Here is a 57671-nt window from a genome sequence, read left to right as displayed (position 1 = left end):
CTTGCGAACGATGTCGAGCTTTTTCATCGCGCTCGCCCGTGTGACCTTTACGTTCTGTTTGATCTTTTCATCCAGTCTGCAGATGACATATTTAAAAATATCTTTTTGGGTAAACTTGAAATAGATCTGCAGTATTCCTGCCATGGCGATATAGCCGCAGAAGAATCCCGCAATGTTCCAAAGCAGCTGACCTCCGGTGGTGTATTCATTGTTCACCTGGAAGCGGATCATCTGATATAGGTAGGTGATCAGAAAAGTAACGGGAAGAATACTGTTGTTAAGACTGAATTTATTGAATGGATTGGATAGAGCAGCGATAAATGAAAACCTGTGTCCGTCGGCGATGTAGCAGGTGATGTTATAGGCAGCGGTAAAACCGGATACCAGTACGCCGATGATAAAGAAGCTTGTAAAATTTACCTTGTTGAGATATTCCGGGTCAAGAAATAAGTACGGGATACCGAGATATTTTCCAAAGTTGCCGGTGATCATGGCAAAGAGAATGATCCAGCAAAGCAACAGCACCTGGTTGCGTTTGAAATTGTTCAACAGTAATTGAACGGGGAAAGAATAGAAGAAAGCGTCCGCAAATTTTGCAAGCCGGGCCATAGACACAGAATTATTTCAAGATAGGGAATTGCCTTGACAAATTACGAAGTAAGAATGCCTTCCGGGGCGTGTTTTTTGATGATGTAATTCGTAAATCGGGCTTGTATAATTCGTGAAGACCTTTAAGCTATATCGTTCCTCAGCAGGTTCGGGAAAGACCCGAACGCTGGCCAAAGAATTCATTACGCTGGCCCTAAGCGGTAAGCCTGATCACTATCGCTATATCCTTGCGGTTACGTTCGCCAACAAGGCAACGCTTGAAATGAAGGCGCGGATCATGCGATACCTCAATGATTTCGCCAATGGAAAATCCAATGATCTTGCCAGCGAAATCATGGAAATGCTAAAGATCAGCGAGCAAGAGCTGAAGCAGAAAAGTCAGGATATCCAGTCTGAAATACTTCATCATTACTCGCAGTTTGCGATCAGCACCATCGATTCATTCTTTCAAAAGGTAATACGGTCATTCACAAGAGAAGCCGGGTTGCTTGGAAATTTCAGGCTCGAAGTGGATAACGATCTGGTATTGAGTGAGGTGATTTCTGAACTGATGGATGAGCTGGGAAAAAACACGCAGCTTACGGAATGGGTGGTAGAGTTTTCAAAAGAGAGTCTCGACGAAGGCAGAACATGGAATGTCACCAGAGAGCTCGAGACCTTTGCAAAGGAAATATTCAGAGAAGACTTCAGAGTAATAGAAGAAGAAATTCTCAAATCAGGAGAAGCCGACAGTAAATATTACAGCGAGGCCATTGCGTTGCTGAAAGCGGAGATTCCTCCTTATATGAAATTCATGACAGCCCGTGCAAAAGCTGCCTTGGCAATCATCAATCTCAATTCCATGACCACCCTTGATTTTAGCAATGGTAATAGTGGAACTGCCTTGAGTTATTTTGAGTCCTATGCGCGGGGCGAGTATAAGGAAGCTAAGACCAGAATTTTAGACAGTGCTCAGGATTATAAAATCTGGCTTAAAAAGGATAGGGTAAATTATAAATTATTTCTGCCGATCGTAGAGAGAGAGCTATTCCCGATCCTTCGTGAAATGATAACCTATGATCAGGAAAATTTCCCTAAATACAATTCTGCCAAAAGTGTACTGAAGAACTTTTACTCCTTTGGATTACTGACTGACATTACCCGCAAGCTGGGACAATACAAAGAGGAGAACAACGTGATGCTTCTGTCGGATGCTCCCAAGTTTCTGAATGGGGTTATCAACAACAGCGACACTCCCTTTATTTATGAAAAGATAGGATCATTCTTCAGGAATTATCTCATTGATGAATTTCAGGACACCTCCGGTTATCAGTGGAAAAATCTGTTCCCTCTTTTAAAAGATTCTATTGATCAGGGGCATTCCAACCTTGTAGTGGGAGATGTGAAGCAATCCGTTTACCGGTGGAGGGGAAGCGATCTTCAATTGCTTCAAAGCGGAGTGGAAAGAGAGATCGGCAAGGAGCAGGTAATGGTCGTCCCTCTGAACAGAAATTTCAGAAGCGCAGAAAATATTGTCACGTTTAATAATAATGTCTTTGAGCAGGCAGCAGCGAAGTTATCAGCTGTGCTGGAGGAGCCATTGCCTGCAGAAGTATTTTCAGATGTGTCACAGCAACCAGTAAAGTTTGCAGGCAATGGATATGTACGCATGAGTTTCCTTGAAAAGGAAGAGGAAAAGACATGGGAAGAAATAGCAAAGGAGCGTCTGCCTTCCATACTCGAAGAACTTCAGAGCAAGGAAATTGCGTTGAAAGATATCGCCATCATCGTCCGGACCAACAAGGAAGGTGCTGACATCGCATCTTACCTTCTGCAATACAAAACTTCTCCCCAGGCGAAAAAAGATTTTAAGTACGATGTGGTGTCCAGCGAATCCCTCCGACTTTATACTGCTTCCTGTGTCAACCTTCTTTTAAGCGCTCTTCGATACATTAATAATCCTAAGGATGCGGTGGTTCGGGGGGAGCTTGTGTTTGAAGCAATGAAAGGAAGAGAACTTGAATCAATTTTCTATGCGGCCGGCAGGAATAATCTGGAAGCCTTTCTTCCGGAAGAATTCCTGAGATCTCATGACTGGCTCAACAAGCTTTCAATTTTTGAATTGACCGAAGAGTTGGTCCGCATTTTTAAATTAGGAGAGGATACCGATGAGCTTGCTTATCTGCAGGCATTTCAGGACCTCATTCTTGAATTTGCCAGTCAGGAGAAGAATGATGTTGCATCTTTTCTTGAATGGTGGGAGAACAACAGAGACAACCCTAAGAAGTCTATTCAGGTTCCTGATTCTGTCGATGCCGTTAACATTCTGACGATTCATAAATCAAAGGGATTGCAGTTTAAATATGTGATCATTCCTTTCTGTAGTTGGAAAATGGATCATGATCCCATGAAATCACCTCTGTTGTGGACGACTTCAGAAGAGAAACCTTTTGATAAATTGGGTCATCTGGCCGTTAAGTATAGCAGCAGTCTTGAAAGATCGTTGTTTGAAGAGAATTACAATTCCGAACGTATTAAAGCCCATCTGGATAATATTAATCTTCTTTACGTTGCTTTCACGCGCGCAGAAGAAGGCCTGATCGTTTCCGCAAAGAAGCCCAGTGACAAAGGAAGGCAGGATCGGGAAAAGGAGAAAACACTTGGAACCGCCGGCGACATGTTATATGACATTGTCACAGGTCCCTCATTTCAGAATGAATACAATCCACAAACTCTCCAATTTGAACGAGGCCGGCTCCGTCGGTTGAGTGAGGCACGAAAGGAAGATGAGTTTGAGATGACGGAGCTTAAGAAATATGCATCGTATGACTGGCGTCAAAAACTTGTGATCAAAAAACAGGGAGCAGAATTTTTTGAAGAGGAGATATCCAACAAGCGTGCCCGCATCAATTACGGTATCGTGCTCCACAGCAAGCTATCGAAGATCCGGTACGCTTCTGAGGTTGAAGATGTTCTCGCGGAACTGCATATTAAAAACGAACTTACGCTGGATGAACTGGGAGTTTTAAGAACAGCGCTGGAAAAGATGATGAAGCATCCCGTGATCGGGAAGTGGTACAGCAAAGAATGGGACGTAAAAAATGAAGCGGGAATATTATTACCCGGTGGAAGGCAAAGTCGCATCGACAGAATATTGATCCATCCGAAAAGAACAATCATCATTGATTATAAAACGGGAGCAAAGAAAGGGCAGGATCGCAAGCAGGTGGAGGAGTATGCGCAAGTGCTCACTCAAATGGGCTATGCCAATGTAGAAGCATACCTTCTCTACCTGGATAACATGGAGGTTGTTGAAGTAATGAGTAAGTCAAATCTGAGTCTCGGCCTTAATTAAATGAAACCTTTTCTTAAAGAATTAGCGGAGAAGATCATCGCACAGCATAAAAAGCTGGAGGATGTTACAGTGATTTTCCCAAATCGCCGCGCGGCTTTGTTCTTTAGAAAATATCTCGCAGACAGCATCGTAAAGCCAGCATGGTCGCCGAAACTATTAAGCATCGAAGAATTCTTTTCTGGCCTTTCTGAATTGAGAGAGCCCGACAGACTTTCATTGATCTTCAGGCTGTATAAGATCTATGGAACGGTGATGAAAAGGGAAGAACCTTTTGACAGATTTTATTTCTGGGGAGAAATGCTGCTGAGAGATTTTGATGAGGTAGATAAGTATCTGATCGATGCGCCCCTGCTTTTCAAGGACCTCAGTCAGCTGAAAGAGCTGGATGAATCTTTTGATTACCTGACAGACGAACAAAAGGAGTTCCTTAGAAAATTCTGGATAGGCTTTGATGAAAGACCATCAGTAAACAAAGAGGAGTTTCTGAAAGTCTGGAAGAAGCTTCCTGATGTCTATTCAAAATATACCAAGGCGTTGAGGAAGGAAGGACTTGGATATGAGGGCATGATCCACCGAGATGTTATTGACCGCATAGAAAAGATAAATGCCAAACAGGATAAGAATGGTCAGTTAATATTTGCGGGCTTCAATGCATTGACAAAGGCTGAAGAAATGATGATCAGTCATTTTGTTGAAGCCGGTGCTCAGGTTGAATGGGATCTGGATGATTACTATCTGAACGATCGTCAGCAGGAAGCGGGTCAGTTTATGAGACAATACCAGAAGCATCCTGTTCTCGGAAAAACATTTGAAGGCAAAGCTTCTTCATTTCTGAAGTCGGAAAAGAATATTAACCTCACAGGTGTGCCGCAGCGCATCGGGCAATCAAAACTCGTGGGGCAGGTGCTGGATGAACGCCTCCTGAAAGGACTTGATCCTGAAAAGACTGTGATCGTTCTGCCGGATGAATCCATGCTGCTTCCTGTTCTTCATTCTCTTCCACCGTCACTCGATAATATCAATGTGACGATGGGTTATCCTTTACGGAATACTCCATTGTATAATTTGCTGGACCTTATCATAGAGCTGCAGCTTCAGAGAAGGGGAGATGATTTCAGTCACCGACAGGTTACCGCGATTTTGAGACATACTTATATGGTTGCGATGGATGAAAAAAATTCTGTCCGTCTCCGAAACGATATTCTTGACAAGAACAGGGTGTACATCCCGGTCAGCGAACTTCAGGCAGAAGGTATACTGGCAGATATCTTTAAGGTAGTAGAGTCAAAGGATGCATCTGCTTATCTATTATATGCGGTAGAACGTTTTGGATCAGCCTTTACCGACCAGCAAAGCTTTGATCGCGAGTATGCTTTTCACTTTCATCGTCACCTGGCACGTCTTCAGGAGGTATTGAATGATTCTACCAATCATCCCGACTGGCGAGGTTATCAGAAGTTGTTCCGGCAAGTAGTGCTCTCCCAGAAGATCCCATTTACAGGCGAGCCATTAAAAGGAATTCAGGTAATGGGTGTGCTGGAAACCCGTAACCTTGACTTTGAAAATGTTTTTGTGCTTTCGCTGAATGAAGGAATGCTGCCGGCTTCTGCCAAGCAAGGATCTTATATCCCTCATAGCATCCGACGTGCGTACAGCTTGCCAACCTATGAACATCAGGATGCTATCTATGCATACCTGTTTTACCGGTTGCTGCAACGCGCGGACAACATCGATCTTTATTATAATACGGAGCCTGACATTCTCGGTGATGGAGAGATGAGCCGCTATGTGCAGCAGCTTATTTATGAATCCGGAATTCCGATGAAGCAGTTCATTCTTCATAATTCGATTCAGGTAAGCACGCCAAAACCAGTAACGGTTCACAAGACGCCTGAGGTAATGGCTCTATTGGATGTCTATCGCTCTGATAGCGAAAAGCCGAAGCCATTGTCTCCCTCTGCGCTCAATGATTATGTGGATTGTCGTTTGAAATTTTATCTGAAGCACCTCGCTCATTTGAAGGAAGCGGATGAGGTAGAAGAAGATCTGGATGCAAGAGTTTTTGGAAATCTGCTTCATAAAATAATCTTCTGGTTCTATGAGGATCTGAATGAGCGCAAGAACGGTAGAATTGAGAAAGCAGATCTTTCAAATGTTACTTCCAGAATTGATGCATTGACGGATCGAGCTTTTATTGAGCATTATCATTTGGATCCGACAAAGCCTGTTGTTTATGAAGGTCAAAGGGTAGTAGTCCAGCAGATCGTGCGGGAATTCGTGAGTAAGATCCTATCGTTTGATGAGATCTATGCTCCCTTTGCCATCGACCTGCTTGAGAAGCCGGTAGGAACCACCTACACTGTAAATAGTAACGTAACGATTAAAATAGGCGGTACCATTGACCGCGTGGATTCGAAGGAAGGAAATGTCCGGGTGATCGATTATAAAACAGGGGGTGACAAACCTGACTTCGATAGCATTGAAAGTTTATTTGACAGCAGTAAAGGGCGAAGGAATAAAGCCGCCTTTCAAACGATATTGTATAGCTGGCTTTACGAAAGAGAAAAGGTATCAGCCAGTGGGAAGCTTATTCCAGGGTTAATGAATCGGGCAAGTCTTTTTACAAAGGATTTTGTTTTCGGTCACATGGTTGGTAAAAGATGGATACCGGATATCAAAACCCATTTTAATCTGTTTGAGCCTCTGCTCAATCAGAAACTGGCAGAGCTTTATGATCCTGAACAACCTTTTGATCAGACACAAAATATTACAACCTGTGAATATTGTCCTTATAAAAATATCTGTTACAGGAATTAAATTTGATCTATGAAAATCTTCGCCGGCATCTTTGGAATGTCTTTAGTGATCTTGTTTCTATGGCTTGTTTTCAGGTTGATGTTTCCTTCCGATAAGAAGGACGACTCAGGTTCAGGCAAAGCTTCCTGATTTCTTTACCTGGATTATCCATTTATTTTCTCACTTTCCAGGCAGTCCTTTTCGTCGTGTAAAAAACTCCACAATTCCATGTATATGATATCGTGAGAGGTCATTTACCGGCAAAAACTGATACTTCGTCGCCGTCTTTTTCATTCTGATTTCTGGCATAATTTTTCACTCCTTACTGTGACCGCCAAAAGTGGATCACATGAAAACTATAACCAATAGTATTATCGCAATCTTAATCCTGGTCATTCTGGGTGCTTGCTCACCAAGCTCCAAGATCACGGGTTCGTGGAAAGCACCAAGTGTTACAAAGTCTTACAATAAGATTATGGTAGCCGGTCTGACACAGAGCATTGATGCGAAAAGGACTATTGAAAATTCGATGAGTACCGCTCTGTCTTCCAAGGGCGTTGCCGCAACAAAAAGTATTGAAGTGTTTCCTCCAAACTTTGGAAAGGACATCACAAAAGAGGATATGCTCAACAGCATCCGAAAGAAAGGTGCAGATGCAATTCTCACTGTTTCATTGGTAGACAAACAAACTGAATCAAGGTATGTTCCGGGAACGTACGGTTATACACCCATTCCTATGTACAACAGGTTCTGGGGTTATTATAACTACATGTATCCTACCATGTATAGCCCAAACTACTATACAGAAGAAAAGATCTATTACATGGAAACGAACCTGTATGATGCAGACACTGAAGAACTCGTATGGTCTGCTGAATCAGAAACGTATAACCCTGATAATCTCAGTGGGTTTTCTCAAACATTAGCCAATATTATTGCCAACAAGCTTGAGAATGATGGCCTTATTGGCAAGCAAATTGTAAAGCCAGGTAATAAGACGGTATCAAAGGTTAATAATAAGTAATACAACAACTAAACGTATACACTATGAAAACGGAAAATGTTTTATATACCGATGGTCATGACGTAACTGTCACCAGCTCCATGCTTCAGGTAAAAAAGAAATGGTATGCGTTGAGCGGAATAACGAAACATAACTTTTCTATTTTACCTCCTGACAGAGTAGTGTGCTACTCTCTGATCGTGCTGGGTGTACTCTTTGAAATTGCAGGAGCTGCAAGATTGATCCAATCCGATATGGTTTCGAACATGTATATCATGGATCGTTGGGTAACAGCAAATCAGGTAGCAGTGGGCATTGGTATATTCCTACTTCTGATAGGGGCTGTATGGCTCATGTTAACCAAAGAGAGATATGCTGTCAGCATTACTACCGCCGAAGGTGAAAAAAATGTGATCGTCAGCGAACGAAAGGAATACATTACACAAATTGTACATGCTTTGAATGAAGCCTTCTTTGCAAGGTTAGATAATTCAGGGAGTACAACAATGAAGACAAGAAAAAGGGATTTTATAGTATCGGGCAGATAACCTTAGAACTCTTTTCAAAAAAGGCCGGACTTAATCGTCCGGCTTTTTTATTTTCTACCTTTGCGGAATGGACATGAATCGGTTCCCTGAACTTTCCCGGAAGAAATTCTCTGAGAACAAGAAGTTCCTGCTGAACCTTAAAAAAAAGGATCCACGCAAAGTGGACGACGCTTTCCATCAGCAGCATGAGGAGGTATTTGAAGAAATGGATTGCCTCACCTGTGCTAATTGCTGCAAGACTACAAGCCCTATCTTCTATCAGACAGATATTGAGCGCCTGGCAAAGGGGTTGAGAATGAAGCCCGGTGACTTTGTGGAAAAATATCTTAAGATTGATCAGGATAAGGATTACGTATTGATCTCATCTCCCTGCCCATTTCTGGGATCAGATAATTATTGTTCGGTTTATGAAGATCGCCCCAAAGCCTGCCGCGAGTATCCGCATACAGATCGCAAGAAGGTGGTGCAGATCATGGAGCTCACCAGTAAAAACACAATGGTATGTCCTGCTGTGTTTGAGATGGTAGAGCGAATGAAAAAGATTGAACTGTAATCAGCTTAATAAAAAAAGCCTTCCTGATGTGAATCGGGAAGGCTTTAATTTATATAAAGAGTCCTTAGACCTGAGCTGCAATCTTTGATGCTAATACTGACTTAGGCACAGCGCCAACTTGTTTATCAACGATCTGACCGTTTTTGAAAACGAGCAACGTTGGGATGGAACGAACACCAAAGCGTGCCGTGACTTCCGGATTTTCATCAACATTGAGCTTTCCGATAATAGCCTTGCCTTCATAATCACCTGCAAGTTCTTCTACCGCAGGTCCGATCATTTTACAAGGTCCACACCATTCTGCCCAGAAATCGACTAATACAGGTTTGTCTCCCTTGATTGCCTCATCAAATGTGGCATCCGTTAATACAAGTGCTTTTCCCATTTTATTTATGTTTTTTGACGTTTTATTTGCTTCTGGATATTTAACACGAAGATAAACACCTAAGTTCAGGGTGCAAGACAATTATTAATCGCTTTTGGATCCAGAGTTTATTGTGTCGGGTTTTGTCGTACAGCTTACTTTTCAATGGTCAGTTTCAAATCAATAGACCACCTCTACCTCAACCTCGGGAATTTTCTTCATCTTCTTCACCATGTCATTCACCGCCCGTACTCTGAACTTCCTGGATAAAAGCTCCAGACTGATGTTCTCTTTTTCATCCCTCAGCTTGAGATAAAATGGTGTGTTTCCATTATACTCCTGGCAGACTGTTTCGATCTGCTTTACCAGTTCAGGATTTAATGCGCTGGTGCTGATCTTCAGTTGAAGTCCTTTCGCACGCTTTACTCCAATCTCATTCAGCAATTCAATATTCCTTATTTTGAATTCAAGATTTTGCTCGCCCCAGCTTTTTCTCAACACATTACCCTCAACAAAAAGGAACAGTCCTGGCATCAGGAATGATTTGAATTTAAGATAGTCATCGCTCCAGAGCACGAATTCATATTTACCGGAATAGTCTTCCATCGCAAGCTTCCCGAAAGGCCTGCCTGTCTTTGTCATCTTGTGCTCTACCGTTGACACAATACCACCAAGCTTAAATTCTTTTCCTTCCGAACCTTCAATGTTGTTGAGCATCGTGACCTGTGCTGAACAGAACGTATCCATTTCAAACTTGAAATTATCAAGCGGGTGTCCTGAGATATAAACCCCTACGACTTCCTTTTCAAAGTGAAGTTTTTCAATTTCACTGAATGGCTCTACAGCATCTACTTTAGGTCTTGGAACTTCCGTGCCGGAAGAACCACCGAACATGCTCACCTGCGAGCTCATTGTTTCCTGTTGAAGCTTCGCTGAATAACGGGTAGCTTTTTCAGTAAGATTGATATCGCCATCCTTTGCAAAAACATACTGGCGTCGATGATGCTCCGGGAAGCAATCAAACGCACCCGACAAGGCCAGGCTTTCAAAAGTCTTTTTGTTAACAGATCGCTGACTCAACCGTTTCGCAAAATCAAAAATGTCTTTATAGGTGCCCTGAGCATCGCGCTCTGTAATGATCGATTCTACTGCCGCATCACCCGCACCTTTGATCGCCCCCAATCCAAAACGGATTGCTCCCTGCTTGTTCACCTCAAAGAATACTCCTGATTCGTTTACATGTGGTCCCAGCACTTCTATTCCCATCTTGCGGCACTCTTCAATAAAGAATGTGACATTCTCAAGATTGCTTTGTGAATGTGTTAATACCGCCGCCATGTACTCGGCAGGATAGTTTGCTTTCAGGTAAGCTGTATGATACGCCACCAGTGAATAGCATGTTGAGTGAGATTTGTTAAAGGCATATTGCGCGAACGCTTCCCAGTCTTTCCAGATCTTATCGGCAATGCGTTCATCGTGATTGTTCTTTTTACAACCTTCGATGAACTTGTCCTTCATTTTATCCAGCACGTCCTTCTGCTTCTTTCCCATCGCCTTACGCAAAACGTCTGCGTCGCCTTTTGAGAAATTGGCAAGCTTTTGTGACAGCAACATCACCTGCTCCTGGTAGACGGTAATTCCGTATGTGTCCTTAAGATACTCCTCCATCTCAGGCAAGTCATAGCGGATCGCTTCACGGCCATGCTTACGCGCAATGAAGTTGGGAATGTATTCCATCGGACCCGGGCGGTACAATGCATTCATGGCAATGAGATCCTCAAACTTATCTGGCTTCAGCGCGCGCAGATAATTGAGCATTCCTTCGCTTTCAAACTGGAAGGTTCCGATCGTTTCACCACGCTGATATAACTGATAGGTCTTGAGATCTGTCAAAGGAACATTCTCAAGGTCAACATCAATGTTTCTTTTCTTCTTGATGTTCTTGATCGCCGTCTTGATAATGGTCAGCGTTGTGAGACCCAGAAAGTCCATCTTCAGCATCCCTGCATTCTCTACCACGCTGTTGTCGAATTGGGTGACCAGCATGGAAGAATCTTTCGCTGTCGAAACAGGGATCAGCTTCGTCATGTCATCCGGCGTAATGATCACCCCGCAGGCATGTGTTCCGGTATTGCGTAGAGAACCTTCAATAATGATCGCCTGCTTTAATACCTCTGCACGCTTGTCACTTCCCTTGCGGAGCGCTTCCAGCTCATGAACTTCCTCAAAAGCTTTTGAAAGTGTGGTGCCTGGACGTTCAGGAATCAGCTTTGCCATGTTATTGGCGTCTGCTAAAGGAAGCTCCATCACGCGGGCAGCATCACGGATGGATGACTTTGCTGCCATCGTACCATATGTAATGATCTGCGCAACCTGACGATGTCCGTACTTTTCGATCACATAATTCAATACGCGATCGCGTCCTTCGTCATCAAAGTCAATATCAATATCGGGAAGTGATACACGATCCGGATTCAGGAAACGTTCAAACAGAAGATCGTATGCAATTGGATCAACGTTGGTGATTCCGGTACAGAACGCAACTACTGACCCGGCTGCCGATCCACGGCCCGGTCCGACAGAGACACCCATCTCTCTCGCCTTTGAAGTGAAATCCTGAACGATAAGAAAGTATCCGGGATAACCAGTCTTCTTGATTGTCTCAAGTTCAAATTCGATTCGCTCCTTTGTCTCGTCTGTTAATGTTGGATATCTTTTTTTCGCACCTTCATAGGTAAGGTGCTTTAAGTAATCATCTTCCGTTTTAAATCCTTTCGGTATATCAAATTTTGGAAGAGCCACCTTACGCTCCAGCTTATAGCTTTCAATCTTGTCAGCAATTTCACTAAGCACATCAATGGCTTCAGGCATATCGCTGAAAAGCTTCTTCATCTCCTCCTGGGACTTGAAGTAATACTCATTGTTGGGGAGTCCGTAACGCTTACCGCGTCCTTCACCAATTGGAGTTGATTGAAATTCTCCTTCCTTAATACAGAGAAGAACATCGTGCGCATTCGCCTCTTCTTTCTCCATGTAAAAGACTTCGTTGGCTGCGAAATATTTTACTTTATACTTTTTGCAAAAGCGGAGCAGTGTTTGGTTTACGTGATCTTCCTCCGGGATACCATGACGGTTCAGCTCTACGTAGAAATCTTCTCCAAAGGTTTTGTGCCACCAGGCAAATGCTTCTTCAGCCTGTCTTTCTCCGACATGAAGAATTAAATGCGACACTTCGCTTGTGAGGCCTCCGGTAGTGGCAATCAGTCCCATTTTATATTCTTCCACCAGCGCCTTGTCAATACGTGGATGAATTCCATAAAGGCCTTCCATGAAACCCAATGAACTGAGTTTTGAAAGGTTATGATAACCGTCCTTATTTTTTGCGATCAGCACCTGACTGTAGCGCTTGTCAGGATTATCTTTTGTGAATTTCGTTTTCTTCCGCTCGTCTGCAAGAAACAGTTCACACCCTACAATAGGTTTGATGTTATTGCTCAGAGCTTCGTGCACAAACTTAAATGCGCCAAACAGATTACCAATATCCGTCATTGCTATGGCGGACATGCCTTGCTCTTTCGCTTTCGCGATAATGTCTTTTACATTGGCCGTAGCCTGAAGAACAGAATATTGTGAGTGTAAATGAAGATGGAAAAATGGCTTGTCGGTAAGTTTTGCGCCTTTTCCCTCATCACCATAGTCAGTCTTCTTCTTTTTAATTCGCTTGCTGTTGTTGCCGGCCTCCAGATTTGGCTCTTCATATTCTATCTCATCAACAGGAGTGGAGTCGAAGGGCTTAACAACCTTTTGTTTGATCAGTCCGAAAAAGGATCTCGCTGTAGCGGCCACATCATACGACGCATCGTGAGCATCGCCAAAATCTTTACCGAAAAGCTTAATGTGCAATTCGGTAAGGCGAGGCATCTTCATTCTGCCACCCGGACCGCCCGTCAGCTGGCAAAACTCAATGGAAACAATTCCAGTATCAATTTTGGTGGCCTCCAGTAATTTATCTGTAGATAGTTTTTGACGGATCAGCTCAGCGCCAAGGATATTGATATCAAACTCAATATTATGACCTACCAGTACGGAGGCTTTCGCCATGTCTTCTGTAAACAAAGCGAGGATGCCATCAAGATTGTGTCCTTCTTCCATCGCCCGCTTGGTGGAGATGCCGTGGATCTGCTCTGCCTTATAAGGAATGTCGAATCCTACAGGCTTGATTATATAATTATGCTGAGAAAGAAGTCCGCCTTTATTGTCGTGCAACTCCCAGGCAATCTGCACAACGCGCGGCCAATTGTCGAGATCAGTGAGAGGCGCGGTCTTATTGTGCGGAACACCGGTAGTTTCCGTATCAAAGATTAAATACATGAAAAGAAAAGTAGTGGTTAACGGTAAAAATAGCGCAGTTGAAGTCAGGTCACAAACACGAAATCCAGATTGCTTTCAGGCTTATTTGGACAGCGTATAATTAAAGATCTTCAATTGTTTGGTAAACCTTCCGGAAGTAATTTTGGTTCGTTTGTAAAAACCCTAACCTCATTATGAAGTGGTTTCTTGCCCTGTTCTCCAGCACGCTGGGGAGAAAAGTTGTGATGGCTCTCACTGGCCTTTTTCTAATTTCTTTTTTAGTGGTTCACCTTATCGGAAACCTTCAGCTTTTGAAAGACGATGGCGGTCACGCTTTTAATGTGTACGCAGATTTTATGGGTCACAACCCAATCATTCAGACCATCGCAAAGGGTAATTTTGCCTTCATCCTCATTCACATTTTCTGGTCTCTGATGCTGACCATCAAAAACCGCAAGGCCCGTGGCAAGGGATATGATGTGCCGGGAAAATCTTCCGCGTGGTCTTCAAGAAATATGGGAATCCTCGGAACCATTATCCTTGTTTTCCTGGTGATTCACCTTCAGCACTTCTGGGCGCAGATGCACTTTGGCCAGATGCCTGTAGTCAACTATGACGGAAAAGAAGTTAAAGACATTTATACCCTTGTGAACCACTGGTTTCATGTTCCATGGTATGTAACGGTGTATGTATTCTCTATGGCTGCCGTAGCGTTTCACCTGGTTCATGGTTTTCAGAGCGCATTTCAGACGCTGGGCCTGAATCATTTAAAATACAATCCGATTATAAAATTCGTAGGATACGCTTATGCGTTGATTGTTCCTGCGCTGTTCGCATTGATTCCTGTTTATATGTTCTTTAACTAAGATTTTGTATGAAGTTAGAATCAAAAATTCCTGCCGGACCCTTAGCCGAAAAATGGTCCAAGCATAAATTCAGTAACAAACTTGTCAACCCTGCCAATAAGCGCAAGTATGATATCATAGTAGTGGGTACAGGCTTGGCGGGTGCGTCAGCTGCCGCCTCTCTTGGAGAACTTGGATACAACGTTCAGGCATTTTGCTTTCAGGATAGCCCCCGCAGAGCTCACTCCATTGCTGCTCAGGGTGGTATCAATGCCGCAAAAAATTATCAGAATGACGGCGACAGTGTCTATCGTTTGTTTTATGATACTATAAAGGGTGGTGACTATCGTGCACGCGAAGGCAATGTTCATCGTCTCGCCGAAGTCAGTGTAAATATTATTGATCAGTGTGTTGCCCAAGGTGTTCCCTTTGCCCGTGAATACGGTGGTACGCTTGCTAACCGTTCCTTCGGTGGATCCCAGGTATCCCGTACATTCTATGCACGCGGTCAGACCGGACAACAATTATTATTAGGAGCTTACTCTGCCCTGAATCGTCAGATTGCGAATGGCAAAGTAAAGATGCACACTCGTTCTGAAATGCTTGACCTTGTCATGGTCGACGGAAAAGCACGTGGAATTATCACACGCGATCTTATTACCGGAAAAGTAGAATCTCATGCAGCACATGCTGTTATCCTTGCCACCGGCGGATATGGAAACGTATTTTATCTCTCTACAAATGCAAAGGGTTCAAATGTAACCGCTGCATGGAGAGCTCACAAGAAGGGTGCTTTGTTCGGCAATCCTTGCTTTACACAAATTCACCCAACGTGTATTCCTGTATCAGGTGATCATCAGTCCAAACTGACATTGATGTCTGAATCATTGAGAAATGACGGACGCGTGTGGGCACCAAAAGTTGCAATCAAAGGACTGAAGGCGAAGGATGCTGCCAAGATTGCTGAAGGCGATCGTGATTATTTTCTTGAAAGACGCTATCCTTCCTTTGGTAATCTTGTTCCACGCGATGTTGCTTCCCGCAACGCCAAGATGGTATGTGATGAAGGTCGTGGAGTAGGGCCAACAGGTCTCGCCGTATTCCTTGACTTCGCCGATGCTATCAAGCGTGATGGAAGAAAAGTGATCGAAGCAAAGTATGGTAATCTTTTTGACATGTATCAGCAGATCACCGGAGATAATCCTTATGAAATGCCGATGATGATCTTCCCTGCTGTTCACTATACGATGGGTGGACTTTGGGTAGACTATAATCTCATGACTACTGTTCCAGGACTATATGCGATGGGAGAGGCTAATTTTTCTGATCACGGTGCCAATCGCCTGGGTGCAAGTGCCTTGATGCAGGGATTAGCAGACGGATATTTTGTAATCCCTTACACGATTGGTGATTATCTCGCCGGCATGACCTGGGATAAAATCGGAACAGATCGTCCGGAGTTCAAACAGGCGATAGACGCTGTGAACGAGCGCGTCAACAAGTTGCTTTCCATAAAAGGAAAGAAGACTGTCGATGAGTTTCACCGTGAGCTTGGCCACATCATGTGGGAGTATTGCGGAATGTCGCGCAATGAAGCAGGATTGAAGATCGCGAAAGGAAAGATCCAGGAACTTAAAAAAGAATTCTGGTCGAATGTGAATGTACTTGGCTCTGCTGGAGAATTAAATCAGGAGCTTGAGAAGGCAGGTCGTGTGGCAGACTTTATTGAATTGGGTGAACTGATGGTAGACGACGCTCAAAGCCGTTCAGAATCATGCGGCGGTCACTTCCGTGAAGAATCCTCTACTCCTGATGGAGAGGCTATGCGTAAAGACGATCAGTTTGCATACGTAGCGGCATGGGAGTATAAAGGCGAGAATGTACAGGAAGAACTTCACAAGGAGGAATTGATTTTTGAGAATGTGAAGTTGACACAACGTTCATATAAATAGAGTACACTCGTTCATGTCCGCATAAGCGAATGAAAGTATAGTTTAATCTTTTAGCATTATGAAAATTTCTCTCAAAGTCTGGCGTCAAAAAGGTCAAAACACCAAAGGTGAATTCAAGACTTACAAACTGGATCACGTATCACCTGATATGTCTTTCCTGGAAATGTTTGACATCCTGAATACAGACCTGATCAAGAAGAATGAAGAGCCTGTAGCATTTGATCATGATTGCCGTGAAGGCATTTGTGGAATGTGCAGCATGTATATCAATGGACATCCTCATGGTCCGCAGCAAACAACAACATGCCAGTTGCACATGCGTACTTTCAAAGATGGTGATACCATTACAGTAGAGCCATGGAGAGCGCAGGCCTTTCCGGTGATAAAAGATCTGGTGGTAGACCGCACTTCTTTTGACAGGATACAACAGGCCGGTGGATACGTGTCTGTAAATACCGGTGGAGTTCCGGATGGCAATGTGATTCCGATCCCTAAAAAAATCGCTGACGAAGCAATGGATGCGGCAACATGTATTGGTTGTGGTGCATGTGTAGCGGCTTGCAAGAATGCTTCTGCTATGTTGTTTGTCAGTGCCAAGATCTCTCAATTCGCATTGTTACCTCAGGGCCAGCCTGAACGTAAGGAGCGCGCTGAGAAGATGGTAGCGCAGATGGATGCAGAAGGATTTGGATCTTGTACCAATACCTATGCATGTGAAGCTGAATGTCCAAAAGGTATTAAGGTGACGAACATCGCAAGAATGAACAGAGAATTCCTTGTGGCGTCCCTGACTTCGTATGAGATAGAGAATAGTGGAGGAGGAGATTAAGGAAGATCGAAGAACAGAAAATCAGAAGCCCCGGTTGGGGCTTTTTTATGATCGATAAATCGGGCATAAAAAAAGCCCGTTGAGGGCTTTCAATATTTATGAAGCATTCAGCATCACTCGCTTTTGCAAACTGCAATTCCTACTCGTCCTCCCGGGGTTGAAACTGAAACGGAGGAACCAATATTACCTGCTGCCAGTACGACATCGCGATCAGCACCTGTATCTCCCAAATGGATCTTAACACAAGCCTCCAGATTGATCAAACGCTTGTAATCGATCGCCGACTCATCTGCCAGCTGATTAAAATTTGTTTCACTCTTACCAGTGATTCCATCTACAGGATTTAAAAGCAGGGCAACATCAGCTCCGGTGGTGCCGATATTTCCAAGGTGAAGGTGGACTGGCAATTTTAAATCTTCATGAAGACCCTCCAGCTTAATAACTGCATTGATCTTTCCATCTTTTCTTTCATTGAAAACTACCGTTCCGCTTACAGAGTATTGTGAGCTCTGCTGTAATGCATACGTAGTTTGATTGCCGGTAAGTTCGGACGTCACAATCTCATTCTTTTGGCAACTGATCGCCAGCCCCGCCAAAATCAGAAAACCCATCAACTGTTTCATACCCATCAAATTTTAATTAAAACTAGAAAAAATACTGCATTGAATTTTCATGTTCCTGACGTGATTTTGCGAATGTTTGACAAATACCCCGGATTCTGGCATGAATGTGGTTTATTTATAATTCGAATAGCTGCTGATAAAACGAATTTCGCCCTTTTTAAGTGTATAAAACCGGTAGTAAGTATTACTCGTAAAAGCATAAAAATTGGACGTTTTTTTAGTTTTGCAGTACGAACCCATCCCTAATCGTAATTTTTGATCCCTTGAAAAAACTAATTGTTATCGCTCTTATTGTTGCGAGTTGCGGACCTGCAGCTACCCAGAACAAATCAAAAAAGAAGGGCAAGCAGGAGAACCCTAAGCCAGCATGGCTGAATGCAAAGCCTATGACCGACCAGTATTATGTCGGAATCGGGCATGGCACAAAGGATGGAACCAGCAACTACGTTCAGGAAGCAAAGAAGAGTGCACTGGAAGATCTTGTTTCAGAGATAAAAGTTAATATTTCCTCTACCTCAGTGCTTACCTCGATCGATCAGAATAAAGAGTTCCGGGATAAGTATGAGCAGATGATCCAGACTACTGCCGCAGATGAGATTGAAGAATTTGAATCCGTTGATTCCTGGGAAGACCCGGTTAACTATTGGGTATACTATCGCCTGTCAAAGCAGCGCTATCATGAGATCAAGGAGCAGCAGAAGAGAGATGCGGTGACCCTTGCTCTTGATTTTTTTACAAAAGCAAAAGAATCAGAGCGTGGAGGTAATTCCATTCAGGCATTGGGTTTTTACTATCAGGGTTTCCGTTCTGTAGAGAAATATCTTGCAGAACCTATCACGCTGACGTTTGAAGGCAAGAGCATCATCCTTACCAATGAGATCTATGCAAGCATGCAGGGTCTGTTGGATAATTACCAGGTAACGACTACACCTTCACAGCTTTCACTGAATCGCAGAGTTGCACAAAGCAATATTTCAGTGATGGCGAAAGCTATTGACAGGAAGACAAAATTGCCGCTGGGAGATCTTCCTCTGAAAGCCGCTTTTGATAAAGGATCCGGTGATGTATTCCCAACCTATAAGACAGATGCTTCGGGCCAGGCAAAAATATTATTGACGAAGATCGGATCGCGTGATCTGGAACAGACAGTTGGAGTGAGTGTTGATCTGCTTGCTTTTGCAGGTGAAAATCCATCACCCATCTTCGCATTGATCTCATCTAAGATGACGGTGCCGAAGGCAAGCGTTCTGTTGTCAGTACAGAGACCATTGGTTTATATTTCATCCGTTGAAAAGAATTTTGGTGTAACAAAATCCAATCAGCAGGTAACAAACAAGATCAAGAATTTCCTTACCAGTCAGGGATTTGAATTAACCGATGAAAAGAAGAAGGCTGAGTTGCTGGTAGACATTTCAACGGATTCTGAAAAGGGAGCGGTGTCCGGCAGCATCTATATTACTTATGTGACGAGTGTGATTCGTGTCAGCACTGGTAAGGAGAATAAAGAAATTTATGCTACCACGCTGGAGCGGATAAAAGGATATAGCCTGGATTATGACAGGGCAAGTCAGGAGGCTTATAATAAGTCGCTGGACACGCTGGATAAGGAAAAGCTCCCTGAACTTTTAAACGCAATTTTGCAGTAAAAAATGGCAATTATGATGGTTTTTGATGAAAAATCATTTCGAAAAGACTCTGGCCTTTAAATTGCATTGGTTAACTTGCATGACTAATTTTTGAACTAAAATAAAAAATGGCCTATCAAAAGCGTTCGGTGAACGGTGTTGTGCGAGGCTGATAATTGGACCCCTTAAAATCAAATTACAAACAAATGAAAAATCTAATCCGTCTCTCGTATGTAGTAGTGATCGTAGCTGCGGTAGTAGCTGCCGGTTGTAAGTCAAAGCAGTCAATGCCTACAGGTGAAACAGAAGTATCTGTTCCTTGCTCAGGTCCTGATTACTTTACTAACAGCAAAGTGTTCAGAGCTAACTCTATCGGAGAAAGCATGGATCAGGTGACTTCAAAGAAGAAGGCATTGACCAACGCACGTAACGAGCTTGCACAATCTATTCAGACAACGGTGAAGACTGTTACTGATAACTACACTAACTCACGTTCAATGGATAAGAAAGAAGCATTGGAGCAACGCTTCGAGCAGTTGAATCGCGAAGTTGTAGAACAGACACTTCAGGGTGTTCGTACTATCTGCGAAAAGCTGGTTCAGACTAAAGAAGGAAACTACAAGACTTACGTAGCTATCGAGCTTTCTGCTGATGAACTTGTAAAGCAATACAATGAGCGTCTTTCAAAGGACGATCAATTGAAGATCGATTACGATTACGAAAAATTCAAGGATACCTTCAACGCCGAAATGGATAAGAAGAGACAGGGAAACTAATCAGTTTCGCCTTTAGGAAAAAACGCTCCAATTTATCTGGGGCGTTTTTTTTGTTTTAATAGTAATAAAGTTTCAACACGATAGAACATGGCAGGCTACTCAAACACACCTCTCGTTCAAAAGCTTGGAATAAAACCACAACACCTTATCATGGTGCTTGCCGAACCTTCAACGTACTGGGATGAGGTCAGTCCTTTGCCTGAAGATGTTGTGGTGAAAAAGAAACCAGGAAAAGACCCGATTGATTTTATCCATCTATTTGTCAGGGAGAAAAAGGTTTTTGAAAAGGAACTGTTGAAGAATAAAAAGTTCCTCTCTCAGAATGGAATGATCTGGGTTTCGTGGCCTAAGAAATCTTCCAAGGTAGAAACGGATATAACGGAGGATGTGATACGGAATTTCGCATTGAAGAATGGATTAGTGGATATCAAGGTCTGTGCGGTGAATGATGTCTGGTCGGGTTTGAAGCTTGTGATACCGGTTAAGGAGCGAAAGTGAAGGGGATAAATGCCGGAATACAGGAACGCTGATGTAGCAAGCTGCACATAACCAATAGCGTTTGATATAGAAAGAAATGCGGATCACGGACACACACAGATAAAATCGATGGCTCTGAACTTAAGGCCCAACGGGTCGAGATTTATTAGCCCTGGCTGAAGGCCAGGGTTACGATGTAAACGTGCACTTAAGCCCTGAAGGGGCGCAATTGTTAGTTGCGTATTACCAATTGGAATCGACGCTTATGATGATGAGTGTTTCATGGTGAATTATCAAACCATAATCTCGCCCCTTACGCTGAAGCTTCAGCGGTCTCAATTCAGTGTCTATTAGGTTCCTGACCAGTCTCTGTTCAGTCTCCATCCCAATCCCTGCCTCTTGATAGCTAGTGTATTCCCAGCGACTGCTGTATCCCTTCAAGCGACTGTCCCTTTGTTTCAGGTAATACTTTCCAGGCAAAGAATAAATGAAGGAACATCATCACACTGAAGAATGTAAAAGCATATGCTCCGCCAAGAGGTGATGACTCTGCAAAGATCGGGAAGGTCCAGGAGATCGCAGCTGCCATGATCCAATGTGTAAAGCTTCCAAGGGTCTGGCCTTGTGACCTTACTTTATTCGGGAAGATCTCAGAAATGAAAACCCAGATGACGGCTCCCTGAGAGAAAGCAAAGAAGGCAATGAATCCTACGAGATAGATCATCACAAGATATCCGCCGAAGTCTCCTGTAAAGAATGCGTATGCCACCATTCCTAAAAAGAATACCATTCCAAATGACCCAACAATAAGGAGTGTCTTCCTTCCAAATTTATCAATGAGAGAAACGCCTAATAATGTAAAGACCAGATTCGTAACTCCAATAGAGATTGCCTGCAGCAGTGCAGTGTCTTTTGCAAGTCCTGTCATTTCGAAAATGCGGGGTGCATAATACATGATCGCATTGATGCCGGAAAACTGATTAAATGTGGCAAGGACCATTGCGTAGAAGATGGGCTTGTTATAATTGCCGGAGAATAATTTCTCCTTCTCTTTTCCTTTTTCATGATGCAATGATTCGCGGATCTGGTTCATCGCCAGCGTCGTGTCTTTCTCTCCGATTTCTTCCAAAACTATTTTTGCTTCCGCCTCACGTTGATGATTCATCAGCCAACGTGGGCTTTCAGGAATAACGAAAACCAGTATGAAGAATATAAGAGAAGGAACTGCCTGAACACCCAACATCCATCGCCATGATTCCTCACTGATGCCGTTGAGTAAATAATTAGAAACAAATGCTATAAGAATACCCAACACTACATTGAATTGAAACATTCCAACCAGTCGGCCGCGTGAATGCGCAGGAGAAATTTCAGAGATGTACATAGGTCCTACCACCGATGAAGCTCCTACACCAATCCCTCCCAGGAATCTGAATAGAACAAACGGTTCCCATGATGGAGTAAAAGCTGTAACCAACGAGGTGACAACATACAGCAAGCCAATAGCCTGAAGGACTTTCTTTCTTCCAAAGCGTTCTGCAGGGGCGCCTGCTATCAAAGATCCGATGACTGTACCAATGAGGGCAGAGGCCACTGTGAATCCATGTGCAAAGTCACTCAGTGACCAGAGCTGCTGAATTGATTTTTCCACTCCGGAAATAACAGCGGTATCAAAGCCAAAGAGAAAACCTCCAAGAGCAGCGACTATGGAATTCCGGAATGCATTAGAAGAACGTTGCATGAAGATTTCTTTATAATAGATGAGTTAAATTAAGAATATTCGAATGGATTCATGCTTTGCGTTCGGAAATCCACAGAAATCAGCCATTTTAAGTGAAAATGACTTTTAATTCCTTTTTGTATTTTTGGTTGTTATATAAACGAAAGAGCATTGAAACACCCTTTACTTGCCTCTTTTCTTCTGATTGTCATTGCAATATCTCCCTCTTTCGCTCAGGGGCCAGGGGGAGTGTCTGCTAACCTCAAAGCCTGGTACAAAGGCAATGTAGGCACCAGTGGTACTGCGCCGGTAGTTCTCTGGAACAATCAGAGTCCAACGATAGGCATTGATGCCCTTGCTGTAAACGGTCCTACTCTTTTATATAAAAGCATAAATTATAACAGTGCCCTGTCATTTGACGGAAACAATGATATCATGCGTGTTCCAACCGGACTGTTGGGAACATCAACCGTTGATGATGTTTTTGTTTATATCGTCAGCAATGCCCAGGTATCCACTGCCGGAAGAACAATCTTTGGAGAGAATGTAAGCGGAGAAAGATTTCAAGCGCATATTCCCTGGGCAGATGAAGTTTATTGGGATTTTGGTGCATGTTGTGGAACAGGTCGTGTAAATACTTTAACAGGATGGGGAGCGACATCCAACAAATATTATTCATGGGCGTTGGGATCTTCCACAGGAACAGCAACACCTTCTGGCTTAAGAAAATCTATTTATCGTGATGGACTGCTCATCGCCTCAAGCAACAGTCAGGATGGAGTGGTGGGAAACAATAATCCATTCGACATCGGTGGTAATAACGGAGGCGAATTCTATTTTGGATCTATAGCAGAGCTTATTGTTTACACAGGAGTGCCTTCCAATACTGAATTCCAGAAGATACAATCGTATCTCGCTATTAAGTATGGTCTGATGATGGACCAAACGGTTCCTACCGATTATATCTCCTCTTCCAACGCAACAATTTATGATGCGGATGGATCTTCTTCTGTCGCTGGATATAATAATGACATCGCCGGCATCGGTCGTGATGATGCATCTCAGCTGGATCAACGCAGGTCCATGAGCTCTACCGGTAATGATGCGTTGATCATGAGCAACGGAATTCCTTTCGGAAGCAGCTTTGCCAACAATAACAGTTTTGTGGTTTGGGGAAATGATGGAAATACCCTTAGTTCAACTTCAGTGAATCTGCCTCCCGGTTATTTAAGCCGCTCTGCCCGCATCTGGAAAACAGACGCTTTGGGAACATTAGGATCCATATCGGTACGATTTCTTTTGAATGGAGGTATCATCAACTCAGGTGATCCAACCAACTATGCTTTGGCAGTTGACAACGATTCTAATTTTGGAACAGGGGCGACTCTATATACCACGGCAACACTTAGCGGAGATACCCTTACGTTTAGCGGAGTTACGTTTCCGGTAGGGTCAAGCTTTCTAACACTTGCAGCTAACATTGCGCCGAGACCATACCCGGGCGGTGTTGCTGGTAATTATCTTATCTGGTTCCGTTCAGATCGTGAAGTCACTGGTGTGTCGCCTGTAACGGGTTGGGGAGATCAAAGTATCCGCAATCGTGATGCGGTGGCTTCCAATGGACCGACCTTCGTTGATCCAAGAATTAACTTTAATCCATCACTTCAGTTTAACGGAACAAGCAACTTTGTGGAAGTTACTTCCGGATTGTTTGGTGCATCCACTTATAACAGTGCGTTCACCTATGCGGTAGCCAGCACCAACACTATTGCAGACAGAAATTTCTTTTACGAGCAGCTTGCAGGAAGTGCCAACGATCGGTTCAGTGCTCATCTTCCGTGGAGTGACAGTAATGTATACTATGATTTTGGAACCTGCTGTATAGAAGGACGGGTCAATGGAAACTGGGGTGCAACAGTAAATGAATTTAATTACTGGACCATGGGATCCAGCACATCCACTGCAACTCCATCAGGTACCAGAAGATTTATCTATAGAAATAATACGCTGACGGCAGCGAACAACAACATTGACACGGGAACAGGAGCTAATTCACCCTTTACCCTTGGCTCTGCTGGTTTTGCAAATTATTATATCGGTGAAGTATCAGAGTTCTTTGTTTCAACCAATATTCCTTCTTTAACGGAGCTTGCGCAAATTCATTCTTATCTGAGCATTAAGTATGGGATGCATAAACCAGGAAATTATCTGGCTTCGGATGGATCTGTCATCTGGGATGCAACCACCAACAGTACCTACCATAATGATGTAACGGCTATCGGACGTGACGATAATTCCGATTTGCTCCAGAAGCAATCGAAGAGCTATAACTCGGATGATATCATCACAATAGGAGCGGGACCGGCATTGACTGCAACCAATGCACTGAACACAGGTACCTTCGGTGGAGACAAAAGCTTTTTAGTATGGGGAAATAATAATGGATCCATTTCTTCCAATGGTGGTGTGGATCTTCCTGCAACGATATTAAGGAGATTACAACGTGCATGGAAAGTGGTGGAGACAGGAACATCACCTCCCGGGACGGTGCGTATTCGTTTTGAAACAACTGTTATTCCAGGTACCAATGATCTCCAGTATGTAAGATTATTGGTGGATGATGATGGAACATTTGCAACAGGAGCCACTCTCATCAACCCGTCATTCTATGATAACACAGCGAAGATCGTTGAGTTCACTCACGACTTTGTAATGGGCACGGGATATTTCTTTACACTGGGTTCTGTAAATATTGCCGGAGCTCCTTTGCCGGTTCAGCTGCTGAGCTTTACAGCAACTCCTGAGAAAAGTGCTGTTCAATTGGCTTGGAGTACCGAAACTGAAACCAGAAATAATCTATTCACCATTGAAAGAGCCGCTTCTGATTTAAAGTGGGAGCCTGTAGTAACAGTGCAGGGTGCTGGTAACAGTAATGCAAAGAAGGATTATGCAGCGACTGACAACAGACCGTTCAACGGCATATCTTTCTATCGCCTCAAGCAAACAGACTTTGATGGAGTTTCAAGCTATTCGAAGATCGTCAAAGTGGAAATTAATTTGGGTGATCAGCAACTTGTGATTTATCCTAACCCTACAAAAGGAGATGCAACATTGGTGATTCCTTCCACGGTTGAGGTTGAGCGGGTTGAATTGTTTACTTCTCTTGGATTAAAATTGAATTCTATTAGTTCTGTTAAGAGCAACGGAGAAGTAAGTATTGAAATGAATTCTCTACCGAAAGGCATTTATCTTGTGAGGGTGACAGGAAAAAATGGCTATCAAAAATCGGTAAGACTGGCGGTGGAATAATTTCTGTTCCTCTGTTATTCTATAAATCAGATCGTTAATGAATACTCTTCGAAATAGACTTTTCTTCCTGTTTTTTATTTTCCTCGCATCTTGCACTCCTAAGAAGAAAACGGAAGTTCCTCAGGAGAATCTGATTCCATACACAGTGGTGCAGGTTTTTCCTCATGATACAAAAGCGTTTACGCAAGGGCTAACCGTTTATCAGGGCCGGCTTTTTGAAAGCACCGGCCAGGATAATTCATGGATTGCTGAAGTAGATATTGCAACAGGAATTCAAAGTAAAAAAGTGACGCTTGACAAGCAGTATTTTGGAGAAGGGATCACAATCATTAACAATAAAATTTATCAGCTTACCTGGCAGAATCATGTTGGGTTTGTCTATGATTTTAAGACTTTCGGGAAGATTGCTGACTTTAAAAACGAACATGAGGGATGGGGCATTACGCATAATGGCTCCAATCTGATCATGAGTGATGGGACAAGCAAATTATATTTTCTGGATACAGCAAATCTCACTATTGTAAAATCTGTTTCCGTAAAAGAGAACGAAATTGAACAGGGAGATCTCAACGAACTGGAATTTATTGATGGACATGTCTACGCCAATCAGTGGAAAACCAATTACCTGTTAAAAATTGATCCGGCTACAGGGAATGTTGTGGGTCGAATGGATCTTACTCCCTTATATGAAAAAGCATTGGCGGTAAATCCGAATATTGATGTCTTGAATGGCATTGCGTATGAAAGTAAAAGCAAGTTGTTGCTGGTGACCGGAAAGAACTGGCCAGCCTTGTTCGCGATCCGATTGAAATAAATCTTAAGAACTCGCCGTCAAAGTAAATTCACTCATGAATAAAGTCCTTCTTTTTTCATTGGTTTTGGTAATTCAATTCGGATCTGCTCAATCACAGATTCCGGCCGGTCAGATACTCGGTCCCTTTGAATGGAAGAGTAAGATCTATCCGGGAACAGAACGTGAGTATTGGGTTTATGTCCCGAAGCAATATGATGCTTCCAAACCTGCCTGCACGATGATCGTTCAGGATGGATTGTCAAGAGCAAAAGACTGGAGGCTGCCATCAACACTGGATTCATTGATTGCCCTAAAAGGGATTCCGGTTATCATTGGAATCTTTATCGATCATGGAAAAGTGAAGTCGTCCGGTTCCGATAATTATCCACGATTTAACAGAAGCTTTGAGTATGATGCGTTGGGGGACAGGTATGCAAGGTTTCTATTGGAAGAAATTATTCCCGAGGTGGGAAAGTCGTATAACCTTAGCAATAAAGCTGATGACCGATTGATTGCAGGCGCAAGTTCGGGTGCCATAGCAGCCTTCAACGCAGCATGGGAACGGCCGAACGAATTCAGTAGAGTGTTAAGCACCATTGGCACATATGTAGGGCTTCGTGGAGGTGGTGAGTTTGCAACACTGGTAAGAAAAACAGAACCTAAACCTTTGAGAGTATTCCTTCAGGATGGCGATCATGATTTGAACATCTATGCGGGTGACTGGTGGATGGCAAATCAGGATATGCTTTCGGCACTCACGTGGGCAGGATATGAAGTTAATCATGCCTGGGGAGATGGTGGTCATAATGGCAAGCATGCCGCTGCGATCATGCCGATGGCATTGAAGTGGCTTTGGGGTGATTATCCAAAACCTGTTCAAACCTATAAGAGTCCGTTGCGAAACTTCGATCCCATACTTGAAAATGAATTGTGGAAAGAGATCTCCATCGGAAATCTGAAAGCAGAGAAGCTCACTGTTAATGACTCGGGTCAATTGTTCTTTGCAGACAGGCAATCTGTTTACCGGTTGAATGGTGAGAAGGTTAAGTTGTATAAGAAGATGACGGGGGAGATTTCAGGAATCAGCTTTGGAATCAACAATGAGCTTTACGTAAGCAATAGGTCAGCCCATAGCATAGACGTTATTGGAAAGACGGTAAGAAGCATGGTGAAAAATGTTAAAGCAGATTTCATCGCTGTATCTGCAAAGGGAATTTATTTCACAGAGACAATAAAAGATCACATCGGCTTCTATTCTTTTGCAAAGAGAAATTTAGTTTACACGTCTGTTCCATTTCATCCAACAGGTCTTGCTATTTCTGCGGATCAGACTTTCTTAAATGTTGGAACTGAGAATAGTGTATTTGGCTATTCTCTGAAGATCGGAGAGGATGGAGGTCCTGATTTACTTCAGGAGTATATCCATTACCATATCCCTTACGGGAAAATTTCACCGGGTTCTGCAGGAATGTCGGTTGATAATCAGAATCGAATCTATACGGCGACCGGAATGGGCATCCAGATCTCGGATCAATTGGGACGCATCAATTACATTATTGCGTCGCCACTTGAATCTTTGACCGATGTAAAATTTGGAGGATCAGATTTCTCAACTGTTTATGTGGTGAGTAATGGTCGATTATTCATGAGAAAGACTTCCGTAAAAGGTGTATTGAGTCAGGTGCAACCGGTTAAGCCACCCAAACCCGGTTTATAAGCCTTACATCAAATTCCTCCAACCTCCTTCCGGATTTCCCGTAGATGTTGGTCAGATCACCCAACCAAATATTTTATGAACCTCAAATTCTGGAAGAAACCGGCAGTTAAAAAACCCAAGACTTTTTTTCAGGAATGGTCTGACGCGATCATTTTTGCGGTAGTAGTTTCTACTTTCATAAGATGGTCGGCTGTTCAGGCGTTTGTCATCCCGACACCTTCCATGGAGAATTCATTACTGGTCGGTGATTTTCTTTTCGTAAGCAAAATTCATTATGGTCCACAAACTCCCAAGACCCCGCTTCAGGTTCCGCTGACGCATCAAAAGATATGGGGTACCAATATTCCTTCTTATCTCGACTGGATTGAATTGCCAACGTACCGGTTTCCGGGTATCAGTGAAATAAAGAGGGAAGACGTCGTTGTATTTTATGTTCCTCCTGTTAAGCTTAATGAGGGCATTGACTATCCTACTGATCTTAAGAACAACTATGTGAAGCGTTGTGTTGGAATTCCGGGCGACGTATTGGAGATCAGGAATAGTCAGGTTTATGCCAATGGAATTGCATTGAATAATCCTGAAAATATGAAGTTCAGTTATGTCGTCATTGCCCATGATGAGATTCATAAGAGAAATCTTCAGAACCTTGAGATCGACAAAGAGGATTACTATTACCAGGGAAGATTCTCTGAGAATCAGGTTGGATATATTATGTTCCTGACGAAGGATCAATTGGCTGCCATTAAAGAAGCTCCTTATGTCTGGTCCGTGGAGGATTTCAGGAACGAGTCCACCTCATCGGATAAAATATTTCCATTGTCGAAGGTTGATTCCTGGAATGGCGATCACTATGGTCCGATCGTGGTTCCAAAAAAAGGAATGAAGATAGCGGTGAATGATTCCACTCTGAACTTCTATGGCGAGACGATCCGGTTGTATGATCTGAACAAGAATGTGGAGATTAAGAATGGGAAACTATTCATCGATGGCGGGGAGCAGCAGGAATATACTTTCCATCAGGATTACTATTTCATGATGGGAGATAACCGTCACAATTCCCTCGATTCAAGATATTGGGGCTTTGTTCCTCATGATCATATAGTGGGCAAGGCACTATTTGTGTGGATGTCACTGGATGAAGAGGCGGATCTTTTCCATAAAGTAAGATGGAGAAGGCTTGGCAACATTATCCGTTAAGCATTGTAGGGAGACTTTTCCACAAAATCATATTCATTTTTCATATATATCTGGGAATGCCGCTTCGTTCGCTTATGGTATGATTTTTTTGATTTTTCAATGAATCCGAAATACGGAATTATAAAATCAAATAAATCAATTATGAAAACAATAAGAAACATGGCGATGCTGATGCTGCTTTCTGCAGGGTTTGCATACGGACAGGAGATCACTGTTCAGGGAGATAAAAAGTTGAATACCGATTTTAAAAAGTATAAAACCTATGGATGGCTTACCAATGATCTATCGGATCAGCTTGTAGCGTATACCTATGAGGAAGTGCCAGTGAAAAGTTCTGCAAACAAAGGACGCAAGGGAGATGTGAAGAAAGGTAAGAATGTGATCATCTATTCATACGCCTTTATTCTTCCTTCATCGGATGAGATCATCAATAGCACATTGACGACATCGGTAGAATCTGAGCTTGATGGAAGAGGTTATAGAAAGAATCAGGCTGCTCCTGATATGTATGTGGCATACAAGATCTTCGATCAGTCGACCAAGATCAAAGGAACTGCTGCTGAACCCGTTAAAGTAGGTTCGTCTGAAGTGAGGATGGCAAAGGACACTATTTCCTATGCGTTGAAACCTGGTACTGTCTTTATTTCCCTGCTTGACGCAAAAACCAGCAGCGTTATCTGGGAAGGATTTGCATCAGGTATATCCAGCAACAATGACATCATCAGCGATCAGGCTAAAGTTAAGGAAGCCATCAATTTGATCTTTAAGAAATATGAATTCAGGGGAGATAAGTATTCCATGAATTAATTCTGATAGAACGGAAAAAAGGGGCTCAATGCCCCTTTTTTATTGCTGGTTGGGTTCAATTTCAGCAATTGCTTTTTCCAGTGCGTGGTTGAAGGCAATTGGATTTTCTATCATGGGATAATGACTGGTTCCCTGTATGGTGATCAGTTCATAACCTTTTGTGGCAATGCCTTTCAGGGCATCTTCATTAGTTGGTTTATAATCCACATTGATCATATAAATTTTGAATCCCAGTTTGCCGATCAGGTCTTTTTCACGATCCGTATATGTCAATCCATCGATGATTGCTTCTGTGCCTGCTTCCGGTTCGGTATTTCTGTAGGCATTAACAATTTTCTTGGTGATGGCGGAATCAGTTGCCTGGCTGACAAGTCCCTTTCTGACATACATTTCTACCGTAGCCGGAAAATCCTTTTTCAATCCCTGAGTGGTTTGATCGATGATCTCTTGGGGAAGGGGAACTCCCACATTCTTAAAATAATCCACCGCTACGAATCCAATAACAGGTTCGGGGTTTTGAATAGCCTCTTCCAGAATGGCATCGGCACCTGCTGAATGACCGATGAGAATTACATTCTTAAGATTAAGTTCTTTAATGAAGAACGTCAATGCATCTCCGTAATTTTTCGCAGTCATGGCATCATTGCCTTTTGGAGATTTTCCATTTCCTGGAAGGTCGAGGGTAACTACCCGGTAATCGGGTGAGAAGAACTTGACCTGATCAGTCCAGTATTCTTTATTGCTGAACGAACCATGAACAAATAGCAGCGTTATATTTTTTTTTCCGGAATCGAAGTAGGAGATCTTTGAATCTTTGTAGTCAATGGTTTTCATGAGGATGTCACTTTGAATATTATTTTGATTGGTTCTCTTGCAGCTGATAAGGATAAAAAAGAATAGAAGGCCAGAGAAGGTTATAATGATTTTCCTCATGCACTGACGGTTTGCTGTTCGACGATCGCTTTTATTTCTTTAAGAACCAGGCTCCAGGTCTCTTCTGATTGAGCCTTCTTTGTTTCATCTGAAATATTCTCCTGGGTAATTGTTAAGGTTGTGCTGTCCTTTGATTCGTTGAGCGTATAGGTGATAGCGACATAGTTTTCAGGCTTATCTTCAATCCCAGACATCGAACTCCAATTGGTATATCGAAAGGATCGGTTCGGGATCACCTCAAGAATGGTCCCTTTTTCCTGAAAGGACTTGCCTTCCCAGGTGCCATTAAATTCTATCGGACTGCCCACTTGCCAGTCGGTCTTTACATCTGCACCCATGAAATACTTCTTGATAGGTTCCGGAGTTGTTAAGGCCTCCCAAACGGCAGTTGCAGGAGCATTGATATCGATGCTGGATTTTGCTGTGATGTTTTGCATGAAGATTCTTTTAAATGTTAATCAGTGATGTATATGTCAATTCTGTGCCATAGAATGACTTCATGCATGTATCAAAACTGTTTTAGTTTCAACAACCATGAGGAATTTATTCTACACATCTTATCATTTGATGAGAATTGTTTTTCACATACTATTAAAGATTCTTGTGATAGAAATCTTTCAAGGATCATGGATGACACAGTGGCACGTTTTTAGTTAGAAGGAATGGTGTAAGACTATCTGTTTAGGGATGAACTGAAGGAAGAGAGATCTGGAAATTCAAACCTGCATTACCAGAAACGGAGAAATCCGGTGAAGGGAAAACGGAGTCGTAAACAAACCCTCGCGTTGATCGCGGGGGTTTACTTTTAAATTTCCTCTCAATCATTTGACCGACTCATCTGGTCGTTGGTAGAAATGCAAAAGCAATCTTTGTATCAATTTCCAAAATTTGAATCATGATACCATCGCCAATAATTCACACCACAGAAGATGAGACAATTATCTCTGATTTATATCAGCATCTTTTAAAATCATGGAACGAACGTGATGCTGCAGGATTTTCTTCTCTATTTATAGAACAAAGTACGGTCATTGGATTCGACGGAAGTCAAATGAATGGCCCGGATGAAATTCAACAGTCTCTGGAAGGAATTTTTAAGAATCATTTAACTGCTCGTTATGTGTGGAAGATCCGTGAAGTGCGTTTTCTTTCTCCCGAGGTCGCTGTTCTCAAAAGTGTTGTTGGTATGGTGCATCCGGATCATACCGATATAGACTCATCAAAGAATGCAGTTCAGTCTATGGTTGCAATGAAGCATCATAGCAACTGGCTGATCACAGTGTTTCAAAATACGCCTGCATCTTTTGATGGTCATCCTGTGCTGAGCATGGAATTGACCAATGAACTTCAGCAGGTCCTCAATGCATCCAAAGATCCCTTACTCGTTTAGTTTCCATTATTCACTCTTAAGGCTTTTCACCGGGCTCATCAATGCAGCCTTTATGGCCTGGAAGCTTACTGTTGCGAGTGTAACGGTAAGAGCTCCCAAAGCGGTCATAATGAATATCCACGGAGAGATAGGAGTATGATACTTGTATTTCGCCAGCCATGCATCGAGGAAATAATAGGCTAGAGGTGCGGCAAGGAAACAGGATATAATGACGAGGACGACAAAGTCTGCTGATAGCATTTTCCACAAGCCGGTTATTGAGGCACCCAGTACTTTTCGGATACCGATTTCTTTGGTGCGTTGCTCTGCCACGAAAGAGGCAAGGCCAAATAAGCCAAGGCAACTGATGATGATAGCGAGAACAGCAAACACGGATGCAAGCTTGCCTACGCGCTCCTCCGAATTGAATTTGCGGGAGTATTCCGCATCAATGAATTTAAAATCAAAGGGAGCAGAAGGAATCGCCCGCTTGAATGCTGCCTCAATAATGGCAAGGGACTCACTTGCGCTTTTGTTGGGGTTCAACCTTATATTGATCCAGTTGGCATTGTCACGATTCATCAGATAGATCGTTTGCTTTACCGGATTGTAAGGCGACTGCATGATCATGTCATTGATGATGCCCACGATGTGAAGCTTCGTGTCATCACCCCATGTAATTTCCTTTCCTAAAGGATCAGTAATTCCCATGAATTTGATAGCGGCTTCATTAAGGATCACTCCAGAGGAGTCGGTAGCAAACTCGTGTGAGAAATCTCTTCCTTCTCTGATCTGCCAGTTAATTGTTTTTCCATATTCATGAGAGACGTAAATAGTAGCAAAGTCAGTTTGGAAATTGGGATCCTTTCCTTCCCAGTTGAACCCGCCGTTGTTTTGCCATACAGCAGTGATAGGGCTTGATGATTCAGACATTTCTTCAACCGCGCCTGCAGCTTTCAATTCATTTCTCAATAGCTCGCATTTTCCAGTAAAATCATCTGACTTCATTTGAATGGAGATCAATCCTTCACGATTGTACCCGATCGGTCTGTCTTTGGAATACTGAATCTGATTGTACACAATGATGGTTCCGATGATCAGGGTAACAGAAACTGTAAACTGGATAACGACCAGGATTTTTCTTGGCAATGCTGCAAACCTTCCCATTTTGAATGTGCCTTTCAAAACTTTGACAGGTTGAAAGGAAGAAAGGTATAATGCGGGGTAGGAGCCGGCAAGCAAGCTGGTAATGATGATAAAGGCCAGGCAGATAAGCCAGATGAATGGATTTGCCCATTCGATAATAGTTTTCTTATCAGCTAATTGATTAAATGACGAGAGGGATACGACCACAATAATACCAGCTACTATAAAGGATAACGTCACAACGAGAAATGATTCGCTGAGGAATTGATTGATGAGCTGGCCGCGGACCGATCCGATCGTCATCCGTATTCCAACTTCTTTGGCGCGTTTTTCAGAACGGGCAGTGCTGAGATTCATAAAGTTGATGCAAGCCAGAAGCAGTACGAACAGTCCGATGATTCCGAAAAGCCATACCATTTCAATTTTGCCTCCAGTCATTTTTCCCTCTTTGAAATCTGACTTAAGGTGCCAGTTTTGCATGGAAAGCAGGAACATCTGTGGTGAGAAGGGAGCTTCATCAGGCGCATTGTCAAGCTTGGCGTTTTTTATCTTTTGTGAAACCACATCAAAGTCTGCCCCAGGAGAGATCTGAACAAAAAGCTGGAAGGAATTATTTCCCCATTGTGTTGCCGCTCTTTTAAGCCATTGCTCAGAGGTGAGATACAATTGCCAGGAGGAGATGAATTCAAGATCATTGAAGAAAGTATTTTTTGGAAGGTCTTCGTAGACACCCGTAACCTTTACATCCAATTTGCTGTCAATTTGAACGGCCTGATTGATTGGATCAGCATCACCAAAAAGCGCGCGGGCAGTGGATTCAGAGATTATAATGGAGGCCTGATCTTTAAGTCCTTCACGAGTTCCTTTTAGCATTTTCAGTGTAAACATTTCCGGAAAGTCCGGCTGTACGTAGTTTCCTTTTTTTGTGATCTTTAAATCCCCGGCGCTGAGAATATGCTCGTTTGTCCAGGAAGAAATGGCGACATGTGTGAAGTCGCTGCCGTATTTTTCTCTTAGTTCATTTTCAAGAGGCATGGGAATGGATACTCCGGTATTGATAACCCCATTGAATGTCTGATGCTGCATGACCTTGGCGAGGCGGTCATAATTTGTAAAGTACTTATCGAAAGAGAGTTCGTCGTATACCCATAAGCCGATCAGCATAGCGATGGCCATTCCGACGGCAAGACCTCCAATGTTGATGATTGAGTAGCCAGTATTTTTTCTAAGATTCCGGAAGGCGATTTTTAAATAATTTTGAAACATATCAATTTGATTTGGATGAACAGTTGACTTTCGAATGGCAAACGGACGGATATAATTGATTACCTGATACCAGTAGTTAAGCCTTGCGCGTAATAGTGATTTACTTTCTATCGTTTTATAAAACTTCTCTTCAAGATCACCCATGACCTCTTCTGCCAGATCATCTCTTAAGAAATGATTCAGCAGCCAACGTGGTATCCTGGGAACTCTTGTACTCATTTTTTATTTTTCATTGTGTTAATTAACTCAGTCCAAGTTTAGGATACTGCTTCCATAGCGCCATTCTGAATTCCCTGGCATTCTGTAATACTCTCTTGCCACTGGCAGTGATCGTGTAGATGCGTTTTCTTCTTCCTCCACGTTCAGCGGTTGACTTTCCCATTTTTGAATTGACGAAGCCTTTGTTCTCCAGGCGTGTTAATGTGGAATGTGCGGCGCCGATGGAAACAACGCGATCTGTTTGTGATTCAAATTCTTCAGCAATCTTAAATGCATAGGCCTCTTCGCCGAGGATTCCCACCAGCAGAAGAATGACTTCTTCAAATTCTCCAAGGTTTGTCTCTTTCATATTGTATTAAGTTGTAGCGCTATAAAGGATGTTGCTGTTATTTGTTCTACGGATTAGAAGGAAATACTCGCTTTCTTAAGGAAGGTTGCATGAAAGCGGGAATAATTTCACGGTTTGCCACAATTATGCGGCAACCCTCTCTAAATAATCATTTAGTTTTTCTATAGGATCCTTTAGAGAATTATCACTTAAAAGGCGAATTCAGCTTTGGAAAGAGGCTTTTTTCGCAAAGCTTCCTAAAAAGTGCTTTTGCAACTGAGGAGGGGCCATTCGGCTGGTAGTATCTTTAAAAGAACCCTAATTCTCCAGATTATGAGTACTCAGACTACGGTTATATCTCCAGTTCTCAATGAGCAGATTGATTTTAATGAGATCCTTCATCAGGCTATTAATTCTCTGGCATTCATGGATGGGTTCAGCAATGTCCGGTTTAAGTCCAACGTGAAAGTATCTGAGAATTTTTACAGCGATAAGTTATTGATCACGCCAATTGTTCAGCATCTTATTCATAATGCCATCCGCTATCGCAAGGAAAATATTGCGGATGCGTTTGTGAAGATTGTTATTCAGGAAGATGCGGAGGGTATCACGATTACGGTATCTGATAATGGAGTGGGTATCGGTGGTCACATTCAGGATGCCATCACAAATATGTTTTCACGGATAACCGAAAAAATTCCTGGGCATGGACTTGGATTATTTACTGTCAATCATTGTGTTCACAAGCTTGATGGGAAAATATCACTGGAGAGTCATGAAGGTGAAGGATCTACAGTTAAAGTTTGGGTCCGCAATGAAGGACGGCACATCCACTGAGAGGTCTATTCTAATTCTTAACAGACTTAAGAAGTCCAAGCTCTGGCTGCGAGTACTTATAGACTTTGAAATATAACGTCGTTTTGGTCTGATATACCCCTTCGATCTTCGATATCTCGTTTACAAAGTCGAGAAGATGATCATTGTTTCTGCACATCACATCTACTTCCAAATCATAATCTCCAGAAGTGGAGGCCAGAAAACTAACTTCGGGCAGCCTGGCGATTCGTTGAGCAGCCTTTTCTTTTAGGGTAATGGGCCGGACATACACGGCAATCTGCGCGTATGACTGAAATCCTACTTTTTCAGGATTTACTCTTCCGATAATATTGATCGTCTTGTCTTCAATGAGCTTGTTGACGCGTGAGCGTATGGTGCCAACCGATACATTCAGCTTCTCTGCGATTACGGTAAATGACATACGACCATCCTGCTGAAGACAGCTGAGGATTGAAAAATCCATTTCATCCAATGTATCGCGTGTGACTTTCCCCATTTGAATTGTAATAATAGCACAAATATTAACTGTTAAACTGAAAATATTGCTATTTATACTACCTGAATTTGCATTTTTTTTATTTTTAGTCTTATATTTAATTATAACTAAGTCTCTATTATGAAATATTCCCCGGTTGAGAACTTCATCAATGGTCAATTTGTAAAGCCTTCGACCACACGTTTGATGGATGTGATTTCCCCCATTGATGGAAACCATCTGTCTACCGTTCCCATGTCTACTTCTGATGATTTGAAGCGGGCGGTAAATGCAGCCAAGGTTGCTTTTCCGGGATGGAGCAGAACGCCCATCAAGGAAAGGGTTCAGGTGTTTTTCAAGTATAAAACCCTTCTTGAGAAAAATCTGAAAGAGCTTGCGGAGCTGGTGATGGAAGAAAACGGTAAGACGTATTCAGAAGCTGTAGCGGAAATTGAAAAGAGCATTGAGCTAAGTGAATTCGCAACTTCTTTGCCTCAACTGGTGGTGGGAGAAGTTCTTGAAGTAAGCAAGGGAGTAGAATGTCGCACCGAGCATGTTCCCCTTGGTGTGGTGGCGTCCATTGTGCCATTTAATTTTCCAAGCATGGTGCCCAACTGGACATTGCCGAATGCCATTGCTCTGGGAAATTGTATGATCATCAAGCCATCTGAGAAAGTTCCGTTAAGTGTTGGACGGCTTGCTTCTTTGTTGAAAGAGGCAGGGCTGCCGGATGGTGTCTTTAATATTGTTCATGGTGATGAAGAGATCGTCAATGCGATCTGTGATCACCCCGGAATTGAAGCTGTTTCTTTTGTGGGAAGTACGAAAGTTGCCAAGATCGTTTATCAACGGGCAACTCATAACTATAAAAGATGTCTTGCTTTAGGTGGAGCAAAAAATCACCTTATGGTTTTGCCGGATGCAATTCCTGCCATGACTGCCCAGAATGTAGCAGCGTCTATGAGTGGTTGTGCCGGCCAAAGATGCATGGCAGCGTCAGCGATGGTGGCGGTGGGTGCTGTTGATCACATCATAGAAAAGATATGCGAAGAGGCCAGAAAAATAGTTCCTGGAAAAAATCTGGGAGCGGTCATCAATCAGCATTCAAAAGACAGGATTGAAGCTTTTATTACAGAGGCTGAAAAACAAGGCGCTAAGATCTTAGTCGACGGCAGAAAGACAGTCGTTGCCGGCAAAGAGAAGGGAACATACGTGGGGCCGACCGTCATTGACTTTGTAACACCAACGATGTCGGTTGCTACCGAAGAAATTTTTGGACCTGTGATCAGCATCATGAGAACCAACACGGTAGATGAAGCTCTTGCAATTGAAAATGCCAACCCTTACGGAAATGCTGCTTCGGTTTTCACTCAAAGTGGTGGTGTTGCCCGTTACATTATTGACAATGCAAGTGCAGGGATGATCGGTGTGAACGTCGGTGTGCCCGTGCCGCGGGAGCCATTCTCTTTCGGAGGCTGGAATGAAAGCAAGTTTGGAGTAGGAGATATTACCGGAAAGAGCTCTATTGAATTCTGGACGAAGCTGAAGAAGAGCACAACAAAATGGAATCCTGAGGCTGGTGTCAACTGGATGAGTTAATAAACTGCTGATTATTAAATTTATAAAAGGTCAACCAATCAATATCATGAGTACAAAAACGCTAAGTGAAACTCAGGAGATCATTAACGACAATCTCGATTACACGCTCTTCAGCTGGAGTAAGCAAAAGGGAATCGTTCCCATTGCTGTCAAGTACGGAGAAGGAGTTTACCTGTATGATTACGATGGAAAGAAATACATCGATTTTTCTTCCGGACTAATGAACGTGAATATTGGCCATGGCAATCAGCGTGTCACTAATGCGGTTGTTGAACAAATGCAGCAGATCAGCTACGTGACGCCAAGTTGTGTAACAAAAGCCAGGGGAGATCTTGGAAAAAAACTCGCGGAGATTTGTCCCGGCGACCTGAACAAAGCCTTCTTTACTTTATGTGGAGCGACCAGCATTGAGAACGGTATAAAGCTTGCGCGTATGGCTACCGGTCGCCATAAAGTATTAAGTCGTTATCAATCGTATCACGGCTCAACATACGGTGTTATGTCTGCGGGCGGCGATCCCCGTAAGATTCCTGCTGATTCACAACAGGCTCCCAATTTTGTGCACATCGATATTCCATATGCTTACCGATGGGAATATGGTGAAGAAGCGTTGCTCTCAGAATCGGTAGCACAATTGGAAAGAATTATTGCTTATGAAGGTGCGGGTACCATTGCAGCGATGTTATTTGAAGGTGAGTCAGGTACATCAGGATGTCTTCAATATCCAAAGGGTTATATGATGAAGGTGCGGGAGCTTTGTAATAAGCATGGCATCCTGTTAATTATTGACGAGGTGATGAGTGGCTTCGGTCGTACCGGAAAGTGGTTTGGCTTTGAGAATCACGGTATTGTTCCGGACATGGTTGCGATGGCAAAAGGACTCACTGCGGGCTATCTTCCTTTTGGATGTCTGATGGTTTCCGACAAGATTGCTGTGAAGTATGATGATACCATGCTCGCTCTTGGACTTACCTATTCTGCACATCCGGTGAGTTGTGCCGCCGCATTGGAAGTCCTTAAGATTTATGAAGATGAAAACATGATCGAGAACGCTTCCGCAATGGGTAAATACATTACGAAGCGTGTTGAGGAAATGAAGAAGAATCATCCAAGTATCGGGGATTTCAGAACAACGGGTTTGTTAGGGTGTATTGAGTTGGTGAAGAACCGAAAGACAAAAGAGCCAATGGCACCTTTTAATGCCAGACCTGATGAAATGGTGGTAATGAATAAAGTTGCCGCTAAGATCAAGGAGCTTGGTATGTACACTTTCGTGCGATGGGGTTTTATTTTCATAGCACCGCCACTGTGTGTTACGGAAGCTCAGGTTGATGAAGGGTTGGCAATTATCAGTGAGGCATTAAAAATAGCGGATGAGGCAGTAGTTAAGTAGAATAAAACCGGAACGTATTCTTCACATCATCAAATCTTCAAATTGAACTCAAGTCTCTATAGCGAAGATCTGGCACCAGTACCAGAGACCAAACGTACCTGGAATACCTGGAACTACGCTGCGCTATGGATCAGCATGAGTTTGTGCATTCCGACCTACATGCTTGCTAGTTCGCTGATTGAAGGTGGCATGAACTGGTGGCAATCTGTGTTGACAATTTTCCTGGGAAATACAGTAGTTCTTATTCCCATGATCTTAAATGGACATGCAGGTGCGAAATATGGAATTCCTTTTCCTGTTTTTGTTCGCGCAAGCTTTGGAACGACTGGTGCAAATATTCCTGCAATGCTTCGTGCGATAGTTGCGTGCGGCTGGTTTGGCATTCAAACCTGGATCGGCGGATTCTCTTTATACCAGTTGTTGAGATTATGGATTCCATCTTTGGAGACATTGCCACAGATCTTTCCGGATTCTTTTGGATTGCAGACTGGTCCGGCCATCACATTCATTCTGTTTTGGATGTTGAATATGTACGTAGTCTATCTCGGTGTCGATAGCATCAAAAAACTTTTGGTATTCAAAGCATTCTTTTTGCCGGTAGCAGCATTGGCGTTACTGTTCTGGGCAATTTCAGCCGGCAATGGATTAGGTCCGATACTTGAACAGCCTTCAAAATTTTCCAACACCACAGATTTCTTTACATTCTTCTTTCCTGCATTGACAGGCATGGTGGGTTTCTGGGCAACACTTTCATTAAATATTCCCGACTTTACGCGATATGCTGTAAGCCAAAAGGCGCAGATAAAAGGACAGATCATTGGGTTGCCACCATCGATGACGTTGTTTGCGTTTATAGGGGTAGTGGTGACTTCCGCGACAACCATTATATATGGTACTACGATCTGGGATCCATTAGTGCTGGCTGGTAAATTTGAAAGTAAACTTCTCGTTAGTCTGGCAATGATAGCGGTTGCCATTTCCACGCTGGCTACGAACATTGCTGCTAATATTGTCAGTCCTGCCAATGACTTTGCAAATCTGGCACCTTCAAAGATCAATTTTCGTCTTGGTGGATACATCACAGGGATCATCGGAGTTTTAATTTTTCCATGGAAACTTGTGGCGGATCCAACAGGATATATTTTCACCTGGCTTGTAGGTTATTCAAGTTTGCTGGGTCCGGTAGGAGGCATCATGATCGTTGATTATTATTTCATCCGGAAGCAAAGATTGAATGTTGATGAGCTTTACAATCCAAAAGGAATTTACAGTTTCAGGAGTGGATTCAACACTGCTGCATTAATAGCATTGATAATTGGAATCATTCCAAATATCCCTGGTTTTTTAACAACGATAAAATTGGTCTCTGTTGATACTTTTCCATTCTGGATTAATAACTTGTATAACTATGCCTGGTTTGTTGGCTTTCTGGTGAGTGGAGTTATTTACCGCATGCTAATGAAATCAGAAATAATTACTGAAGCTAAAGAAACATCGTATGTCGCTGCTCATTAAGAATGGAAGGATCATTACAGCCACGGATGATTATGTGGCAGATATTTTTATTGAAGGAGAAACTGTATCCGCGATTGGAAAGAATCTCAATGTGAAAGCTGATAAGGAGATTGATGCATCGGGATTGCTGGTAATGCCAGGTGGAATTGATCCGCACGTTCACCTGGATATGCCTTTTATGGGAACATTTTCCAGTGATTCGCATGAAACAGGTACAAGAGCCGCACTGCATGGCGGCACCACTACTGTGATTGATTTTGTTTTGCAAACACAGGGAAGTTCTTTAAAAGAGGCTTTGGCGGAGTGGAATTCAAGGGCAAAAGGAAATACCGTTGGAGATTATAGTTTTCATATGGCCGTTACGGATTTCAACGAGTCTACAAAAGCGGAGATCAAAACGATGGTGGAAGAAGAAGGTATTACTTCCTTTAAAACTTTCATGGCATATAAAGGAGCGCTGATGATCGATGATCGTCAGATGGTGGGACTGATGCAGGAGGTGAAAAAGCAGGGCGGTATGGTCACCGTTCACGCCACCAATGGAGATATGATTGATTTTCTGGTAGCGAAGCACAGAGCCGAAGGTAAACTTGCGCCATTGTATCACTACCTGTCTCAACCAGAAGTTACGGAAGCAGAAGCGAGCAATCGATTTGTCGAAATGATCAATTACACGGGATGCCCTGGCTACATTGTTCATCTTACCTGTGAGGGTGCTTTGAATGCTGTTCGTCTTGCGACCCGAAGAAATCAAAAGGTCTTTGTTGAAACCTGTATTCAGTATCTGATACTGGATGCGTCTTTATATGAGAAGAATTTTGAAGGAGCGAAATGGGTCATGAGTCCACCATTGCGTGAGAAGAAGGATCAGGCAACGTTATGGGCGGGCATTAATCAGGGACTTGTTCAGATTGTTGCCACCGACCACTGTCCTTTTAATTGGGAGCAGAAGAGAATGGGAGAGAAAGATTTTTCAAAGATTCCCAATGGTCATCCCGCGATTGAAAACAGAATGGAGTTGTTGTTCAGCGAGGGAGTTGCAAAAGAGAAAATAAGCTTGAATAAATACGTCGAAGTTGCGTGTACTAATCCGGCAAAGATCTTTGGAATGTTCCCCCGAAAAGGAACGATTGCCGTTGGAAGCGATGCTGACATTATACTCTTCGATCCAAAAGAAAAACACACACTTTCTGTAAAGACCCATCATATGAATGTTGACTATTCAGCATATGAAGGATGGGAACTGACCGGAAAAGTAAAGACTGTAGTACTCAGAGGATCTGTTGCTATTGATAAAGGAGAATGTTTAGTGAAGAAAGGATACGGAAAGTTTATCAAACGTGGCAAGGTGAAAAATTTCATTTAACACAAAACTCACAAAGTAATGGCTAGAAAGATTAAGTCAGGATTGATCCAGATGAGCTTACCAAAAACGGAGGGCGAAGGAACAATCTCTGAGATCATGGAAGCAATGATCCAGAAACATATTCCTTTGATTGAGGAAGCTGGTAAGAAAGGTGTTCAGATACTTTGCCTGCAAGAGATCTTCAGCACTCCCTATTTCTGTCCGGGACAGGATAAGGCATGGTATAACTCCGCTGAGTCAGTGCCAGGGCCAACTACGGAACGTCTTGCCGTGTATGCAAAGAAATACAGCATGGTGATTATTGTTCCTATCTATGAAAAAGAGCAGGCAGGTGTATTGTATAATACGGCAGCGGTCATCGATGCGGATGGAACATATCTTGGCAAGTATCGGAAGAATCACATTCCTCATACTTCAGGATTCTGGGAAAAGTTCTTTTTTAAACCAGGCAATCTTGGGTACCCGGTATTTCAAACGCGCTATGCAAAGGTGGGTGTTTATATCTGTTACGATCGTCACTTTCCGGATGGGGCCCGTTGCCTTGGATTAAACGGAGCAGAGATCGTTTACAATCCATCAGCAACGGTGGCAGGTTTGTCACAGTACTTGTGGAAACTTGAGCAGCCTGCGCATGCTGCGGCAAATGGATATTTTATGGGATGCATCAATCGTGTAGGCACTGAGAAGCCATGGAATCTGGGTAAGTTTTATGGATCATCATATTTCGTGGATCCACGGGGTCAGATATTTGCGCAAGCTTCTGAAGACAAAGATGAACTGCTGATAGGAGAATTTGATCTCGATATGATTGATGAAGTGAGAAGTGTATGGCAGTTCTTTCGCGACAGACGTCCTGAGACCTACGGTAAACTAGTTGAACTATAAGCAAACAATGCGTGGCGATCATAAATAACCGATTAACGGAAAAGCAATACGAGGAGAATTTCGGAGATATACATCCTCCGTTTGAATCCAAGGAGGCTGCATTGATTGAAGCCAATCGTTGCTTGTTTTGCTATGATGCACCGTGTACCAAGAGTTGCCCGACCAGTATTAATGTCCCCAAGTTCATTAAACAAATCACTACAGATAATGTAAAGGGTTCGGCACGCACAATATTTGAATCAAATATAATGGGGGCGGGCTGCTCGAAAGTTTGTCCTGTTGAAAAACTTTGTGAAGGTGCCTGTGTTTATAATCTCCTTGAAGAAACGCCAATTCATATTGCAAAACTTCAACGCTATTCTACAGAGATGGCGATGGGCAAGAAGTGGAAGCTTTTTGAACGCAAGCCATCCATTGGAAAGAGAGTTGCTATTGTAGGAGCGGGGCCTGCAGGATTGAGTTGTGCACATGTACTTTCCCGTGAAGGTGTGGATGTTACCATTTATGAGAAGGAGTCTCTTGGCGGAGGTCTGATGACCTATGGAATTGCAGCCTACAAAGTCACGCCGGAATTCTGCAAAGATGAAGTAGACTACATCACTTCAGTAGGTGGTATTGATATTAAGTACAGCCAGGAGTTGGGGAAGGATATTTCTTTGTCTGATCTGCAAAAAAATTATGATGCTGTTTATCTCGGAATTGGTGTTGGAGTTGCAAGACAACTGGATATTCCTGGTGAAGATGCAGAAGGCGTGATTGACGCCATTCGATTCATATATGACATCAGAACAAAAGGCTATTCATCGATACCGGTAGGGGATAAAGTCGCAGTAATTGGTATGGGCATGACCGCCATTGACGCAGCTACTCAAGCCAAAAGACTGGGTGCCAAGGAGGTAACATTGGTATACAGACGAACCCAGGAGGAGATGCCTTGCACGGAAGTGGAGCTTAACATTGCAAAGCTGGATGGATGCAATATTTTATGGCTCACAGCACCGAATAAAGTAATTGATAAGAACGGAAAGGTGTCACAACTTGAATGCAACATCATGAAGTTGGGTGCTCCGGATAAAAGCGGAAGAAGATCTCCTATTGCTACAGGGCAAACCATGTTGTTGGATGTTGACATGGTAATTAAAGCGGCTGGTCAGGTTCCTTTTGAGGAGTTGATTAAAAATAACTCGCTAAATAATAATTCTGGCAAGCTTGTCATTGACAAATCTCAGTCTACCAATCTCAAAGGTGTATTTGCAGGAGGTGATGCTGTCAATGGAGGTAAGGAAGTGGTGGATGCTGTGCAGGCTGGAAAAGATGGGGCGAAGGGAATTTTAAATTATTTAAACGCTGATCAGAAATAACTATGGCCGATTTATCCACTGACTTTCTGGGCATTAAATCTCCTAATCCATTCTGGTTAGCGAGTGCTCCTCCAACAGACAAGCAGGTAAATGTTTTGCGTGCTTTCGAAGCGGGATGGGGTGGAGTTGTTTGGAAAACATTAGGAAGTCAGGTGAAGAATGTTTCATCGCGGTATTCTTCAGTTGATTATAATGGAACCCGCATTATGGGTTTTAATAATATTGAATTGATCAGTGATCGTCCACTTGATATAAATCTCCGGGAGATTAAAGAATGTGTCAGACTGTTTCCGGATCGCGCTATGATCGTTTCATTGATGGCCGACAACAGTCGTGAGAAATGGCATGAGTTGATCAGTCAGGTGGAGGATACAGGGGCACATGGACTGGAATTGAATTTTGGTTGCCCTCATGGAATGACCGAAAGGGGGATGGGTGCGGCAGTGGGTCAGGATCCGGAGATTGCGAGAATGGTTGTGGAGTGGGTAATGGAGAAGGCAACAATTCCAGTGATAACAAAGCTGACGCCCAATGTTCATTCTGTCGTGCCTACTGGTAAAGCTTCAGTGGAAGCAGGAACGAATGCGCTTTCATTGATCAATACAATTCAATCAGTAACGGGTATTGATCTTGATACATTAGTTCCCAATCCAAACGTTGCTGGTAAGTCTGTATTTGGTGGATACTGCGGACCAGCTGTGAAGCCCATCGCATTGAAAATGCTTACCACGATCAGTCAGGATCCAACCACAAGAAAGGTTCCCATCTCTGGAATTGGTGGCATCAGTACATGGAAGGATGCTGTTGAATTTATGCTGCTGGGTGCAACTTCTGTTCAGGTGTGTACTGCCGCAATGAAGCACGGGTTCCGGATCGTGGAAGATATGTGTGATGGTATGAATAACTGGATGGATGAAAAGGGATTCAAGACGATCAACGATTTTATTGGAAAGTCTGTTCCGAATCTTACTCACTGGGAAGATCTTGACATAAACTATCATATCATTGCCAAGATCAGCCAGGATAAGTGTATTCACTGTGGACTTTGTTACATAGCCTGTGAAGATGGTTCCCATCAATCCATTAATCTGACACAGGGAATGCCTTACAATACCTACACGGTAAAAGATGAGGAGTGCGTAGGATGTAACTTATGTAAGCTCATCTGTCCGGTGGAGAATTGTATTACCATGGAAGTTCACCGGAAGGGTGATGAGTACCTCAACTGGAAAGAGTTCCAAAGGAAAGGGTTGCCTTTAAATGATCATTAGAAAATATAAAAGCGAAAAGGCTCATGCTTTTCGCTTTATACTTTTACTCACTTTTCACATTCTGCTTTTAAAAAGTCCAGCCAGGAGACCATTCCTTTCTCAAGATTTTTATTGAATGCTTTTTTAAATACTCCGGCCAGTAAACCTTCCATACTTTCTTCCACGAAGATTTGAGTTTTACCATCGACTTCTGTCAGCGTCCAGTTATGAATGGCAAGCAGTCCAAAGGTTTTACCAGTCCATCCTAATTGTGAACCTGGTTCGATCGTGTGCAGTGTCGAATGAATTCCTGCCCCTCCCGTTTTCCAGTCGAACGTAGTGCCAACCTTCAGCGGTCCGTTAAGCTTTGTCTTTGCAATGTCTTTTTGCCACGCAGGCCATTGGGCAATATTTGCCATGACATTCCATACTTCAGCTTTACTGGCGTTGATAGTAATTGTTTTGTTGCACTTTACCGGTGCCTGATTGTTAATGCTTTTCATAGTTGATTTTGTTTGAGCGACTGAACTTTGTAAAACCGCCAAACCAATGACGGTCAATAGAAATGATTTCGTGGACATGGTCGTTTTGTTTTTGACGACTCAAATATCCAGGTGAAATCAGCAGTTGCTCTTGACAAAAATCAAGAAGTCATGAAAGCGCTTTTTTTCTTAGGCGACTGAGGGTTTCTGGCGTCATTCCCAGCATGGAAGCCAGGTATTGAAGAGGTACTTGATTAAATAGTTCCTTATTAAACTTGAAGAGCTGGTTATAGCGCTCTTCTGCGGTCATTGATAGATGTGTGACAATCCGTTCTTCCAGCAGGGTGAAGCATCGTGCAATGAATAATTTTTCCAGTTCCGGCCATGCGGGAATCACACTTGCTATTTTTCGATAGCTGTTGCTGTCAATGATGAAGAGTTCGCAATCCGTGAGGGCTTGGATATTCCAACGTGCGGATTTATCGAACAGGAAGCTGGAAAGATCAACGACAAAATAACCTTTCGTAGAAATCCACTTTGTTACTTCCTTGTCGCCCACCAATAGAAATTCGCGAATGATGCCAGATTGTACAAACCCCAGACGATCTGACTTCTGACCTGCTTTGAGATAGTAATCCCCTTTTTTCAATTGTACAGGTTTGAAAAACGAACTGATCTTTGAAAGTTCTTCGAGACTGACGCCAAAGTAAGTTTGAATGTATTTTTCTAACTCTGACATTGCGAAATGAAAAGTAGGTTGAAAAACTTCGGCTCAGGATTGCCCTGAAATAGTTCCAAATAAAAAAGGTGATTTGATGGCTAAGGATTACTCAAGCATCAAATCACCAAATCAATGATCATCCAGGTAGTTAGTCCTGGCCAATCATCATGAACGCTCCCCAGAAAATCGGTTCGGGGTATTCCGTTCTCAGTTCTTTTTTGGCTTCCACAAAACTTTGTCTCATGTTGCCGCTTACCAGCCACTTCTTGTAGAAATTGAGGATAAGCTTTTGAGTAGCATCATCGTCAACTTTAAACATACTCATGATAAGCACTTTTGCTCCTGCCACAAAGAAGGCACGCTGTAAACCATAAACACCTTCACCGTTGGAAATTTCTCCCAGACCGGTTTCACAAGCGCTCAATACAACAAGGTCAGTTCGATCCAGATTCAGGCTCATTGCCTCATACGCTGTCAATACACCGCTTTCGATATTGTAGTTGTATGTGGTCTTTGCCAGGATATCACCAGCACCGGATAATAGAAGACCTGATTTCATCAAAGGATTTTCTGCCATCATGGCTTCGTTCTCTGTTAGAGTTTTTTGTAAGCTGGCATCCTGCGCTTTGGTATAAAATCCGTGTGTAGCGATGTGGAATATTCTTGGATTGTCAAGAAGCTTGACCTTGTCTTCGCTTGCACTGCCTTCCATGTATTCATCGGTGACCCAGCCCTTTTGCTTTAATAATTTCTGAAGTTCATCTACTTCCTTTTCAGTTCCCGGTAATTCCGCATACTGACGATCGGTCGATGCTGTGAGGTAGAAGGTAGGATTTCCAAACATGGAAGCATTATTAGTGCTGGTGGTGCCTGCAAATTTCGCTTTGGCTTTACGCATATACAGATCTTTTGTATTGCTCACCATTACGATGTTTGAGTTGTCAATAACATATTTCCCATCGGGTGTTGGAATCGCCTCGAGATTGATCTGATTGTAAACACCATCAGTGGAAATGTAAATCGTTGCGTATTGCCCGATCTCTTTTTGTATCGGCTCCCAGAATACTTTATAGGAATATTGATCAGGGATTTTACCTGTAATACAGTTTCTGTAATATTTAAAGTAGCGTGTTTCCATCCGGTGACCTTCCGGTAATTCTACCGCCTGTGGACGTCCTTTTTCACCTTTGACATACAAAGCAACATAGATGATCGAATCTGTAAACGTATGATTGAAGTAGCGATAGCGAACCATCTCGACTGCCACATCATTTTTTCCTAAGGCAGACTGAACATTTTCATACGTGATCCTCTTGTTCTCAAAGCTCTGACCGAAAATTTCAGACTTCTCACTTAGCTCACGTTCAAGTCGCTCGACCTCATTCCCCAGTGCAACAGGATCGATCCCATTATCCGTAAGCTGTTGTGTGCTCATTGATAATGCATTGGTGAGGAACTCTTTACGTTGAACCCAAAGGTTATAGCTCGCTTTCAGATTTTCATCTTTGCTGTTCAGGATACGTTCACGGATCTTGATAGAGCTGCTTAGTAAAAGAGCTTTTGTCAGCAACTGATAGTTATAAACTTTACCACTGAGATCGCGGAAGTCATCCAGTTGACCGAATGCAAGCGTGTTATAGAATTCAAAGTCGCCTTTGATCGTGTTCCAGTATTTTGCTTTTTCACGTTCGCTGAGTGCAGGGAAGAATTGCTTGATGAAATTCTCGTAGTTGGTCAACGCCAGTTCTATATTTTTCTTGGCGCCCTTGTAATCTTTCTCCATATAATAAACGCGCGCAAGCTTGGAGAGGATTTTCACATATTCAGGGTGGGTGTCACTGAAGAATTTCTCATATAAGTCTTTTCCCTTCTTATAGAATTCTTCGGCCTTATCATATTTTTTCAACTGATAGTACACATCTCCGGTCAATGCAAAAATAGAAGCTGCCTGGATGCTGTTTTTCCTTCCTGTCTTTAAGCGCCAGATAGATTCTGCCTGAGTAAGAGCGCTGAAGGCAAGATCATATTGCTTATTGGAGATATAGAGAATCGCGACGTTCTTTAAAATGTCGGCATACTGAGGATTATCTTTTCCTAAACGCGCCCCGATAATATCGCGGGCTTCTATCATTGTTTTTTCAACATCTTTTTTGCTGTCTCCTTTATAGAACTTAATAAGACTAAGCTGTGAAAGGGATTTGGCAACATCTATATGATTGCGTCCGAATTGTTTTTCCTGACTGGCGAGTGCTTTTAGAACGTTGTCCTGAGCTTTATCATAATCACCGATAGCATAGTCAATATCACTCAACAGCTTTTGAGTAGAAGCGGTTTTGGTCGACTTATCAGTATAGATAGTCGTGGCAATCTGATTTGCACGTAATGCAATCTTGTCAGCAGTTGTATAATCCCCTTGAGCAAGCAGGAGTTTTCCTTTATTGACAAGGGGCTCAATCAATCGCAGAGATTGAGGGCCATAAAGTTTTTCATATTCCTTAATGAGGTTATCCAGGATCTCGCTTGTCTCAGAATACCTTCCTAACTGAATGAACAAGCTTGAAAGATCCTGAGCGGTGGTGAGCTCATCGATTCCAAGAGGGCCTTCTGCTTTTGATATGATCTTGGATGATCTTTCCAATGCCGTCTCTGCTTCGTCGAATAGTCCTTTAATTCCGAAAAGGGAAGCCTGGGTATCAATGGCTTCCACCATGGCTCCCTTATACTTTTCTTCCTTTCTGACTTCTTCGAGTATGGTTAGAGCTAGTGTAATATTCTTATCGGCCTCTTCGTATTGACCCAGGCGAATATTGAGTTTTGCAATTCGTGTAAGCTCTTCGCCATATTTCGGATCTTTGTCTGAGAACTTGGCTCTCGCCACTTCAGCTGCTTTGGCAAGTGTGGATACTGCCTTTTTGTATTGATCATTCAATTCAAAATAGACGGCAGCATGGTTGAGGATGTTCAGATTGTCTTTTTGCCAGGGTCCAATCTGCTTTTCCAGAATCTTGAAATAGCTTTCGTCATAGATCTTTCCTGCTTCTGCGATGTTATTGGTGAAGTCAAGATAAAAATTGGCAAGTTGAAGGCGTGCGAGATGTGTTTCAGGAGCTGCAGCTCCAAAGAGCTCGGTCTTGATCTCGATAATGGATTTTAAATATCCTTCTACGTTCACATACTTTTTATCCTGAAGTGAAAGAGTTACAAGAAAATCAAGTATTTCCGTTGTGAGAATATTGTTCCTCGGAAGAGAGGTGGTGTTGGTTAAAAGTGCGTTCGCATCATTTTCCAGTTTCTTGGTCTTATCATTAGCAAGCTTCTTGTCAAATTCAACAGCCTTTAACCGAGCCTGGTAAATACTCTTACCAGGAAACTGCTTGTTGATCATCTTTTCATACTCGAGCTTGGTGTTATAGAATCGTGCAGTATTGTCTTCACGAAGCAGTTGTTTTAAGTATTCTTCATAGAGTTGAATTCCAAGATAATGAGTTGGTTTGAAGAATGATTTTAATACCAGAAGTGATCGGTCAAATTCAGCACTCTTTTCCATAACCTCAGCCATCTCATAGTCTATGAACATAAGTCCATAGTAATATTGATTTCTCACATAGGGTATAGAATGGTCTCCTGGATTTTTTCTGATCCATTCCTTTGCCTTACTGAAAGCCTGATCTGCCTTGACCTGATCTCCCTTACGGCTTAGCGTCATCGCTATGTCAGTAAGTAATCTAGCGTAGTCATCGAAGCGTTGGTCTAATTCCAGTTCAGGAATCTTCACGCTTTTCAATCCACCTTTACCATCAGAAATCGTCTCAGCCTTAACAGCCCTTCCTGCGAAATAGGAAACTCTGCTTTCTGCGAGTTCAAGTGCTTCATTATAATATCCCTGACCAGTTAATGTTTCAGTCATGATAAGATCCCAACGTGCTTTCAATGGATCTTTGAACCAGGTTCCCGCTTCAAGAATCTTTTTGGCATTATTCAGATACTCAGTCGCCACGCGGTATGAGCCATTCTGATTATAGAGTTCCGCAGCATCAATGAGAAGTGCGCCATGTTTTTCGCTGTTTTCTGTATTCAGCGTTTTGCTGGAGCTAAGTGCATTCTGAAGATTGAATTCAAAATCAACAGGCATCCCTGAAGAGAGATCATATTTTGCCAGAGAAAGATATATACCGGCAGTGTATTGATTCTGAGCGCCGAGCTTGGAATTGATTTTCTTTCGGATCTTCTCCAGATTTTTTCTCGCCCCTGCATAGTCACCAATTTTATAAGAAGCTTCAGCCTTTAGAAGGCCTTTGTCATATTTCGATTGAGCAAACAGCGTGCTCACACAAAAAACAAGTAGAAAAAGGGAGATCGTAATTTTCATTTTCATGCGATGATTTTTTAATCCAGGGTTCACATGGCGGGTAACCGCCTCGGTTGAGACTTCTAAAAAACTTAATCTTAAAGATACAGAATTTTGGAATTAGGAGTGCGGAATTTTTTGACCACATCTGCATGTGGAAGACACAAAAACCACCTACAGATTTTCCACTAAACTTAAATGATCAGGATGCGGAACTCAATAATTTCTCCAATACTATTCTTGCCGCATCGGTAACGGGTGTGCCGGGTCCAAAGATTCCTGTAACACCTGCATCATAAAGGAAGTCATAATCTTGTCTTGGGATCACGCCTCCCGTCACCACAAGAATATCAGGGCGACCAACTTTTTTTAATGTCTCGATCAATTCAGGGATCAGTGTTTTATGTCCGCCTGCGAGACTGGAAATTCCAACCACATGGACATCATTTTCAATTGCCTGCTTTGCTACCTCATCCGGTGTTTGAAACAATGGTCCGATGTCTACATCGAAACCAAGATCTGCAAAACCTGTGGCAATAATTTTTGCTCCACGATCATGTCCATCCTGGCCCATCTTTGCAACGAGAATTCTTGCACGACGTCCATCCAGCTTTGCAAACTGATCTGAAAGCTTTCTTACCTCTTCGATCGTCTCTCCGTTTTTCATCTGACTTGAATATACACCTGAAATGGTTCGCATTGAAGCCTTGTAGCGGCCGAAAGTTTTTTCCAACGCCAGAGATATCTCTCCCAGCGTAGCTCTTTCCCGAGCGGCTACTACTGCAAGCTCAAGAAGATTTCCCTTTCCGGTTTCTGCACAAGTTGCTAAAGCATTCAATGCCTCATCAACTTTTTTCGGATCACGTTCCTTTCTGAGTTTCTCCAGTCTTTCTATTTGCTCCTGTCTTACACTGGCATTGTTCACTTCAAGAATTTCAAAATCAGGTTTCTCTTCAGTTGTAAATCTGTTAACACCAACGATTACATCCATCCCTGAGTCAATTCTTGCCTGTTTTGTTGCGGCAGCTTCTTCAATCCGGAGCTTGGGTATTCCGTTTTCAATGGCTTTTGTCATTCCGCCCACACTTTCAACTTCATCTATGAGTGCCGATGCTTTCTGGATTAATTGATCCGTGAGATACTCTACATAATAAGAGCCACCCATAGGATCTACCACCCTGTTAATTCCGGTCTCTTTCTGAAGATAAAGTTGTGTGTTACGTGCAATGCGGGCAGAAAAATCAGTAGGAAGAGCAATGGCTTCATCCAATGAATTTGTATGCAGGGATTGAGTTCCGCCAAAGACTGCTGCCAATGCCTCGACGCAGGTGCGTGTAACATTATTATAAGGATCTTGTTCGGTTAAACTCCATCCACTCGTCTGACAATGCGTTCGCAATGCCATTGACTTTGGATTTTTTGGGTTAAAGTCCTGAACGATCTTCGCCCACAATAGTCTGGCAGCACGCATCTTTGCAATCTCCATGAAGAAGTTCATGCCGATGCCCCAAAAGAATGATAGCCTTGGTGCAAAGTCGTCAATTGGAATACCTGCCTTAAGTCCAGCGCGGATATACTCCAATCCATCAGCGAGTGTATAGGCAAGTTCAAGATGAGCAGGTGCCCCCGCTTCGTGCATGTGGTAGCCGCTGATGCTGATCGAATTGAACTTCGGCATTCGCTTAGCACAATAAGAAAATATATCCGCAACGATTCTCATGGATGGCGCCGGAGGATAGATATAAGTATTGCGTACCATGAATTCTTTTAGAATATCATTTTGAATGGTGCCATTGAGTTGTTCAGGTTTTACACCCTGCTCTTCACCTGCAACAATATAAAAAGCGAGGATCGGCAATACAGCGCCGTTCATTGTCATCGACACAGACATTTGATCAAGAGGAATCTGATCAAATAATATTTTCATATCCAGTACCGAGTCGATCGCAACACCTGCTTTGCCGACATCACCTGCTACCCGTGGATGATCGGAATCATACCCGCGATGTGTTGCTAGATCAAAAGCAACAGACAAGCCCTTCTGGCCTGCGGCAAGATTCCTTCTATAAAATGCATTTGACTCTTTAGCCGTTGAGAAACCTGCATACTGACGTATCGTCCATGGCCGCACAGTATACATCGTAGCATAAGGTCCCCTGAGAAATGGAGGAATGCCCGCAGTGTATTTTAAATGATCAAAGGGTTTGAAAGAGTATTCAGGTTCGATCTGAATCTTCTCCGGAGATTGCCATGAAGGTTGCGTGCTCTTCTTCATTTCGGCAAGTGAGTTTGAATTTTCTTCCAGGCACTTTCTGTTAACTGTTGAGTGAGGTCTTCAATAAAGTAAGATCCGGCCAGTGGGTCCGACACTTTTGAGAGAAACGATTCTTCTCTCAAAACATTTGATATGTTACAGGCCTCACGCGACATTGTTTTATTGTTGGGATCTTCTTCCTCTATAGTGAGCACATCGCATCCACCGAGAATGGCAGCCATAGCAGCGTATGTGCCTTTCAACATGTTTCCGTGTGGCTGGAAATTCTTATCAATCCATGGGCGGGAGTGAGCGTGAATGAAAAGCGGCTGATCTGATTTCGATTGAATTGCATCCAGGTATTTTTTCCAGACCATGCGCATAGCCCGTAGCTTGGCGATCGTTAAATAGAAATCAGTTCCAATGGTAATGCTGATGGCTAAGAAATCAATCAGCGAACCATCTCTGGAATCCTTTAAAATGTCTTTAAATATTGTTTCGATTTCCTCAACAGGCGAGGAAGATTCTGAAAACTGAAATCCGGAGAAACGGAACTCTGAATTTTTTATGGGAAGAGGAGTGTTTCCAAAGAATGCCCCGTGGAAAGAAATGTTTTCAGTTTTATTTTGACTGATGTATGTGTTCAGCCCCTGAGAGAGAACCTGCTGATGGGCAGTTGCAATAAAATTCAGAGAACAGTATTTCCACTCTATTTCATTGAGCAGAGTGTTAAAATCAGTCGGTGAATTGAGTTCGAATAAAATTCCGTCGGCACCAGCTCGGAGGTATTCAAGAGCTTTGAAATTTGATTCTTTTGGATCCCTTACCTGCACCAGCGGACAATTGTACCATGTGCGGGCACCCAGGAAGTCATTTGTGGAAACTGGCAGGAGCGGGGAGGGTGGATTTTGATCCTGGACATAAAAGGGTTTGATTACCCAGTCTTTGCCCTGATGCATTAGCTTTTCAACTGGATCAGCCCCATTTAATTCTTCTCGGGCCGCTGCTTCCCAATTTGCAAGTGATTGGGCACTTTTAAAGCCAGTTAACTTATTTTGATTGTCTTTCTCCAATGCAATCGTATTAGTTGTCAAATTGAAGCGATATAGTCCATTTATACAATATATAGAGGGCCTAATTTTATGAAAGGGTTCTCTTTTGTTATTAAGCCTACAAGTTGCGGTTTTTTAATGACGAAAACGCCTGATTGAGTGCTTCCTGAGCTTCGGAGCCATCTAATTTAATTTGAGAATAACTATCTGATACTCATCGCTGTCAAACAATTGAGCAAAGCAATTCATTACAAGAAAAAATCAGTAAAATCAAGATGCGTTTTTGTTTTTTTGTTGTCCTGATTTTTACACCTTTGTCTCCCTTCCAAAAAATCGGAAGCTAAAATCCATCTGACTTGATTCTTTATGGAGGTTGATTGTGCAACTGTCTGGACCGACTGTCTCGAAATTATTAAGAAGCAAGTTGACGAGCAAAATTTCGCTACGTGGTTCAAGCCAATTGTACCATTACGTCAGGAAGGTGATGTCTTAACGATTCAGGTTCCCTCTCAATTCTTCTATGAATGGCTTGAAGAGAACTATGTTCCGGTTCTTAAGAAAGCAATCAATACTGTAATGGGTGAAAATGCGCGGCTTGAATACTCTGTTATTATTGACAGCGGTAATCAACGTAACGCACCGCTTACAGTTAATTATCCCAATGGTGGTGGAAAGCATTCTGTTAACAATTCAAACGGAAATGGCAATCTGGAGGAGTATTCTCCTTTCACCTTCAAAACTCTCAATCCTCAAACAGTAAACTCACGCCTCAACTCAAGCTATCGCTTTGATAATTTTGTTGAAGGTGATTGTAATAGACTTGCACGCTCTGCAGGGGTCGCTGTGGCAAAGAAGCCAGGCATCACCTCTTTCAACCCATTGATGTTATACGGTGGTGTGGGAGTAGGAAAAACTCACCTCGTTCAGGCGATCGGTAACGAGATCAAGCAAAACCTTCCTGATAAGGTTGTATTGTATGTAGATCAGAATGATTTTACCAATCAATTTCTGAACGCACTGCAGAACCACAAGCTTCAGGAGTTTCAGAATTTTTACTTGCAGGTTGACTTGCTCATTCTTGATGATGTACAGTTCCTCGCAGGCCGTGAGAAAACTCAGGAGATGTTTTTCCACATCTTCAATCAGCTTCATCAGACAGGCAAGCAGATCATTATGACCAGCGATTGCCCGCCTCGTGATCTGAAAGGATTTCAAGAGAGATTATTGTCGCGTTTCAAATGGGGACTAACAGCAGATTTGCAAGAGCCTGATTTTGAGACCAAGCTTGCGATCATTCATAATAAAATGCAATCCGATGGAATTGAAATTCCTACGGAAGTTGCGGAATACCTTGCTTATAGCGTAGATACCAACCTTCGTGACATGGAGGGAGTACTTAACTCCATGATCTTCCATGCTACGTTGCTAAAGAAAGATATTGACCTCGATCTTGCGAAAGAGGTAATGAAGAATATCGTTAAAGAAATCCAGGCCGACGTCAGCGTTGATTTTATTCAGAAGACAGTTGGGGATTATTTCCGCGTTGAGCTGGATGCCATGAAAGGCAAAGTCAAGAAACGTGAGATTGTTATTCCACGTCAGGTCGCAATGTATTTCTGCAAGCGCTACACTCAGCTTACACTTGCCTTAATTGGTGAGAACTTTGGAGGACGTGATCACAGCACTGTGATCCATGCCCTGGAGTCTGTAGAAGACATGATGAAGGCCGATCCTAACTTCAAGAACTCAGTTGAAGAACTGACCAAGAAGCTTAAGATGAGAATGGCATCTTAGGATCTCATCTAATTTCAAACCTAAAATTGATTTACTGCAGGATAAACTGAAGTGGCATTTCCACCTTGGAACTGTTGATCCCATAAAGCAAAACCCTGCCTTTGTATTTCGTAAAGAAGTCAACCACTTCCTGGGGGTTTTTAATGCGTTCACGATTGATGGAAATGATCGTATAGTTTTCCGGGATACCAAGTCGTTTCATTAAGCCATCCTGAATATTATGCACCTTCACTCCGTATTCAACTGCCTCCAGGCTCACGCCTAAAGTTGAGGCATTATAGATCTTTCGGCGAACAATGCTGGTGTCGCCCGTGCGATTTACAAGAGATACTGAAACAGTATTGATTTTTCCATCACGCAAATAAGTGACGTTGATTTTGTCTCCGGGATAGTGATAGCTTAACTCTTCTTCGTATTCACTTTTGCTGTTGATCTCTTTGTCATTGATCTTGATAATGATGTCGCCAAGCTTGAGGCCAGACGTATTAGCAGATCCGACTTTATCAAGCTCTGCCAGGACAACACCTCTGAAGTCTTTTTCAGCAGGATTGAGACTGTACTTTGCAATCGTCTGGTAATCGTATTCAATTACACTTCCACCCAGAAATGCTTTTTGAACCATGCCATACTTGATAAGATCATTCACAACTTTTTTTGCAATGTCTACGGGTACTGCAAACGCATAGCCTGTGTAAGATCCTGTTCTTGAAAGAATGGCGGTGTTGATTCCTACGAGATCTCCACTCTTATTAACAAGAGCTCCTCCGCTATTACCAGGATTAATGGCAGCATCAGTCTGAATGAAAGACTCAATTGGGAATTTGTCCTCAACAATGTTAATGCGTCTTCCT

The 57671-nt window shown here is 42.8% G+C and carries 42 protein-coding genes (2 of these 42 running past the window's edge); 26 read left to right on the top strand and 16 right to left on the bottom strand.

Going from position 1 to position 57671, the window contains the following annotated elements:
- Nucleotides 1–525 carry the beginning of a patatin-like phospholipase family protein gene (locus tag HOP08_04685; protein ID NOT74204.1) on the bottom strand. Its footprint begins 1674 nt before the window's first position, so only the first 525 of its 2199 coding nucleotides appear in the window; it begins with the start codon at nt 523–525; its stop codon lies beyond the left edge, outside the window.
- 196 nt (nt 526–721) lie between these two features.
- Between HOP08_04685 and HOP08_04680 the strand changes: the two genes are divergently transcribed.
- The 5 genes from HOP08_04680 (at nt 722) to HOP08_04660 (ending at nt 8843) form a co-directional block, all read left to right on the top strand.
- Nucleotides 722–3943 carry a UvrD-helicase domain-containing protein gene (locus tag HOP08_04680; GenBank protein ID NOT74203.1) on the top strand — a complete coding sequence of 1074 codons (3222 nt, stop codon included), beginning with the start codon at nt 722–724 and terminating at the stop codon, nt 3941–3943.
- Complete coding sequence (locus tag HOP08_04675) at nt 3944–6760, top strand: PD-(D/E)XK nuclease family protein (GenBank protein ID NOT74202.1); 2817 nt, start codon at nt 3944–3946, stop codon at nt 6758–6760.
- 328 nt (nt 6761–7088) lie between these two features.
- On the top strand, nt 7089–7763 hold the full coding sequence (locus tag HOP08_04670; GenBank protein NOT74201.1) for a hypothetical protein: 675 nt from the start codon (nt 7089–7091) through the stop codon (nt 7761–7763).
- A gap of 23 nt (nt 7764–7786) precedes the next feature.
- Nucleotides 7787–8290: a hypothetical protein gene (locus tag HOP08_04665; protein ID NOT74200.1), complete on the top strand. Its 504-nt coding sequence runs from the start codon at nt 7787–7789 to the stop codon at nt 8288–8290.
- 67 nt (nt 8291–8357) lie between these two features.
- Nucleotides 8358–8843 carry a YkgJ family cysteine cluster protein gene (locus HOP08_04660; GenBank protein ID NOT74199.1) on the top strand — a complete coding sequence of 162 codons (486 nt, stop codon included), beginning with the start codon at nt 8358–8360 and terminating at the stop codon, nt 8841–8843.
- A 64-nt stretch (nt 8844–8907) separates the two neighbouring features.
- Here HOP08_04660 and trxA read toward each other — a convergent pair whose 3' ends face one another.
- Nucleotides 8908–9228 carry a thioredoxin gene (gene trxA / locus HOP08_04655; protein ID NOT74198.1) on the bottom strand — a complete coding sequence of 107 codons (321 nt, stop codon included), beginning with the start codon at nt 9226–9228 and terminating at the stop codon, nt 8908–8910.
- 159 nt (nt 9229–9387) lie between these two features.
- The gene (gene dnaE / locus HOP08_04650) at nt 9388–13578 is read right to left on the bottom strand and encodes a DNA polymerase III subunit alpha (protein ID NOT74197.1); all 4191 of its coding nucleotides are present in this window, start codon (nt 13576–13578) and stop codon (nt 9388–9390) included.
- Between the two features lie 173 nt (nt 13579–13751).
- Here dnaE and HOP08_04645 point away from each other — a divergent pair, with 173 nt between their 5' ends.
- From HOP08_04645 to HOP08_04635, 3 genes are read left to right on the top strand one after another with little or no spacing between them, the layout of a single operon-like run.
- The gene (locus HOP08_04645) at nt 13752–14423 is read left to right on the top strand and encodes a succinate dehydrogenase cytochrome b subunit (GenBank protein ID NOT74196.1); all 672 of its coding nucleotides are present in this window, start codon (nt 13752–13754) and stop codon (nt 14421–14423) included.
- A gap of 8 nt (nt 14424–14431) precedes the next feature.
- Nucleotides 14432–16354 carry a fumarate reductase/succinate dehydrogenase flavoprotein subunit gene (locus HOP08_04640; GenBank protein ID NOT74195.1) on the top strand — a complete coding sequence of 641 codons (1923 nt, stop codon included), beginning with the start codon at nt 14432–14434 and terminating at the stop codon, nt 16352–16354.
- Nucleotides 16355–16412: 58 nt separating this feature from the next.
- Nucleotides 16413–17183, top strand: a complete 771-nt coding sequence (locus tag HOP08_04635; GenBank protein ID NOT74194.1) for a succinate dehydrogenase/fumarate reductase iron-sulfur subunit — start codon at nt 16413–16415, stop codon at nt 17181–17183.
- A 113-nt stretch (nt 17184–17296) separates the two neighbouring features.
- Here HOP08_04635 and HOP08_04630 read toward each other — a convergent pair whose 3' ends face one another.
- On the bottom strand, nt 17297–17806 hold the full coding sequence (locus HOP08_04630; protein ID NOT74193.1) for a hypothetical protein: 510 nt from the start codon (nt 17804–17806) through the stop codon (nt 17297–17299).
- A gap of 263 nt (nt 17807–18069) precedes the next feature.
- Here HOP08_04630 and HOP08_04625 point away from each other — a divergent pair, with 263 nt between their 5' ends.
- The 3 genes from HOP08_04625 (at nt 18070) to HOP08_04615 (ending at nt 20705) form a co-directional block, all read left to right on the top strand.
- Nucleotides 18070–19452, top strand: coding sequence for an LPP20 family lipoprotein (locus tag HOP08_04625; protein NOT74192.1), 1383 nt, complete (start codon nt 18070–18072; stop codon nt 19450–19452).
- 185 nt (nt 19453–19637) lie between these two features.
- Complete coding sequence (locus HOP08_04620) at nt 19638–20207, top strand: hypothetical protein (GenBank protein ID NOT74191.1); 570 nt, start codon at nt 19638–19640, stop codon at nt 20205–20207.
- A gap of 87 nt (nt 20208–20294) precedes the next feature.
- The gene (locus HOP08_04615; GenBank protein NOT74190.1) at nt 20295–20705 is read left to right on the top strand and encodes a DUF3052 family protein; all 411 of its coding nucleotides are present in this window, start codon (nt 20295–20297) and stop codon (nt 20703–20705) included.
- 385 nt (nt 20706–21090) lie between these two features.
- Here the strand turns inward: HOP08_04615 and HOP08_04610 are convergent, their stop codons facing one another.
- Nucleotides 21091–22425, bottom strand: a complete 1335-nt coding sequence (locus HOP08_04610) for a sugar porter family MFS transporter (protein ID NOT74189.1) — start codon at nt 22423–22425, stop codon at nt 21091–21093.
- A gap of 150 nt (nt 22426–22575) precedes the next feature.
- On the opposite strand from HOP08_04610, the gene HOP08_04605 reads away from it, so the two are divergent.
- The 5 genes from HOP08_04605 (at nt 22576) to HOP08_04585 (ending at nt 30227) form a co-directional block, all read left to right on the top strand.
- A complete protein-coding gene (locus HOP08_04605) occupies nt 22576–25713 on the top strand; it encodes a T9SS type A sorting domain-containing protein (protein ID NOT74188.1) in 3138 nt (1045 codons plus the stop codon).
- 37 nt (nt 25714–25750) lie between these two features.
- The gene (locus HOP08_04600) at nt 25751–26527 is read left to right on the top strand and encodes a glutaminyl-peptide cyclotransferase (GenBank protein NOT74187.1); all 777 of its coding nucleotides are present in this window, start codon (nt 25751–25753) and stop codon (nt 26525–26527) included.
- 34 nt (nt 26528–26561) lie between these two features.
- Nucleotides 26562–28223: a gluconolactonase gene (locus HOP08_04595; protein ID NOT74186.1), complete on the top strand. Its 1662-nt coding sequence runs from the start codon at nt 26562–26564 to the stop codon at nt 28221–28223.
- Nucleotides 28224–28298: 75 nt separating this feature from the next.
- Nucleotides 28299–29420 (top strand): signal peptidase I, encoded by a 1122-nt coding sequence (lepB, locus tag HOP08_04590; GenBank protein NOT74185.1) that lies wholly within the window; start codon nt 28299–28301, stop codon nt 29418–29420.
- A 141-nt stretch (nt 29421–29561) separates the two neighbouring features.
- Nucleotides 29562–30227, top strand: coding sequence for a DUF4136 domain-containing protein (locus tag HOP08_04585; GenBank protein NOT74184.1), 666 nt, complete (start codon nt 29562–29564; stop codon nt 30225–30227).
- Nucleotides 30228–30266: 39 nt separating this feature from the next.
- On the opposite strand, the gene HOP08_04580 is transcribed toward HOP08_04585, so the two are convergent.
- Together HOP08_04580 and HOP08_04575 are read right to left on the bottom strand one after the other, a co-directional pair.
- Complete coding sequence (locus tag HOP08_04580) at nt 30267–31160, bottom strand: alpha/beta hydrolase (protein ID NOT74183.1); 894 nt, start codon at nt 31158–31160, stop codon at nt 30267–30269.
- Nucleotides 31157–31597, bottom strand: a complete 441-nt coding sequence (locus HOP08_04575) for an SRPBCC domain-containing protein (GenBank protein NOT74182.1) — start codon at nt 31595–31597, stop codon at nt 31157–31159. Before HOP08_04575 ends, HOP08_04580 begins: the two co-directional genes overlap by 4 nt.
- Nucleotides 31598–32055: 458 nt before the next feature.
- On the opposite strand from HOP08_04575, the gene HOP08_04570 reads away from it, so the two are divergent.
- Nucleotides 32056–32550, top strand: a complete 495-nt coding sequence (locus HOP08_04570; protein ID NOT74181.1) for an SgcJ/EcaC family oxidoreductase — start codon at nt 32056–32058, stop codon at nt 32548–32550.
- A 6-nt stretch (nt 32551–32556) separates the two neighbouring features.
- Here HOP08_04570 and HOP08_04565 read toward each other — a convergent pair whose 3' ends face one another.
- Entirely contained in the window at nt 32557–34941 is a 2385-nt protein-coding gene (locus HOP08_04565) for an FtsX-like permease family protein (GenBank protein ID NOT74180.1), read from the bottom strand.
- 241 nt (nt 34942–35182) lie between these two features.
- Nucleotides 35183–35509 carry a PadR family transcriptional regulator gene (locus HOP08_04560; GenBank protein ID NOT74179.1) on the bottom strand — a complete coding sequence of 109 codons (327 nt, stop codon included), beginning with the start codon at nt 35507–35509 and terminating at the stop codon, nt 35183–35185.
- 312 nt (nt 35510–35821) lie between these two features.
- Between HOP08_04560 and HOP08_04555 the strand changes: the two genes are divergently transcribed.
- A complete protein-coding gene (locus HOP08_04555; protein NOT74178.1) occupies nt 35822–36325 on the top strand; it encodes a HAMP domain-containing histidine kinase in 504 nt (167 codons plus the stop codon).
- A gap of 10 nt (nt 36326–36335) precedes the next feature.
- Here HOP08_04555 and HOP08_04550 read toward each other — a convergent pair whose 3' ends face one another.
- Nucleotides 36336–36821 (bottom strand): Lrp/AsnC family transcriptional regulator, encoded by a 486-nt coding sequence (locus HOP08_04550; protein ID NOT74177.1) that lies wholly within the window; start codon nt 36819–36821, stop codon nt 36336–36338.
- A 120-nt stretch (nt 36822–36941) separates the two neighbouring features.
- On the opposite strand from HOP08_04550, the gene HOP08_04545 reads away from it, so the two are divergent.
- From HOP08_04545 to preA, 7 genes are read left to right on the top strand one after another with little or no spacing between them, the layout of a single operon-like run.
- Nucleotides 36942–38399, top strand: coding sequence for a CoA-acylating methylmalonate-semialdehyde dehydrogenase (locus HOP08_04545; GenBank protein NOT74176.1), 1458 nt, complete (start codon nt 36942–36944; stop codon nt 38397–38399).
- Between the two features lie 46 nt (nt 38400–38445).
- Nucleotides 38446–39792 carry an aminotransferase class III-fold pyridoxal phosphate-dependent enzyme gene (locus HOP08_04540; GenBank protein ID NOT74175.1) on the top strand — a complete coding sequence of 449 codons (1347 nt, stop codon included), beginning with the start codon at nt 38446–38448 and terminating at the stop codon, nt 39790–39792.
- A gap of 33 nt (nt 39793–39825) precedes the next feature.
- Nucleotides 39826–41307, top strand: coding sequence for an NCS1 family nucleobase:cation symporter-1 (locus HOP08_04535; protein ID NOT74174.1), 1482 nt, complete (start codon nt 39826–39828; stop codon nt 41305–41307).
- Entirely contained in the window at nt 41291–42673 is a 1383-nt protein-coding gene (hydA, locus tag HOP08_04530) for a dihydropyrimidinase (GenBank protein ID NOT74173.1), read from the top strand. Before HOP08_04535 ends, hydA begins: the two co-directional genes overlap by 17 nt.
- Nucleotides 42674–42724: 51 nt before the next feature.
- Nucleotides 42725–43558, top strand: coding sequence for an acyltransferase (locus HOP08_04525; GenBank protein NOT74172.1), 834 nt, complete (start codon nt 42725–42727; stop codon nt 43556–43558).
- 11 nt (nt 43559–43569) lie between these two features.
- Nucleotides 43570–44919, top strand: a complete 1350-nt coding sequence (locus HOP08_04520) for an NAD(P)-dependent oxidoreductase (protein NOT74171.1) — start codon at nt 43570–43572, stop codon at nt 44917–44919.
- A gap of 2 nt (nt 44920–44921) precedes the next feature.
- Nucleotides 44922–46190: an NAD-dependent dihydropyrimidine dehydrogenase subunit PreA gene (preA, locus tag HOP08_04515; protein ID NOT74170.1), complete on the top strand. Its 1269-nt coding sequence runs from the start codon at nt 44922–44924 to the stop codon at nt 46188–46190.
- Nucleotides 46191–46237: 47 nt separating this feature from the next.
- On the opposite strand, the gene HOP08_04510 is transcribed toward preA, so the two are convergent.
- The 5 genes from HOP08_04510 to HOP08_04490 form a co-directional block, all read right to left on the bottom strand.
- On the bottom strand, nt 46238–46672 hold the full coding sequence (locus HOP08_04510; GenBank protein ID NOT74169.1) for a polyketide cyclase/dehydrase: 435 nt from the start codon (nt 46670–46672) through the stop codon (nt 46238–46240).
- A gap of 148 nt (nt 46673–46820) precedes the next feature.
- Entirely contained in the window at nt 46821–47390 is a 570-nt protein-coding gene (locus HOP08_04505) for a Crp/Fnr family transcriptional regulator (protein NOT74168.1), read from the bottom strand.
- Nucleotides 47391–47520: 130 nt separating this feature from the next.
- Nucleotides 47521–51747 carry a CHAT domain-containing protein gene (locus tag HOP08_04500; protein NOT74167.1) on the bottom strand — a complete coding sequence of 1409 codons (4227 nt, stop codon included), beginning with the start codon at nt 51745–51747 and terminating at the stop codon, nt 47521–47523.
- Nucleotides 51748–51922: 175 nt separating this feature from the next.
- Complete coding sequence (scpA, locus tag HOP08_04495) at nt 51923–53995, bottom strand: methylmalonyl-CoA mutase (GenBank protein NOT74166.1); 2073 nt, start codon at nt 53993–53995, stop codon at nt 51923–51925.
- Complete coding sequence (locus HOP08_04490; GenBank protein ID NOT74165.1) at nt 53992–55068, bottom strand: hypothetical protein; 1077 nt, start codon at nt 55066–55068, stop codon at nt 53992–53994. The genes scpA and HOP08_04490 overlap by 4 nt, the downstream gene beginning before the upstream one ends.
- Before the next feature lie 324 nt (nt 55069–55392).
- On the opposite strand from HOP08_04490, the gene dnaA reads away from it, so the two are divergent.
- Nucleotides 55393–56820 (top strand): chromosomal replication initiator protein DnaA, encoded by a 1428-nt coding sequence (gene dnaA, locus HOP08_04485; GenBank protein ID NOT74164.1) that lies wholly within the window; start codon nt 55393–55395, stop codon nt 56818–56820.
- A gap of 31 nt (nt 56821–56851) precedes the next feature.
- Here dnaA and HOP08_04480 read toward each other — a convergent pair whose 3' ends face one another.
- On the bottom strand, nt 56852–57671 hold the 3' portion of the coding sequence (locus tag HOP08_04480) for a PDZ domain-containing protein (GenBank protein NOT74163.1). 611 nt of this gene lie beyond the right edge of the window; 820 of the gene's 1431 nt are visible here — the last part of the coding sequence; its start codon lies beyond the right edge, outside the window; its stop codon occupies nt 56852–56854.

Source organism: Cyclobacteriaceae bacterium, from assembly GCA_013141055.1.
Lineage (GTDB): Bacteria > Bacteroidota > Bacteroidia > Cytophagales > Cyclobacteriaceae > ELB16-189.
Note: the sequence above shows the minus strand (reverse complement) of the source record. Positions and strands in the feature narration are given on the sequence as shown.

Excerpts from the sequence above, each read along its gene's own strand:
- HOP08_04675 (NOT74202.1), top strand. The coding sequence starts at position 3,944 with ATGAAACCTTTTCTTAAAGAATTAGCGGAGAAGATCATCGCACAGCAT.
- HOP08_04670 (NOT74201.1), top strand. The coding sequence starts at position 7,089 with ATGAAAACTATAACCAATAGTATTATCGCAATCTTAATCCTGGTCATT.
- HOP08_04665 (NOT74200.1), top strand. The coding sequence starts at position 7,787 with ATGAAAACGGAAAATGTTTTATATACCGATGGTCATGACGTAACTGTC.
- HOP08_04660 (NOT74199.1), top strand. The coding sequence starts at position 8,358 with ATGGACATGAATCGGTTCCCTGAACTTTCCCGGAAGAAATTCTCTGAG.
- trxA (NOT74198.1), bottom strand. The coding sequence starts at position 9,228 with ATGGGAAAAGCACTTGTATTAACGGATGCCACATTTGATGAGGCAATC.
- dnaE (NOT74197.1), bottom strand. The coding sequence starts at position 13,578 with ATGTATTTAATCTTTGATACGGAAACTACCGGTGTTCCGCACAATAAG.
- HOP08_04645 (NOT74196.1), top strand. The coding sequence starts at position 13,752 with ATGAAGTGGTTTCTTGCCCTGTTCTCCAGCACGCTGGGGAGAAAAGTT.
- HOP08_04640 (NOT74195.1), top strand. The coding sequence starts at position 14,432 with ATGAAGTTAGAATCAAAAATTCCTGCCGGACCCTTAGCCGAAAAATGG.
- HOP08_04635 (NOT74194.1), top strand. The coding sequence starts at position 16,413 with ATGAAAATTTCTCTCAAAGTCTGGCGTCAAAAAGGTCAAAACACCAAA.
- HOP08_04630 (NOT74193.1), bottom strand. The coding sequence starts at position 17,806 with ATGAAACAGTTGATGGGTTTTCTGATTTTGGCGGGGCTGGCGATCAGT.
- HOP08_04620 (NOT74191.1), top strand. The coding sequence starts at position 19,638 with ATGAAAAATCTAATCCGTCTCTCGTATGTAGTAGTGATCGTAGCTGCG.
- HOP08_04615 (NOT74190.1), top strand. The coding sequence starts at position 20,295 with ATGGCAGGCTACTCAAACACACCTCTCGTTCAAAAGCTTGGAATAAAA.
- HOP08_04610 (NOT74189.1), bottom strand. The coding sequence starts at position 22,425 with ATGCAACGTTCTTCTAATGCATTCCGGAATTCCATAGTCGCTGCTCTT.
- HOP08_04600 (NOT74187.1), top strand. The coding sequence starts at position 25,751 with ATGAATACTCTTCGAAATAGACTTTTCTTCCTGTTTTTTATTTTCCTC.
- HOP08_04595 (NOT74186.1), top strand. The coding sequence starts at position 26,562 with ATGAATAAAGTCCTTCTTTTTTCATTGGTTTTGGTAATTCAATTCGGA.
- lepB (NOT74185.1), top strand. The coding sequence starts at position 28,299 with ATGAACCTCAAATTCTGGAAGAAACCGGCAGTTAAAAAACCCAAGACT.
- HOP08_04585 (NOT74184.1), top strand. The coding sequence starts at position 29,562 with ATGAAAACAATAAGAAACATGGCGATGCTGATGCTGCTTTCTGCAGGG.
- HOP08_04580 (NOT74183.1), bottom strand. The coding sequence starts at position 31,160 with ATGAGGAAAATCATTATAACCTTCTCTGGCCTTCTATTCTTTTTTATC.
- HOP08_04575 (NOT74182.1), bottom strand. The coding sequence starts at position 31,597 with ATGCAAAACATCACAGCAAAATCCAGCATCGATATCAATGCTCCTGCA.
- HOP08_04570 (NOT74181.1), top strand. The coding sequence starts at position 32,056 with ATGATACCATCGCCAATAATTCACACCACAGAAGATGAGACAATTATC.
- HOP08_04565 (NOT74180.1), bottom strand. The coding sequence starts at position 34,941 with ATGTTTCAAAATTATTTAAAAATCGCCTTCCGGAATCTTAGAAAAAAT.
- HOP08_04560 (NOT74179.1), bottom strand. The coding sequence starts at position 35,509 with ATGAAAGAGACAAACCTTGGAGAATTTGAAGAAGTCATTCTTCTGCTG.
- HOP08_04555 (NOT74178.1), top strand. The coding sequence starts at position 35,822 with ATGAGTACTCAGACTACGGTTATATCTCCAGTTCTCAATGAGCAGATT.
- HOP08_04550 (NOT74177.1), bottom strand. The coding sequence starts at position 36,821 with ATGGGGAAAGTCACACGCGATACATTGGATGAAATGGATTTTTCAATC.
- HOP08_04545 (NOT74176.1), top strand. The coding sequence starts at position 36,942 with ATGAAATATTCCCCGGTTGAGAACTTCATCAATGGTCAATTTGTAAAG.
- HOP08_04540 (NOT74175.1), top strand. The coding sequence starts at position 38,446 with ATGAGTACAAAAACGCTAAGTGAAACTCAGGAGATCATTAACGACAAT.
- hydA (NOT74173.1), top strand. The coding sequence starts at position 41,291 with ATGTCGCTGCTCATTAAGAATGGAAGGATCATTACAGCCACGGATGAT.
- HOP08_04525 (NOT74172.1), top strand. The coding sequence starts at position 42,725 with ATGAGCTTACCAAAAACGGAGGGCGAAGGAACAATCTCTGAGATCATG.
- preA (NOT74170.1), top strand. The coding sequence starts at position 44,922 with ATGGCCGATTTATCCACTGACTTTCTGGGCATTAAATCTCCTAATCCA.
- HOP08_04510 (NOT74169.1), bottom strand. The coding sequence starts at position 46,672 with ATGAAAAGCATTAACAATCAGGCACCGGTAAAGTGCAACAAAACAATT.
- HOP08_04505 (NOT74168.1), bottom strand. The coding sequence starts at position 47,390 with ATGTCAGAGTTAGAAAAATACATTCAAACTTACTTTGGCGTCAGTCTC.
- HOP08_04500 (NOT74167.1), bottom strand. The coding sequence starts at position 51,747 with ATGAAAATGAAAATTACGATCTCCCTTTTTCTACTTGTTTTTTGTGTG.
- scpA (NOT74166.1), bottom strand. The coding sequence starts at position 53,995 with ATGAAGAAGAGCACGCAACCTTCATGGCAATCTCCGGAGAAGATTCAG.
- dnaA (NOT74164.1), top strand. The coding sequence starts at position 55,393 with ATGGAGGTTGATTGTGCAACTGTCTGGACCGACTGTCTCGAAATTATT.